Annotated in this window: 47 protein-coding genes (1 of these 47 running past the window's edge); 26 read left to right on the forward strand and 21 right to left on the reverse strand. The window is 66.9% G+C overall.

Annotated elements, in window-relative coordinates; translation table 11 throughout:
- Positions 1–58: 58 nt before the first annotated feature.
- Positions 59–1,162 (reverse strand): IS5 family transposase, encoded by a 1,104-nt coding sequence (locus ASF34_RS00005; protein ID WP_056157411.1) that lies wholly within the window; start codon positions 1,160–1,162, stop codon positions 59–61.
- A 480-nt stretch (positions 1,163–1,642) separates the two neighbouring features.
- Here ASF34_RS00005 and ASF34_RS23710 point away from each other — a divergent pair, with 480 nt between their 5' ends.
- Positions 1,643–3,016 (forward strand): AAA family ATPase, encoded by a 1,374-nt coding sequence (locus ASF34_RS23710; protein WP_443136518.1) that lies wholly within the window; start codon positions 1,643–1,645, stop codon positions 3,014–3,016.
- Entirely contained in the window at positions 3,009–3,233 is a 225-nt protein-coding gene (locus tag ASF34_RS00015) for a hypothetical protein (RefSeq protein ID WP_082493968.1), read from the forward strand. Before ASF34_RS23710 ends, ASF34_RS00015 begins: the two co-directional genes overlap by 8 nt.
- 98 nt (positions 3,234–3,331) lie before the next feature.
- Here ASF34_RS00015 and ASF34_RS22535 read toward each other — a convergent pair whose 3' ends face one another.
- Positions 3,332–3,766: a hypothetical protein gene (locus tag ASF34_RS22535; RefSeq protein WP_156465555.1), complete on the reverse strand. Its 435-nt coding sequence runs from the start codon at positions 3,764–3,766 to the stop codon at positions 3,332–3,334.
- Between the two features lie 620 nt (positions 3,767–4,386).
- Here ASF34_RS22535 and ASF34_RS00025 point away from each other — a divergent pair.
- From ASF34_RS00025 to ASF34_RS00050, 6 genes are all read left to right on the forward strand, one after another.
- The gene (locus tag ASF34_RS00025) at positions 4,387–4,980 is read left to right on the forward strand and encodes a hypothetical protein (protein ID WP_156465556.1); all 594 of its coding nucleotides are present in this window, start codon (positions 4,387–4,389) and stop codon (positions 4,978–4,980) included.
- Positions 4,977–7,145 (forward strand): Mu transposase C-terminal domain-containing protein, encoded by a 2,169-nt coding sequence (locus tag ASF34_RS00030; RefSeq protein WP_056157425.1) that lies wholly within the window; start codon positions 4,977–4,979, stop codon positions 7,143–7,145. The genes ASF34_RS00025 and ASF34_RS00030 overlap by 4 nt, the downstream gene beginning before the upstream one ends.
- Positions 7,142–8,230 carry an ATP-binding protein gene (locus ASF34_RS00035; protein WP_056157428.1) on the forward strand — a complete coding sequence of 363 codons (1,089 nt, stop codon included), beginning with the start codon at positions 7,142–7,144 and terminating at the stop codon, positions 8,228–8,230. The genes ASF34_RS00030 and ASF34_RS00035 overlap by 4 nt, the downstream gene beginning before the upstream one ends.
- Positions 8,227–10,092, forward strand: coding sequence for a TniQ family protein (locus ASF34_RS00040; protein WP_056157431.1), 1,866 nt, complete (start codon positions 8,227–8,229; stop codon positions 10,090–10,092). The genes ASF34_RS00035 and ASF34_RS00040 overlap by 4 nt, the downstream gene beginning before the upstream one ends.
- Before the next feature lie 431 nt (positions 10,093–10,523).
- Positions 10,524–10,721 carry a hypothetical protein gene (locus ASF34_RS00045; protein ID WP_018043142.1) on the forward strand — a complete coding sequence of 66 codons (198 nt, stop codon included), beginning with the start codon at positions 10,524–10,526 and terminating at the stop codon, positions 10,719–10,721.
- A 369-nt stretch (positions 10,722–11,090) separates the two neighbouring features.
- Entirely contained in the window at positions 11,091–12,347 is a 1,257-nt protein-coding gene (locus ASF34_RS00050) for a hemolysin family protein (protein WP_056158799.1), read from the forward strand.
- A gap of 68 nt (positions 12,348–12,415) precedes the next feature.
- On the opposite strand, the gene ASF34_RS00055 is transcribed toward ASF34_RS00050, so the two are convergent.
- From ASF34_RS00055 to gyrB, 3 genes are all read right to left on the reverse strand, one after another.
- The gene (locus tag ASF34_RS00055; protein ID WP_056158803.1) at positions 12,416–13,249 is read right to left on the reverse strand and encodes a 3-keto-5-aminohexanoate cleavage protein; all 834 of its coding nucleotides are present in this window, start codon (positions 13,247–13,249) and stop codon (positions 12,416–12,418) included.
- A gap of 313 nt (positions 13,250–13,562) precedes the next feature.
- Entirely contained in the window at positions 13,563–13,883 is a 321-nt protein-coding gene (locus ASF34_RS00060; RefSeq protein WP_043764525.1) for a hypothetical protein, read from the reverse strand.
- Between the two features lie 24 nt (positions 13,884–13,907).
- Positions 13,908–16,361: a DNA topoisomerase (ATP-hydrolyzing) subunit B gene (gene gyrB / locus ASF34_RS00065; RefSeq protein ID WP_056158807.1), complete on the reverse strand. Its 2,454-nt coding sequence runs from the start codon at positions 16,359–16,361 to the stop codon at positions 13,908–13,910.
- Positions 16,362–16,620: 259 nt separating this feature from the next.
- On the opposite strand from gyrB, the gene ASF34_RS00070 reads away from it, so the two are divergent.
- Both ASF34_RS00070 and ASF34_RS00075 read left to right on the forward strand, forming a co-directional pair.
- Entirely contained in the window at positions 16,621–16,989 is a 369-nt protein-coding gene (locus tag ASF34_RS00070) for a type II toxin-antitoxin system RelE/ParE family toxin (protein ID WP_056157434.1), read from the forward strand.
- Positions 16,986–17,363: a helix-turn-helix domain-containing protein gene (locus tag ASF34_RS00075; RefSeq protein ID WP_056157437.1), complete on the forward strand. Its 378-nt coding sequence runs from the start codon at positions 16,986–16,988 to the stop codon at positions 17,361–17,363. The genes ASF34_RS00070 and ASF34_RS00075 overlap by 4 nt, the downstream gene beginning before the upstream one ends.
- 22 nt (positions 17,364–17,385) lie before the next feature.
- On the opposite strand, the gene ASF34_RS00080 is transcribed toward ASF34_RS00075, so the two are convergent.
- The gene (locus ASF34_RS00080; protein ID WP_018043135.1) at positions 17,386–18,030 is read right to left on the reverse strand and encodes an MBL fold metallo-hydrolase; all 645 of its coding nucleotides are present in this window, start codon (positions 18,028–18,030) and stop codon (positions 17,386–17,388) included.
- Positions 18,031–18,328: 298 nt separating this feature from the next.
- Between ASF34_RS00080 and ASF34_RS00085 the strand changes: the two genes are divergently transcribed.
- Together ASF34_RS00085 and ASF34_RS00090 are read left to right on the forward strand one after the other, a co-directional pair.
- Positions 18,329–19,963 carry an ABC1 kinase family protein gene (locus ASF34_RS00085; protein WP_056157440.1) on the forward strand — a complete coding sequence of 545 codons (1,635 nt, stop codon included), beginning with the start codon at positions 18,329–18,331 and terminating at the stop codon, positions 19,961–19,963.
- Positions 19,964–20,068: 105 nt separating this feature from the next.
- Positions 20,069–20,329, forward strand: coding sequence for a DUF3892 domain-containing protein (locus ASF34_RS00090; protein ID WP_056157444.1), 261 nt, complete (start codon positions 20,069–20,071; stop codon positions 20,327–20,329).
- A gap of 89 nt (positions 20,330–20,418) precedes the next feature.
- On the opposite strand, the gene ASF34_RS00095 is transcribed toward ASF34_RS00090, so the two are convergent.
- Positions 20,419–22,086: an alpha-amylase family protein gene (locus tag ASF34_RS00095; protein WP_056157447.1), complete on the reverse strand. Its 1,668-nt coding sequence runs from the start codon at positions 22,084–22,086 to the stop codon at positions 20,419–20,421.
- 206 nt (positions 22,087–22,292) lie between these two features.
- Here ASF34_RS00095 and ASF34_RS00100 point away from each other — a divergent pair, with 206 nt between their 5' ends.
- Both ASF34_RS00100 and ASF34_RS00105 read left to right on the forward strand, forming a co-directional pair.
- Complete coding sequence (locus tag ASF34_RS00100; RefSeq protein ID WP_056157450.1) at positions 22,293–25,313, forward strand: penicillin-binding protein 1A; 3,021 nt, start codon at positions 22,293–22,295, stop codon at positions 25,311–25,313.
- 42 nt (positions 25,314–25,355) lie between these two features.
- The gene (locus tag ASF34_RS00105; protein ID WP_156465557.1) at positions 25,356–26,423 is read left to right on the forward strand and encodes a hypothetical protein; all 1,068 of its coding nucleotides are present in this window, start codon (positions 25,356–25,358) and stop codon (positions 26,421–26,423) included.
- 10 nt (positions 26,424–26,433) lie between these two features.
- Here ASF34_RS00105 and ASF34_RS00110 read toward each other — a convergent pair whose 3' ends face one another.
- Entirely contained in the window at positions 26,434–26,640 is a 207-nt protein-coding gene (locus ASF34_RS00110) for a hypothetical protein (protein WP_018043129.1), read from the reverse strand.
- Between the two features lie 239 nt (positions 26,641–26,879).
- Here ASF34_RS00110 and ASF34_RS00115 point away from each other — a divergent pair, with 239 nt between their 5' ends.
- The 6 genes from ASF34_RS00115 (at position 26,880) to ASF34_RS00140 (ending at position 36,055) form a co-directional block, all read left to right on the forward strand.
- Complete coding sequence (locus ASF34_RS00115; RefSeq protein WP_056158812.1) at positions 26,880–27,128, forward strand: hypothetical protein; 249 nt, start codon at positions 26,880–26,882, stop codon at positions 27,126–27,128.
- Positions 27,129–27,537: 409 nt separating this feature from the next.
- Positions 27,538–28,341: a Crp/Fnr family transcriptional regulator gene (locus ASF34_RS00120; RefSeq protein ID WP_018043127.1), complete on the forward strand. Its 804-nt coding sequence runs from the start codon at positions 27,538–27,540 to the stop codon at positions 28,339–28,341.
- Positions 28,342–28,606: 265 nt separating this feature from the next.
- On the forward strand, positions 28,607–30,508 hold the full coding sequence (locus tag ASF34_RS00125; protein ID WP_056157453.1) for a PAS domain-containing sensor histidine kinase: 1,902 nt from the start codon (positions 28,607–28,609) through the stop codon (positions 30,506–30,508).
- Between the two features lie 314 nt (positions 30,509–30,822).
- Positions 30,823–33,813, forward strand: a complete 2,991-nt coding sequence (uvrA, locus tag ASF34_RS00130) for an excinuclease ABC subunit UvrA (protein WP_056157458.1) — start codon at positions 30,823–30,825, stop codon at positions 33,811–33,813.
- A gap of 497 nt (positions 33,814–34,310) precedes the next feature.
- Positions 34,311–35,264 carry a transporter gene (locus ASF34_RS00135; RefSeq protein WP_056157460.1) on the forward strand — a complete coding sequence of 318 codons (954 nt, stop codon included), beginning with the start codon at positions 34,311–34,313 and terminating at the stop codon, positions 35,262–35,264.
- A 218-nt stretch (positions 35,265–35,482) separates the two neighbouring features.
- Positions 35,483–36,055 carry a fasciclin domain-containing protein gene (locus ASF34_RS00140; RefSeq protein ID WP_018043123.1) on the forward strand — a complete coding sequence of 191 codons (573 nt, stop codon included), beginning with the start codon at positions 35,483–35,485 and terminating at the stop codon, positions 36,053–36,055.
- 132 nt (positions 36,056–36,187) lie between these two features.
- Here the strand turns inward: ASF34_RS00140 and hflX are convergent, their stop codons facing one another.
- From hflX to ASF34_RS00160, 4 genes are all read right to left on the reverse strand, one after another.
- Entirely contained in the window at positions 36,188–37,597 is a 1,410-nt protein-coding gene (hflX, locus tag ASF34_RS00145; RefSeq protein WP_026175814.1) for a GTPase HflX, read from the reverse strand.
- Positions 37,598–37,741: 144 nt separating this feature from the next.
- Positions 37,742–37,996, reverse strand: a complete 255-nt coding sequence (gene hfq, locus ASF34_RS00150; RefSeq protein WP_009866358.1) for an RNA chaperone Hfq — start codon at positions 37,994–37,996, stop codon at positions 37,742–37,744.
- Between the two features lie 166 nt (positions 37,997–38,162).
- Positions 38,163–39,533: a nitrogen assimilation response regulator NtrX gene (gene ntrX, locus ASF34_RS00155; RefSeq protein WP_056141569.1), complete on the reverse strand. Its 1,371-nt coding sequence runs from the start codon at positions 39,531–39,533 to the stop codon at positions 38,163–38,165.
- Positions 39,530–41,851, reverse strand: coding sequence for a sensor histidine kinase NtrY-like (locus ASF34_RS00160; RefSeq protein WP_018043120.1), 2,322 nt, complete (start codon positions 41,849–41,851; stop codon positions 39,530–39,532). The genes ntrX and ASF34_RS00160 overlap by 4 nt, the downstream gene beginning before the upstream one ends.
- 234 nt (positions 41,852–42,085) lie before the next feature.
- Between ASF34_RS00160 and ASF34_RS00165 the strand changes: the two genes are divergently transcribed.
- The 3 genes from ASF34_RS00165 (at position 42,086) to oxlT (ending at position 45,949) form a co-directional block, all read left to right on the forward strand.
- Positions 42,086–43,684: a gamma-glutamyltransferase family protein gene (locus tag ASF34_RS00165; protein WP_018043119.1), complete on the forward strand. Its 1,599-nt coding sequence runs from the start codon at positions 42,086–42,088 to the stop codon at positions 43,682–43,684.
- Positions 43,685–43,736: 52 nt separating this feature from the next.
- A complete protein-coding gene (locus tag ASF34_RS00170; protein WP_056157463.1) occupies positions 43,737–44,612 on the forward strand; it encodes a class I SAM-dependent methyltransferase in 876 nt (291 codons plus the stop codon).
- A gap of 62 nt (positions 44,613–44,674) precedes the next feature.
- Positions 44,675–45,949 (forward strand): oxalate/formate MFS antiporter, encoded by a 1,275-nt coding sequence (gene oxlT, locus ASF34_RS00175; protein WP_056157466.1) that lies wholly within the window; start codon positions 44,675–44,677, stop codon positions 45,947–45,949.
- Between the two features lie 221 nt (positions 45,950–46,170).
- Here oxlT and ASF34_RS00180 read toward each other — a convergent pair whose 3' ends face one another.
- The 5 genes from ASF34_RS00180 to dusB all read right to left on the reverse strand — a co-directional run bounded on the left by ASF34_RS00180 (position 46,171) and on the right by dusB (position 52,333).
- Positions 46,171–47,898, reverse strand: coding sequence for a GGDEF domain-containing protein (locus ASF34_RS00180; protein ID WP_056157469.1), 1,728 nt, complete (start codon positions 47,896–47,898; stop codon positions 46,171–46,173).
- 171 nt (positions 47,899–48,069) lie between these two features.
- A complete protein-coding gene (locus tag ASF34_RS00185; protein ID WP_082493971.1) occupies positions 48,070–48,681 on the reverse strand; it encodes a DUF6886 family protein in 612 nt (203 codons plus the stop codon).
- Entirely contained in the window at positions 48,678–50,141 is a 1,464-nt protein-coding gene (gene ntrC, locus ASF34_RS00190; RefSeq protein ID WP_056157473.1) for a nitrogen regulation protein NR(I), read from the reverse strand. Before ntrC ends, ASF34_RS00185 begins: the two co-directional genes overlap by 4 nt.
- Positions 50,142–50,150: 9 nt before the next feature.
- On the reverse strand, positions 50,151–51,290 hold the full coding sequence (locus ASF34_RS00195; protein WP_018043113.1) for a two-component system sensor histidine kinase NtrB: 1,140 nt from the start codon (positions 51,288–51,290) through the stop codon (positions 50,151–50,153).
- The gene (dusB, locus tag ASF34_RS00200) at positions 51,287–52,333 is read right to left on the reverse strand and encodes a tRNA dihydrouridine synthase DusB (RefSeq protein WP_056157476.1); all 1,047 of its coding nucleotides are present in this window, start codon (positions 52,331–52,333) and stop codon (positions 51,287–51,289) included. The genes ASF34_RS00195 and dusB overlap by 4 nt, the downstream gene beginning before the upstream one ends.
- Before the next feature lie 134 nt (positions 52,334–52,467).
- On the opposite strand from dusB, the gene ASF34_RS00205 reads away from it, so the two are divergent.
- Positions 52,468–53,757 carry a bifunctional 2-C-methyl-D-erythritol 4-phosphate cytidylyltransferase/2-C-methyl-D-erythritol 2,4-cyclodiphosphate synthase gene (locus ASF34_RS00205; RefSeq protein WP_018043111.1) on the forward strand — a complete coding sequence of 430 codons (1,290 nt, stop codon included), beginning with the start codon at positions 52,468–52,470 and terminating at the stop codon, positions 53,755–53,757.
- Positions 53,754–54,263 carry a CinA family protein gene (locus tag ASF34_RS00210; RefSeq protein ID WP_056157478.1) on the forward strand — a complete coding sequence of 170 codons (510 nt, stop codon included), beginning with the start codon at positions 53,754–53,756 and terminating at the stop codon, positions 54,261–54,263. Before ASF34_RS00205 ends, ASF34_RS00210 begins: the two co-directional genes overlap by 4 nt.
- 207 nt (positions 54,264–54,470) lie before the next feature.
- Here ASF34_RS00210 and ASF34_RS00215 read toward each other — a convergent pair whose 3' ends face one another.
- The 4 genes from ASF34_RS00215 to ASF34_RS00230 form a co-directional block, all read right to left on the reverse strand.
- Positions 54,471–54,731, reverse strand: coding sequence for a PepSY domain-containing protein (locus tag ASF34_RS00215; protein ID WP_056157481.1), 261 nt, complete (start codon positions 54,729–54,731; stop codon positions 54,471–54,473).
- Positions 54,732–54,821: 90 nt separating this feature from the next.
- Positions 54,822–55,277: a type II toxin-antitoxin system RatA family toxin gene (locus tag ASF34_RS00220; RefSeq protein WP_018043107.1), complete on the reverse strand. Its 456-nt coding sequence runs from the start codon at positions 55,275–55,277 to the stop codon at positions 54,822–54,824.
- Positions 55,278–55,283: 6 nt separating this feature from the next.
- Complete coding sequence (gene lipA / locus ASF34_RS00225; protein WP_056158821.1) at positions 55,284–56,252, reverse strand: lipoyl synthase; 969 nt, start codon at positions 56,250–56,252, stop codon at positions 55,284–55,286.
- 104 nt (positions 56,253–56,356) lie between these two features.
- Positions 56,357–56,647, reverse strand: coding sequence for a GlsB/YeaQ/YmgE family stress response membrane protein (locus tag ASF34_RS00230; protein ID WP_018043105.1), 291 nt, complete (start codon positions 56,645–56,647; stop codon positions 56,357–56,359).
- A gap of 371 nt (positions 56,648–57,018) precedes the next feature.
- Here ASF34_RS00230 and ASF34_RS00235 point away from each other — a divergent pair, with 371 nt between their 5' ends.
- Positions 57,019–57,671 carry the 5' portion of an SDR family oxidoreductase gene (locus ASF34_RS00235; RefSeq protein WP_244478849.1) on the forward strand. It continues 577 nt past the right edge of the window, so only the first 653 of its 1,230 coding nucleotides appear in the window; the start codon lies at positions 57,019–57,021; its stop codon lies beyond the right edge, outside the window.

Here is a 57,671-nt window from a genome sequence, read left to right on the forward strand (position 1 = left end):
GGTCACCTTCGGCGGCACCTCCGTTTCCGGAAGTGGGTCCCGGCCCTGGGCCTACCCCTCATCCCGCCGACTGGGCCAGAAGCTTGGGCAGACGTACGAGGTTGTAGGCCGCCGCCGCGAAGGTGAAGACGGCCTCGACCTTGGGCTTCGAGCGGACCTTCACCTTGGCGAGCCCGGCCTGAGCCTTGATCCAGCCGAAGACCTCCTCCACGCGCTTGCGGCACCGCAGACTGATCGCGTAGCCGGGATGGCGCGTGGTGCGACCGTCGATGGCCGTTTTGCGCGGCTTGCCGGATTTGGACACCGCCCCGTTGATGGCGATGTGGGGCGTGACGCGGCGCGCCCGCAGGTCGCCGACGAAGGCCCGGACATCGTAGGCCTTGTCCGCCCCCAGGGTGATCCGATGCCGGCGCGGACGCCGGTCGAGCATCGTCAGCGTCGCCTCGCGCTCGGCGGTCCCCGTGGCATGGGTCAGCGTCGCGTCCACCACCAGCCCGTTGCGGTTCTCCATCAGGGCATGGCCCATGAAACACAGCCGGCTCTCCTGGCCGGCGCTCTTGCGATAGAGCCGGGCGTCCGGATCGGTGGTCGAGGCATGGGTCTCGTTCGAACGCGTCTCCTTGCGGAAGTCGCGCTCGCCGTTGCGGCCCGGTCCCGGCGGTTCGCCCGAGCCGTCCTTGGGCCGGAAGCTCTTCATGCTCGCCCAGGCCTCGATCAGCGTGCCGTCCACCGAGAAGTGGTCGCTCGACAGGAGCCGCTCGACCGGCTTCAGGGCCATCAGGCCCGACAGGAAGGCGCGGGCGACATCCGCCTCCAGCAGCCGGTCGCGGTTGTGCGTGAACACCGTCGGATGCCAGACGGCRGCATCGATCTCCAGGCCGACAAACCACCGGAAYAGCAGGTTGTAATCGATCTGTTCCATCAGCATCCGCTCGGAGCGTACCGAGAAGAAGGCCTGCAGCAGCGTCGCCCGGAGCAGCATCTCCGGCGGGATCGAGGGCYGCCCCATCCCAGAATACAGCGCCTCGAAGCGTCCGTTCAGCCCGGCCAGGACTTCATCGGCCAGCGCCCGGATCGGCCGAAGGGGATGATCGGCCGGAACGCGCTCCTCCAGACGAACATAGCTGAACAAGCTCTCCGACCGATCCTCACGCCCACGCATCGCCCGACCTCACACTGTCTCGGACAGAGTGAATCATCTCCGGGACAAGCCCGCCAGCGACTTCTTCAGCAGCCTGCTAGAGCTGTGTCCCGACCCAACGTGGTCGGGCACAGCTTTGGGGATCGCGCNCGATCCTCACGCCCACGCATCGCCCGACCTCACACTGTCTCGGACAGAGTGAATCATCTCCGGGACAAGCCCGCCAGCGACTTCTTCAGCAGCCTGCTAGTGGCCGTCAGCCACGCTCCCGAACGCCTTCTCCCGCCATCCGTGGTGGCCAGCGCGGATATGAGGATCCGGACGGGGCACCCGACGGCGGCGGTGATCCGCAAGGCCATCCGTGACGCGACCGGAACATGGCCAAGGCCGAGCTCCGACAAGCTCGGGGCCAGGCTCGATTACTTCGACTTCGTGAGCGCCATCAGGGTCGGCAGCGACGCCCGGTCATGCCTGGATCGACTGGCGCGGGCCACGGCCGGCATGACGGTAGTCGCCCAATTCCAGACGCATGTCCCACCACTGGAGGACTTGTACGGTTACGGCCAGGCCGGTGAATGGGCAAAGAGGCTGGTCGACGACGTTGATGCTTGGCGCAGGGGCGAAATATCTGATTTCTCTTCAATTGATAGGCAGGTGGTATTTGCTGGTCCTCCCGGAACTGGCAAGACAACAATTGTTGCAAGCATTGCCAAGTCATCTGGCTTGCCACTTATAACAACCAGCGTTGCCAAGTGGTTCATCGATGGGACCGGCTATTTGGACAGCGTACTGAAGCAGGCTGAGGCGACCTTCTTGAAGGCTGCGGATGCCGCCCCGGCGATCCTGTTCTTAGACGAGATCGACGCCATTCCCAATCGGGCAACCACCAGTTCGCGGAATGCGGATTACTGGGCACCTATCGTCGGGTACATCCTACAGTTCCTCGACGGTATCTCATCCGGCGGGCCATCGTCCTCCAATCTTGTCATCATCGGTGCGACGAATTTCGGTGATGCCCTCGATCCGGCCTTGGTACGCCCGGGCCGGCTGTCGAGGGTCATCAAGATCCTGCCGCCCGATGAGAAGGCCATTCCCGGGATCCTTCGCGAGCACTTGGGCAAGGATCTTGAAGGCGTCCACCTGGACCACATCGGAGGTATCGCCCTCGGTGCCACGGGGGCGGTCATCGCGGGGTGGGCGAAGGGGGCAAGGCGACGGGCTCGCGTGGCACGGCGACCTATGGAGATCGGCGACCTCATGGTCGAGATCCTCGCCCTGGATAACCGGTCACCGGGGGCGATATGGCGATGTGCCGTCCATGAGGCTTCGCACGCTGTAGTCGCCTTTAAGACCGGGGCGTGCGTCATCCGGTCAATCTCGATCTTATCCAGCCCCACCCAGGGCGGTCGCATGATCGGGGCCTACCCCGACGGAGAGGTCGCGCGTACCCGCGCCGACATCGAGAGCGTGATCATCACTGCCCTGGCCGGGCGTGCTGGCGAAATCGTATTCGGAATGGAGCCCTCCACCGGGTCGTATAGCGACCTGACAACCGCCACGAACCTCGCGGCCTCCATCCATGCAAGTTTTGGCATGGGCGAAGGACTGGTGCAGCGACGGCCGGCAGATAAGGCTGCCTCGCTGCTCGACGAGGATGCGAACTTCCGCCGCCTCATCGAGATGTCGCTCAAGGCCTTTAGCGCCCAGGCGGTGGAGATCGTCACCCGCTACCGCGACCTTGTCGAGATCCTTGCCAATCGCCTGGTCAAGGACCGCCAGATCGACGGCGCCGCCTTTCGCCAACTCGTCGACGGCTATGAACGCAAGCTCGTCCAGGGCCCGGCTACCCAGAATGGGGGACCGCGTCATGGATGAGGCGGTGATGGCACTCCTTGAGACCTTCATGGAGATCGAGCGCGAGCTCGGCCGCAAGGTGTTCGAGGACGTGGTGGAGCGAGCACGGATCGCCGTCGCCGCCGAGGTCATGGTCGAGGCTGAGCGGCGGGCCATCCGGAACCGACGAACGATGGTTACCCAGAGCCACGCCCCGGGGGTTGTCATCGCATTCCCGGGCAATCCTGGTCATGCCTGAAACTAACCGTCCATGAGGTCACAGATTGGATCGTACCCTCGAAAAACGCTCGACCGTTCCATCATTCCCTGGGCTTTCATCAATCGCCCAGGGTTTTGTTAACCTGATGGCAGGGGAACTCTGGCAGTATAAAACTCCCGACCAACAGACGCGAACCCGGCCATGACCTGGTCCCAACCGCAGGAGGCAGGCATGATTGACATTACCTTCGACGCCCCCCGTTCCGGCGGTTTCTCCTTGTTGGTGATGCTCCCCCCTTCGGAAATGATCCGAGGTGCCTGAAGGCGCACCGGATCCTGAACTACCGCAATGCGCCCCCGACCATGGGGTGCGGTGTCATGCACGGTCCCAGAAACCCCATCATCGCTGATCTCGGTTTCATGCTCGCCCATCAGCGCGCCTGTGATCGGTGCGGCCCCTTCTCCATGCCGACTCTTTAGCCAAAAGGCTGCAGGGCGGTCCTGGTCGAGGAGAATGCTGGGTATTCCGCCATGACTATCCTCGACGAGGACGCGCTTGAACTCGTCCATCAAGATGGCGGACGCCTCCGTCTTAATCTCATCGATAGATTCCTCGGGCTTAGCGCGCTGGTGAGCTACCTCGCCGAGATGTTGGCAGGCGTGGCACAGTTCTCGATGTACCCGTTTCAGAAGATCGTCTTGTCCGGAACATTGGGCATGACGCGAGGAGGTCTCATGTCGAAACGACTTGCCGAATTGGGGCCATTGTCCACGCCCTTCACCGCTAAGGTGGTTGGGACCAAGATAAGACGCCAAAATCGTTCGTCCGAGCTGACGCTGATTTCCGCGGCTCCTGCTACCCCCTACCCGAGCGCAAGCTTGGGTATCCACCAATTCGAAGGCATCTCAATGACTCGCCTGTCCATTCACCGAAAACCTCCGATCCGGCCTCTCGGCCGGTCTGCGACGACCGTCGGCCGCATCGGCCCGCGTCGCACCCCTCGCCCATTCCCGATACCTCCCGAGGTCTAGTCGAGCCGCGATAGCGGTCGGCTGCCTCGTGATTGGAGGCAGCCATGTCCAAGTCCCCTCCGTCCGGCCGTCCCGTTCCGCCTCCCTTCGTCCCGCCCAGAGCGTCGGACGCATCCCGCAAGATCGTCGTCCCCGACAAGGGATCGCTTCGCGGTGCCCTCGTGACCCGCGGGTCGAATTCGAAGATCATCCGCTACGAGAGCAACCTTGAGAAGCGGGTGCTTCTCGTGCTCCTCGCCCGACGCGACATCGTCGATGTCCGTGAGCAGATTGAACCTATCTCATACGTCGATGAGGATGGCGCGAAGCGAAGGCACTGGTTCGATTTCCTGGCCCTTCGCAGCGATGGGCTGAGGGCGCTCATTCCCGTCAAGACCGAGGACTGGGCCCGGAGGCATGACCTCGCCGGACTGTGCGCCCGGATCGCCCGGTACGTCCCTCGGTCGATCGCCGACGTCGTCGTACCGATGACCGAGCGGGATGCACCGCGCGATCTCGTCCGTGACGCCGAACTGTTCCATTGCGTCAGGGACGACGACCGGCCGGATCACGACCGGATCGTGTTCGAGATCGCGTCGTCCCTGCAGGGGACGACCACGGTCGCCTGCCTCGTTGAGGCCAGCGGGCTAGGGGGTGATGGCTTCCGTGCCGTCGCACGGCTTATCCATGCCGGAACACTTCGGGTCCTGAGCTGCATAAGCATCGACTACGCGAGCCGCGTCTCGTTGGTCGCCAACGAAGGCCGCGTGTCATGAGCGCCGGTCTCGCCCACCTCACCCGCACGGCGCTCGTGCCGGCTCCGCACGTCCTGCGCCTGCGGTTCGGCCAGCACGACCGCATCACGATCGGGGGGCTGCACTACACCCACGCCCGGTATACCGATGGTGGCCATATCCTCAACCGCGTCGACCTCCCGGCCGTCTTCGAGGACGTCTCGCATGACGAGATGTGGATGCTCAGCAACCGAAGAGATTGGAGGATCGATCCCGAATTCTATTCGCCAAAGAAGGTTATTGCCCGGTCGGAGGTCGGTACTGAGGAACTGAGTGATCTTGTCGCGAAGGAGATCCCTGACGTCGTCTGGAAGTGGGAGTGGTGCTGCCGCATCATCAGGCTTTTCGAGTCCGGCGAGATCCTCAAGAACGAAGAGGGGATGGCGCTCGCAATCAAGCGTATCAACGAGGACATGAGGCACCTCGATGTCTCCTGGGCTCCCCCCAAGCCCAAGAAGGGAGACAATGCGAAGCCGCGAAAGCGGGCGGCTGGTTCGAAGATCAAGACGGTCCTTCGTGAGCCGCCCGGAGAGCGGACCCTGTTCCGATGGCTGGCCATCCTTGAGGAGCGCGGTCACTCGCCCGTGCACCTGCGCGACGGTCGCTACCGCAGCGGCTGCCGTACGCCTCAGATCGTCGGCGAGGCCCTGCTCGCCCTCGTCAAGCATGGTCAGCGATATGCGTCCGATGCGCGGCCGAAGATCAGGGACCTCCATCGCAACATGAAGGCCGAGATCGACGGTGCCAATCTCTGTAGATCGCCCGATGCCCAAATCGCATGCCCATCAAAGGCTGCCCTGGGCCTGTACATCGCTGGATTAGGCAAGTTCTACGTCTATTCACGCCGCTACACCCTGGAACGCGCAAAGCGGAAGTTCGCGATCATCACCTCGGGTGTCGTGGTCACGCGACCCTTCGAGCGCATCGAGATCGACAGTTGGAAGGTCGACCTCCAATCGATTTTAACGGTCATCGGCCTTTGGGATCGTCTCGACGGCAAGACCCGCCATAAGGTCAAGCGGATGCATTTCTGTGCCGCCATCGACGTTGCCAGCAAGGTCATCGTCGGTGCCAGGCTCTCGGCATCCGCGGATACCGCGGCCGCCGTGGCCGTGGTGCGGATGGCCGTCACGGACAAGCGCGCCTACGCCGATGCGGCGGGTGCCGTACTGCCCTGGAATCAGTGCGCCAGACTTGAGGGCATCAATTCCGACGGGGGCAGTCAGTTCAACAATCCTATTTTCATCGGCAAGGTCGCCGCGCTTGGCGTTTCGCCGAACTTCCCGTCGGGAGGCGTGCCGAGCCTTAGGGGAACGATGGAAAGTTTCTTCAGGACGGTCGGTCATCAGCTGATCGCGCGTCTGCCCGGCAAGACCTTCGAGAACGTCATCGCCAGGGGAGATTACGACTCCAAGGCCAATGCGTGCATCGATACGGAGACGCTCGCCCGCCTCCTGACACGCTGGATCGTCGATGCCTACCACGGCCAGCCGCACGACGGCCTCGCCGGTGAGACGCCGCATGACGCATGGATCCGGCTGACGGGCATGTTCGGCGTCAGCAAGGCCCCCGATCGGCATAAGATCCGTTCGATTTTCGGCATTCCGCTCGAACGTACCCTCGGCAACGGCGGTATTCGCGTCCTGGGCCTTCGTTACTGGTGCGAGCCGCTGGTCGAGCATTTCAAGCATCACGGCAACGTGGACATGGAGGTCAAGCTCGATCCCGAGGACCTGGGCGAGGTCGCCGTGCGCATTGGAAACGCCTGGCACGTGGCCACCTGCGTCAGGGAGGGCTTTGAGGACGTCACCCTGGAGACCTGGATCCGCGCGAGCCGGGACCTCGCGCACAAGCACGCGGCCGGTGCGGCGCTGACCCAGCACGCGGTGTCCGCCGCCATTCGGGAAGCCGGCATCCTGACACGGGAGGCAATGGACAGGGCGGGGATTTCCGCTGTCCAGGCGACCGTGGAGGACATCGATCGCGCCGAACGCGAGATCATGCAGGGCTGGACGATGCCGGACGCCGATGCCGCGGAGCCGGCGTCGGAAAGAGGTGATCCCCTCGATCGGGGCATTCCCGTCACTGGTCCGGACGACCGCCCCCCGACCCTTCCCGAATTCGACGACTTCGAGATCGAGCTATGACCTCCACCTTCGACCAGGAAATCGATCTCGACCCCGCAGCCGTCGTTCGTGCATCGCTGCCTGAAGAGGCGCGACGGCGGTCCGAACTCATGGAGAAGGTCCGGCACGTCTACCTTCGCACCGATCGCGACACGCTTCTGGCGAAGCACTTCGATCGTCTCCTTGAGGATCTGACCGAGCGTAGGGATCCCGACGCGCACGAGGATGCCGATGGGTTCGCCGAACGTCTGGAGGGCAACATCGTCGTGGTGCTCGGCCCCAGCGGGGCCGGCAAGACCAGCGCGGTACGCCGGCTGCTGTCCAAGCATGCCCGTGTGCCCAACTATGGGAAGAAGGGAGTCCGTTGCCCCGTCATCACCGTTCGTGTCCCTTCGCCCTGCAGCGTGGGCGAGCTCGGCAGGGTCGTCCTTCGTGCCACCGGGTACCCCCTCCGGCGCACGAGGGTTCCAAGCCCCGAGATCTGGGGAACGGTGCGCGAGCGTATCCAGTCCCTCGGCATCCTCGTGCTTCACCTGGATGAATTCCAGGATGCCCACGTCACGCTCCGCGCCGACGAGCAGGTGAAGCTGCGGCATCTCCTGCGGTCGCTCCTCGTCGACGAGGATTACCCCATCGGCTTGATCATCTCGGGTCAGCCCGAGTTCGAGGACTTCCTGCGTCCCGACCGGTCATCCGTCCGACGAGGCAGCTGGCAGATGTTCGAGAGGATCGCGCTGACCAAGGACAGGGAGGCAATTAGGACGGCCTTGAAGGAACTCCCGAGGATCGCCTGTCTAGGCATCAAGGAAGCCGCCGTGCTCGCCATCCTGCCGAGGCTCGTCCATGCCGGCTGCAACCTGCTCGGAATCACCATCGAAGAGATCCACAACGCGATCCGTTGGGCCCTCGAAGCCAAGGCCAACGAACTCACCATCGAGCATTTCGAGGCGGCGTATGCCTTCCGGACTGGCTGTCTCGCACCCTGGAACCCTTACGTCGCAGCCGACTATCGCGACATTGACTGCACGCGGGTCCTTGCGCGCAGCGAACCCCTTCCGCCGCCAGATGGCAACAAGTCCAAGGGGAAGAAGGGATCCAAGGCATGACCGTCACGAACCTGCTCCTGACGATCCTGCTGCAACCCGACGAAGGTGCGCTGGCCTATCTCTCACGCCTCGCGGCAAGGAACGGCGTTCCGTCCGCGAGGTCCTTCTGTACGGACTGGGCATTGAATTTCAGCCGTCTCGTCGATGGATGCCCCAGCGAACTGGGCCGGTTGGCCGAGCTCTCGGACGTGCCCGTCGCTCGGCTCATCGCCGCGAGCATCAGGAAGGAGGGTAAGGCGTTCCACGTCCGCGGCGATCGTATGAACGCATCATCACTGAGGCTGAACCGGTTCCACGTCTGCCCGGCATGCCTGAAGGCCGATATCGCGGGCAACCAGCAACTCCTGCCTCATGCCGCCGCCTTCGGAAGGCTTGCCTGGCAGGTCGAGGGGGTCAGGACCTGCACCACGCATGGCATCGCCCTTGTCGATCTCGGGGCCGGTACCGGGCCCACGAAGCACGACTTCACAGGTGTAACGCGCCCGCACCTGAAGCGCCTGGACGACCTGATCGTAACATCGCTCCGGCGGGCCCCCTCGGAGCTTGAGCGCTATGTCGTTTGTCGTCTCGATGGCCAAGCCTGCAATGCGACCTTTCTCGACAGCTTGGACCTGTATGTCGCCATCCGCTTCTGTGAGGTCATAGGCACGCTGGCCGTCCACGGACGGGGTGTCCACCTTAAGCAGGGCGACGAGGCGGAACTCCACCTGGCAGGATCCGTCGGCATCGGGATCGCCGGCGGGGGTGAGCATGCCTTGCAGGACTTCCTGACGAACCTGCGGCGCGAATATCCATACGGGTGCCGCGTTCGGGCTGGGCCGAGACCGCCGTTCACGGAACTGCAGGCATGGGTGAACGCGCACTCCCACGTGGAGGCCTACGAACCCGTGCGGGCGCTGCTGCGGCGCCATCTCGCGCAGCCGGTACCCGTCGACATCGCGGAGAAACCCAGCGTCCTCACTGGATCGGCCGCTGCGTCCAAGTACGCCGCGATCATGAATGGGCGACCTCGCATCATCCGAGATCGCCTCCACCAGGGCACCCCGGACAACCATGTTATGACAAACCTATCGATCGCTGATCCTGCACCGCGACCCACGCTCGCACTTCCCCTCGCGGAAACGGCGTGTCGCCTCGCTTGCGACCTACCCCTGCTCCTTGCACTGGTCGCCCACAGGATCCTGATCCCAGTGTTCGACGGGGGTGTAGCGGGCTGGCGACATGCCTTCTCGAACGACGACGTAAATGATCTGCTCGGTCGAGTGATGGTCGGGACCACCCGCGTCGAGGAGGATGCCGAAGGAACGGTCGGCCTTTACGAAGGGGCGGACCGCCTGCTCCGTGCACCGATCGAGATCTTGCGGCTTGTCCTTGGGCGCTGCGTTGCGTGGGTCGGCCGTCGCGAGGGAGCGCATGGCGTCGGCTCGCTGCTTTTCCGTCTCGATGAGCTCCGCTCGTTGGTTGACGAGCATGAGCTCAGCGGTCCCACCATGTCGGAGGCGGCCGCCTTGCTCGGGAGGGATACCGAACAGGTCGGGGCGTTGATCGACCGGGGGGCGATGACGAGCGAGAAAGGGCTTTACGCTGAAACCGGAATTGCGATTGATGTCATCCCCGCTCTGTCCTTCGACGGGTTCATCGCGGCGAACATCGATCTCCGGCTCATCGCCCGAGGGATGGGATCGAAACCGAACACCGCGATGGCTTTCCTCTCAGCGTCGGGATTGCAGCCAACATTCGCAGATGCGGATTTGGGGGTTACCTACTACCGGCGGGCCGATGTGGCCGAAATCCAATCCGACCTTCACATTAATCGCCCGATCCTATGGAGATCCCGGCCTCGTAAGAAACCCAAAAACTGAGATGGCGTCTCGATCACTCCCCCATATGCCAAGCCGCAGCCCCGTCCCCAACGGGGCTTTTTTTATGCCGCAACTCATCCCGACCTGGACCCAGCTGCCACATATACACTTATCCACTGCCATCTATTTGAAAGCCGTCAAGATCCGGGTGAATGGAAACAATGACTTAGCGGGCGATTCGCTGACAACTATCGCCTTTCACGGCAGCGTGGGACTGGACTGCGAGGCGTGTCGTGAGCACTCGCGTTTGGGGATGTCGACCAACTGTTCTCGTCAAACGAGACATGCGTGGACCGACAGACCGTTCAGGCCAAAGCGGCTCCGGCCCGGCCGGTTCGTGCCGGCCCGTGGACCCTCGAACGTCGTCCGGCTCTCTCGCCCGATGCCGCTCGCTGGCGTATAACGGGCAGCGAACGGCTCGGAGACCGATCTTGTACAAAGTTAAGGCAAACGATCACGCCGGACGCGCGCTGGTTTTCGCGTGCGGCACCGCTGATCAGGCTCTGGAGAAGACCTGGGAGCTGGCAGGCCGGGGCTTCAAGGATATCTGCGTGGCCGATCCGAAAGGCCGCGAAATGAAAGCGGCCGCCTTCGAACGCGCCATGGATCTCGATGTCGACTGGAGCTGAGGACGCGAGGGTATCCCAAGCTTTCGCAACGTCATCGATAGCCGTCGATTGCGTGGAGGCGCAGGCCCGATCGATCCGTCGAACACAGATATCGAGCGGCGTCGTGCACGCATCGTTGCGCGACCGACAATCAGCCGCGATTTGTCGGGAAAGACTGAGCATGACGACATAGCGAGTCGTTCGATTTGAGTGCCGGCTATGGTGGCGGGCCATCGATCCTGTGGGCGTAAATCTGGGCATCCGCCTCCCCGGCCATTTGGATCGATCGCCCCTTGGCTGGTAAGTGAAGCCGTTCATTCGAAAAGGGTCACGGCGATTTCCGAAGATGCATGGTCGACCGTGCTGGGGCTGGTGGCGGTCCTGGTGCTGGTGTTCGCGAACGGGTTCTTCGTTGCCGCTGAATTTGCCCTCGTTTCCGTGCGCCGCTCGCGGGTCGCGGAACTCGTCATCGAACGTCGCGCGCATGCGAGTGCCCTGCAGCGGGCGACCGACCGGCTCGATGCCCATCTCGCCGCGACGCAGTTCGGCATCACCTTGTCGTCCCTCGCGTTGGGCTGGGTCGGCGAACCCGCCCTCGCTCACCTCGTCGAGCCAGCGCTGACATGGCTGCCGATCGGGCTCAGCTCGGTCGCCTCGCACACCGTCGCGGTCGTCGTCGCGTTTTCCATCATCACGTCCCTGCACATCGTGCTCGGCGAGCTCGCCCCGAAGAGCCTCGCCCTCCAGCGCAGCGAGCGCACGGCACTGGCGGTCGTCCGCCCCCTCAGCCTGTTCCTCCTCGTCTTCCGCCCTGCGATCCTCTTCCTCAACGCCCTCGGCAACGGGGTGCTGCGCCTCTGCGGACTTCAGCCGGGACATGGCGAGGGCTCCCTTCATTCGACGGCCGAGCTCAACCTGCTGATCCAGGCGAGCCAGGAGGCGGGCCTCATCCGGGAGGTTCAGCAGGAGGCCGTCGAGCGCATCTTCGCCATCGGGGAACGAAAGGTGCGGGACATCATGACCCCACGCCACGAGGTGTTCTGGGTCGATCTCGACGACCCGCGAGAGGTGGTTCTCAAGGCGATCCGCGAATGCGACCACGCTCAGGTGGTCATCAGTCGCGGAGAGGTCGACGAGCTCGTGGGCATCGTGCGCAAGCAGGACCTGCTCGACCAGGTCCTCGACGGCAAGGAGATCGACCTCGCCGTGGCCACGCAGCCGCCCATCGTCGTGCACGAGAGCATGACCATCCTGGCCGTCCTCGAGACCTTCCAGAGCCAGCCCATGCGCATGGCCGTGGTGGTGGACGAATACGGGACGTTGGAGGGCATCGTCACTCAGACGGACCTCCTGGAAGCGATTGCGGGTGACATCCCCGAGGTGGGCGAGGAGCCCGACGTCGTCGAACGCGCAGACGGATCGCTCCTCATCGACGGCATGATGCCGGCCCGGCAGGCCTTCGAACGTCTCGCCTTCTCCGAAACGCCCGACAGCGACGACTTCACCACCCTGGCCGGCTACGTCATCTTCCAGCTCGGACGGATCCCCGGCGTCGGCGATGCCTTCGATGCGGGAGGATGGCGCTTCGAGGTGGTCGACATGGACGGGCGTCGCATCGACAAGGTGCTCGCCAGCCGGAGGCACTGACCTCGCGACGGCCTCCGACGTGACCCCCGGCTTCATCCAGCCGGATGAAAAGCCGGGCCGCTCATCCGTCAGGTCGCCAGCCCGAGGGCGGTGCGAGCCTCGGCCGGGGTGGCGACCCGCCTGCCATGGCGGGTCACCGCGTCCACGGCGCGGCCGACGAGTTCGGCGTTGCTGGCCGCCAGGCGGTCCTTCGTGATGCGGATGTTGTCCTCCAGGCCGGTGCGCACCGCGTCGGCCCCGCGCGCCAGGGCCCATTCCATCACGACCGCCTGATTGCGGCCGATGCCGGCCGCCGTCCAGGTCGCTTCGGGCAGGATGCGCCGCATCTCGCCGAGCAGGATGTCGAGCAGGCGCTCGTCCGCCGGCATGGCGTTCTGCACGCCCATGACGAACTGCACATGCGGGCGCGCGTCCATGAGGCCCGCCTCCACGAGGCGCCTGGCGCCGTGCAGGTGCGAGAGGTCGAAGATCTCGATCTCCGGCCGGACGCCGTATTCTTGCATCTGGCTGGCGAGAGCGGTCACGAGGCTCGCAGGGTTCTCGTAGACGATGGTGGGGAAGTTCACCGAGCCGGTGGAGAGCGACGCCATGTCGGGCCGATGCTTCAGCGACAGGCCGCGCCCGGCCGGGTCACGCCCGCGTCCTCCGGTGGAGAACTGCACGATCATCCCGGGGCAGTGCCTGCGCACGCCCTCCTGCACGGCGGCGAACTTGTCCGGATCGGAAGACGGGCTCTCGTCGTCGTTGCGGACGTGGATATGGGCGAGCGTCGCGCCGGCCTCGAAGGCCCGGTGCGTGGATTCGATCTGCTCCGCGATCGTCACCGGCACGGCCGGGTTGTCTTTCTTGCGCGGCACCGAACCGGTGATCGCCACGGCGACGACGACGGGGTTGCGACTCATGGCTCTGTCCTCCCGCGGCAGGTCGAAGAACGCGGTTCCGGCCCTGCCGAACACCGCGATGTCGACCATGTATACAAGGGCGCGATGGGGTCGTCTCGATGTCGCGGTGGGTGACCGTCCGGTTCCGGCAGGGACATCGGCTCGGCATCGGCCACCGGATCGCTCTCGATCGGCGTGTCGCCGGCGAGGGAAAGCCGCGTCCCTGAACCGGTTTCGCAAACGTCGTCACCGGTCCTGCATCCTGAAACCGGCGACCCACGAACGACCCGAGCAAAATCGATCGCCGACTTGTGGATGCGAACCCGCGTCGGCGTCAGGCGATGCCCGGAGTGTCGTCGTCCTCGTCGATCAGGCTCAGCGTGCGCAGGATCGCGAGGGCGACCATCTCGGCATCCACCTCGCCCTCGGCCGTGGCCGGCAGGATCGCCACGGTGCTGACTTCCTGTCCGGAGAGACGCCCGACGACGACCTTGTAGACCTCGCCACCGGGCGCGTCGTCGTCGCGCACGAGGCAGACCCGGTGATCGCCGGCCTCCCCGTAGACGCGCTGCGTCGTCACCTCGACCCGGTCGTCGTCACTGACGGGCTCGGGCCGACGCGGCTGACCGAAGGTCGGACGGATGATGTTGCTCATGTCGACCCTCCCGGCCGCATTCATTCAGACGTCGAGATTGGCGACGCTGAGGGCGTTTTCCTGGATGAACTCGCGGCGCGGCTCCACCACGTCGCCCATCAGCTTCACGAACAGGTCGTCGGCATCCTGGGTGTCCTTGATCCGAACCTGGAGGAGCGAGCGCACCTCGCTGTCGAGGGTGGTCTCCCAGAGCTGCTGCGGGTTCATCTCGCCGAGCCCCTTGTAGCGCTGGAGCTGCAGGCCCTTGCGCCCGAAGGCCATCACCGCCTCGAACAGGCCGACCGGCCCGTGTAGCACGGTCTCCTCGCCCTTGCGGGCATAGGTCACCGGCTCGCCGTAGATCTCGCGCAGGGCCTCGGCCCGGTCGGACAGGCGGCGCGCCTCCTGCGAGGCGATGAGCGAGGCATCCAAGGTCACCACCTGGCGCACCCCGCGCAGGGTCCGGCTGAGGACGTAGCCGCCTTCGCTGACGGAGCCTTCCCAGCCCTGCTCGATGTCGTCGGCAATGACGTCCATGCGCCGGGCGATCTCGGCGGCGCGCTTCGTCGCCTCGTCGGGGTTCTCGTCCACGTTGGTGCGGAAGGCCCCGGCGATCATCGCCTGTTCCACCGTGGCGCGGTCGTAGCGCGTGTGCAGCGCCTGCATCAGGCCGCGGAACTGGCGCGCCTCCTCCACAAGGACCTTCAATTGCGGCCCGCCGAACTCGGCGCCGGAGGCGAGGCGCAGCACGGCCCCGTCGACGCCGGCATCGATGAGGTAATCCTCCAGCGCCCGCTCGTCCTTGAGGTAGATCGCGGTCTTGCCCTTTGCGGCCTTATAGAGCGGCGGCTGGGCGATGTAGACGTAGCCGCGCTCGATCAGCTCCGGCATCTGCCGGAAGAAGAAGGTCAGCAGCAGGGTGCGGATGTGGGAGCCGTCCACGTCCGCATCGGTCATGATGATGATGCGGTGATAGCGCAGCTTGTCCGGGTTGAAGCCCTCGCGGTCGGTGGAGGAGCGGCCGATGCCGGCGCCGAGCGCCGTGATCAGCGTGCCGATCTCGGCCGAGGACAGCATCCGGTCCGCCCGCACGCGCTCGACGTTGAGGATCTTGCCGCGCAGGGGGAGCACGGCCTGGAAGTGGCGGTCGCGGCCCTGCTTGGCCGAACCGCCGGCGGAATCGCCCTCTACCAGGAGGATCTCGCATTTCGACGGGTCGCGCTCCTGGCAATCGGCGAGCTTGCCCGGCAGGGAGGCGATGTCGAGCACGCCCTTGCGGGTCACGGTCTCGCGGGCCTTGCGCGCCGCCTCGCGGGCGGAGGCCGCGAGGATGACCTTGCCCATCACGGATTTGGCCTGGGCCGGGTTCTCCTCGAGCCAGTTGGAGAGGCCCTCGTTGAGGACGTTCTCCACGGCCGGGCGGACTTCCGACGAGACCAGCTTGTCCTTGGTCTGCGACGAGAATTTCGGGTCGGGCACCTGCACCGAGATCACGGCGGTGAGGCCCTCGCGGCAATCCTCGCCGGTGAGGGTGATCTTCTCGCGCTTGGTGATGCCGGTGGATTCGGCATAGCCGGTGATCTGCCGGGTCATGGCGGCGCGGAAGCCCGCCATGTGGGTGCCGCCGTCACGCTGCGGGATGTTGTTGGTGAAGGGCAGCACGGTCTCGTTGAACGAGTCGTTCCACCACAGGGCGACCTCGACGCGGATGTTGTCGCGCTCGGCCCGCACGAAGACCGGCTTCGTCATGCCCTCGATCGGTTTGCGCGAGCGGTCGAGATAGCGCACGAAAGCCTCGATCCCGCCCTCGTAGAACAGCTCCTCGCGCTTGTGCTCGGCATGGCGCGCGTCGGTGAGCACGATGCGCACGCCGGAATTGAGGAAGGCGAGTTCGCGCAGGCGCTTTTCCAGCGTCGCGTAGTCGAACTCGATCATCGTGAACGTGTCGGTGGAGGGCAGGAACGACACTTCCGTGCCGCGCCGTCCGTTGCCGTCGCCCACCACCACCAGCGGCGAGACCGCGTCGCCGTGGCGGAACTCCATCGCGTGCTCCTTGCCGTTGCGCCAGATGCGCAGGCGGAGCCATTGCGACAGGGCGTTGACCACGGAGACGCCGACGCCGTGCAGGCCGCCGGAGACCTTGTAGGAATTCTGGTCGAACTTACCGCCTGCATGGAGCTGGGTCATGATGACCTCGGCGGCCGAGACCCCCTCCTCCTTGTGGATGTCGGTGGGGATGCCGCGGCCGTTATCGGACACCGTCACCGAGCCGTCGGCGTTGAGGGTACAGGTGACGATGTCGGCATGGCCCGCCAGCGCCTCGTCGATGGCGTTGTCCACCACCTCGTAGACCATGTGATGCAGGCCCGACCCGTCGTCGGTGTCGCCGATATACATGCCGGGCCGCTTGCGCACGGCATCCAGGCCCTTGAGCACGCGGATCGATTCCGCGCCATAGGCCGTGGCCGCCAGGTTGCGGGAGGTGTCGTCGTCGGTCATGTCGGACATCAAGTTCCCCAGGCAGGCGGGTCTTTGCTTGATTTTCGTGCCCCGGCTCGGTCCCCGGGTACGCCTGCGATTCGTTCAGTGGGCTATATATAAGCGGTGCGTCTTGAAAATGCACCGCATGAGCACACGCGGTCCCCGTGTCTTCCCGCCCACTCGGAGGCTTGCCGCCAAGCTTGATCTCACCCTAATCTCACTCTGCGTCGAGGGTCGCGCCGACCCTTTCGAAAACATACCGTGCAGGGTATGAAGAATGGGCTGGCGGGTCGAGCTTCACCATGAATTCCAGCGCGAGTTCGATGAGCTGCAGGAGGCGGTTCAGGACGAGTTGCTGGCCATGATCGAGCTTCTGAAGGTCGCGGGCCCTGGATTGAGACGGCCCGGGGCGGATACGCTCAATGGTTCCAAGCATGCCAACATGAAAGAGCTTCGCTTCGAGGCGGACGATGGTGTCTGGCGGGTGGCCTTCGCCTTCGATCCTGTACGAACGGGCATTCTCCTCGTCGCCGGGGACAAGTCCGGTGTTTCCGGAAAACGTTTCTACAGCGCCTTGATCAAGCGGGCCGATGCCCGTTTCGACCAGCATCTGAAGGCCATGCGCAAGGATGGGAGCTCCCGGTGACCGATGACCATCGCCCTGTTTCGGCGGACGACATCCTCGCGTCGCTCACGCCGGCGCGACAGGCACGGATCAGAGCGCGCGGCGCCGAACTGATCGCCGAAGAGTTCGCGTTGAGGGACCTGCGACGCGCCGAAGAGCTCACCCAGGCAACCGTCGCCGAACGGCTGGGTGGCCGTCAGGTCTATGTCTCGCGCCTCGAGAAGCGCGCGGACATGAAGCTATCGACCTTGCGTGCCTATGTGCGGGCGATCGGCGGCGATCTCCAACTCCTGGTGACGTTTCCGGAAGGCCGCGCCGTCCGTCTGAAAGACATCGGCGCGGCCGTTCCTCGTGCCCGCAGAAATCCGGCCCGGAAGATCAAGACCGCCGAATGACATCACCGACCGGTCTTCGGCCTCACTCCTGCAGGAACGGGTTCGTCATCCGCTCTTCGCCCAGCGTGCTCGTCGGGCCGTGGCCTGGGATGAAGGCGATGTCGTCGCCCAGCGGCAGGACCTTCTCCTTGATGGCGCGGATGAGCTGGTCGTGGTTGCCGCCGGGCAGGTCGGTGCGGCCCACCGAGCCCTTGAACACCACGTCTCCCACCAGGGCGAAGCGCGCGTCGCGGCTGACGAAGACCACGCTGCCGGGCGAGTGGCCGGGCGCATGCAGGATGTCGAAGGCGAGATCGCCCACGCTCACCGCGTCGCCCTCGGCGAGCCAGCGGTCGGGCGTCACCGCGCGAGCCCCGTCGATGCCGTAATTCGCCCCCGTCTCGGGAAGGCTGTCGAGGAGGTAGCGGTCGGCCTCGTGCGGGCCCTCGATGGGGACGCCGAGCCGTTCGCGCAGTTCGTCCGCGCCGCCGGCATGGTCGATATGGCCGTGGGTGAGCAGGATCTTCTCGATGGTGATGCCCTGGTCGCGGATCGCGGCCTCGATCCGGTCGAGGTCGCCGCCGGGATCGACGACGGCGCCGATCTTGGTCTCGTCGGACCAGATCAGGGTGCAGTTCTGCTGGAAGGGCGTCACCGGGATGATGCCGGCGCGGGGCGTACCTGCCATCGGGACCGTCTCTCCGTCGATTGGGCGCGAGGATCGCGCGGGAGCCGCCTGTCTAAGCGGGTTCGCGCCGGCACGCCAACGCTTCCGCTCCCTCGGGCTTCTGACGCGTCGCGGGTCCTGGCTCGTCGAGCCGTCCGCTGTGCCGCGTGCCGACGATTGCCGCTGCGCCGCCAAAATTCGGCCTCGCCGGCTTCCTAGACGTGGCCTATCTGGACACCGGCACCGTCCAGGACAGGCCCGCCGGCCTGAGACGACGACACGGCCATCCTCACGCCAGCCGGGGCAGTCCCTTGAGCACATGCTGAAAACCGCCTTCGTCGCCGCTCGCGACAGGCAACGCCTGAGCGAGATCGCCGCCGTCCTGATCGGCTACGGCGTCACCAAGGTGGTGGAGCGCCTCGGCCTCGGCCATCTGGCGCGGTTCGCCAAGCGCCGCCGGCCGCAGGTGGACGTGGCGCGCCTGTCCCAGCCGCAGCGCGTGCGCCGGGCGATCGAGGCCCTGGGGCCGACCTTCATCAAGCTCGGGCAGATCCTGGCGAGCCGGCCGGACCTGCTGACGCCGGAATGGACCGAGGAGCTGGAGAAGCTCCACAGCCAGGTCCGGCCCATCGCCTGGGACAAGATCCGCCCGCAGCTGGAGGCCGATCTCGGCGCGCCGCCCTCGGAGATCTTCGCCGAGTTCGACACCGTTCCCCTGGCCGCGGCCTCCATCGCCCAGGTCTACCGGGCGCGGCTGATGTCCGGCGAGGAGGTGGTGGTGAAGGTCCTTCGTCCGGGCCTGCGCAAGATCATCGAGGCGGATCTGCGCCTCCTGGCGCATGCGACCCGGATCGTGGTTCAGGAATGGCCGGAATTCGGGCGCTACCAGCCCCACGAGCAGATGCGCCATCTCGCCAGCGGCCTCTACGGCGAGCTCGACCTCATCAACGAGGCGCGCAACTGCGAGACCATCGCGGCGATCTTCGCCGACCGGGACGACATCGTCATTCCGAAGATCCACTGGGAGTTCACCTCCGAGCGCGTCCTCGTCCAGGAATTCATCCACGGCATCCCGCCCAACGACCATGCCCGCTTGGACGCGGCCGGGATCGACAAGGTCAAGGTCGCTCAGAAGGGCACCGACGCCTTCCTCAACATGGCGCTGATCGAGGGCGTGTTCCACGCCGACCCGCATCCCGGCAACATGCTGGTGATGCCGGGCGACCGCATCGGCTTCATCGATTTCGGCATCATCGGCCGCCTCTCCGAGCGCCGCCGCACGCAGCTCCTGATGCTCATCGGCGCGATGCTGAAGGAGGATTCCGACGGGCTGATGGCCGTGCTGCTGGACTGGACCGGATCGAGCAATCCCGACCTCACCAAGCTCGAATCCTCGTCGCAGGCCTTCATCAACCGCCATGCCGGCTCGGTGCTGAACTTCGGCGACCTGCTCACCGACTTCATGACCATGGCCCGCGAGAACGATCTCGCCATGCCCACCGATCTCGCCATCCTGTTCAAGGGGCTGGTGACGGCGGACGGGGTGATGCGCCATCTCGACCCGAAATTCGACCTCTTCACCGCTGCCGGCCCCACGGTGAAGAGCAAGCTCGCCTCGCAATTCTCGATCAAGGGCATCACGCGCAAGGTCGAGGCGGTGGGCGCCGGGTTGTTCGGCGCGGCCTCCGAACTGCCGACCCTGATCCATCTCATGCTGGTGCGCCTGAAGCAGGGCCGCGTCACCGTCGAGATCGAGCTGAAGGGCATCGAGAAGCTCACCCGCGGCATCGAGCGCGCCGCCGCCCGCATCGCCGTGGCGCTCATCGTCGCCGCCTTCGCGACGCAGCTCGCTCCCCGCTTCATGGACCTCGGCACCCCGGCCTTCGTGACGGTGGGCGCGATGGTCTGCGTGATCGGAATCGGCTGGCTCGTGCTGCTGGGGCGGAACAAGTAGGGGCGGGCCCCGGCGTAAGTTTCCCTTAGGTTGAAAATTAGCGTGGTGTAACTACCTCAAGTTTGCCGTCTGATGAGAGCGGCAAACGGAAAGGATTCATGCATCATGGCTGATCGTGCGGTCAGAAAGACGGGAAAGAATTCTCAGGGAGATATCACCTCCCTTTGCAATGATGGCGATTTCTGGTCGCCTCGTTCGAAGCAGGATGCCATCAACGACATCGAACGAGGGATTCATACCTATCACGTCCCCTGGACGAGCGGGCGGACCGAGATACGGGTCGTACAGGGATCGAACGGGAAATACCTGCGCACGGATCGCGATCAGACCACCCGAAACAACCTGGACGATCTTCCGGATTGCTGATCCGAGCTCAGCCTTCTATAGGGCATTCTCGCCGAGCGCGGCAGGCAGGATCGATGGTGTCCGCCGCGCTCTCGGCCCGAGACAGCTCTTCACCCCACCCGTCGCTTCAGCGGCGCGTCGAGGCCGCCGAGCCGGAACCAGTGGTAGCCGTAGCGCTCCATCATCAGGCAATGCCGGCCATCGTCATCCGCCTCGCTGCGACGGCCAGTGAGGAGATCGACCAGGACACGGCCCTCTGGTCCCTCCACCTCCGGTGACAGGGACACCTCCATCGGCGTTCCCGAGAGGTTGTGGACGCAGAGCACCGAGTTGCCCTCCCAGTCGTAGCGGATCGCCAGGATCGCGGGCGAGGCCGTCTCGATCACCACGAAATCGCCCCAGCCGATCTCCGGCACCTCCTTGCGGGTGCGGATGACGCTCTCCATCCAGTTGAGCAGCGAGCCGCGGTCATGGCGCTGGCTCGCCACGTTCACGTGGTCGAAGCCGTAGGCGCCGCTCCCGATCACCGGCAGGGTCGGGGTTTCGCTCTTGGTGAAGCCTCCTTGCGCCTCCGCATTCCACTGCATCGGCGTGCGGGTGCATTCGCGCTCCTTGAGCGAGAGGTCGTCGCCCATGCCGATCTCGTCGCCGTAGCGCAGCACCGGCGTGCCCGGCAGGGTGAACATCAGGGAATAGGCGAGCTCGATGCGCTGCTGGTCGCCGCCCAGCATCGGGGCGAGACGGCGCCGGATTCCGCGGTCGTAGAGTTGCATCCCCTTCTCCGGCCCGAACGCGGCGAAGACCGCCTGGCGTTGGCTCTCGGTGAGGCGTCCGAGATCGAGTTCGTCGTGATTGCGCAGGAACACCGCCCATTGCGCCGAATCCGGTCGATTCCAGGTCTTGCGCATGGCCTTGGCGAGCGGGCGCCCGTCGCCGGAAGCCAACCCGTAGAAGAGCGCCTGGTTGACTTGGAAGTTGAACAGCATGTGGAGCCGGTCGGCATCGTCGCCGAAATAGTCGAGATCCTTCTTCGGCAGGATGTTGGCCTCGCCGAGAATGATGGCGTCGCCCTGGCGCCATTGCAGGAACTCGCGAAAATCCCGGAGCATGTCGAATTGCTCTTCGGGCTCGCCCGTGACTTCGGGCCCCTTCTTGGCGATGACGAAGGGCACCGCATCCATGCGGAAGCCCGAGACGCCGAGCTGGATCCAGAACCCCATGATCTTCTGGATTTCGGCCCGCACCGCCGGATGGGCCGTGTTGAGATCGGGCTGGAACGGCATGAAACGGTGGAAGTAATAGGCTCCCGCCTTGGCGTCGCGAGTCCAGGTCGTGGTCTGTACGCCGGGGAACACCATGCCCTCGTCCGCACGCGGCGGCTTGGATTTCGACCAGACGTACCAGTCGCGGTAGGGGGAATCCGGGTCCGATCGTGCCGACTGGAACCAGGGATGCTGGTCCGAGGTGTGGTTGACCACCAGATCGATGAGGACGCGCAGGCCCTTCTGCTTGGCCGCATGGGTGAAGGCGACGAAGTCGCCGAGCGAGCCGTAATCCGGGTCGACGCCATAGTAATCGGTGATGTCGTAGCCGCCGTCGCGCTTCGGCGAAGGCTGGAAAGGCATCAGCCAGATCGCCGTGATGCCCATGCCCTGCAGGTAATCGAGCCGGCGCTCCAGTCCGACGAAGTCACCGATGCCGTCGCCATTGCCGTCGAGGAAGGTCCGGACGGACAGGCAGTAGACGACCGCGTTCTTGTACCAAAGGTCCTTGATCATGCGACGCAGATCTCCCGAGGGCCGCGCCGGCCGGCGCATCCGCCTGCAACGTCGCCGGGGACGGAAGCGTTGCGGGAGGCCGGTCCCGCGCCGGTCTCCTTAAATCAGCCGCCTTGTGCATCCCATCTCGGGCCGTGTGCGTTGCGGCTGCCGATCCTGTCGTCCGTGCCCTGTGACGCGTCCTGGATTTCGGTGCCCGCTCCTCGATGAACATCATCCTGATCAAGCTGTTCGCGACGGCGCTGACGCTCAGTCAGGTGACGACGCGGCCGGATGCCGTGAAGACGCAGTTCGATCCGGTGGCCGACAAGGCCCAGGTGGTGCAGATCCTGCGCGACGGCTGCGCCCATATGCGGAAAGCCTTCGACATCGAGGACATCAACCTCGACGAGCTGATCTCCACCGCCATGGAGGACCCCTCGGCCATCGCCGGTGCCTCCGCGCCCAAGCTCCTGCACGGGCTCGATATCGGCGAGCTCAACACGAGCTACCGCCAGTTCTGCAAGGGCGAGAACCCGGCGAACTCGCCCTTCGACGCGGCCGAGGTCATCGCCTTCTACAACAAGGCCGTGTCCGATCTGCCCTCGGCCCAGGACCTCAAGGACCGCAAGCTGCCCGGCGCCAGCCTGATCCTCGACGGGGCGGGCAAGCGCTACGCCGAGGCGTTCGAGGCCAACGGGCGCCGCCTCAGCGTGCCGATCTCCGACGTGCCGGTGATGGTGCAAAAGGCGTTCGTGGCGGCCGAGGACAAGCGCTTCGAGACCCACAAGGGCATCGACGAGCGTGGCGTCATCCGGGCCTTCATCGGCAACCTCGCCTCGCCGGGGCGGCCGGCCGGCGGCTCCACCATCACCCAGCAGGTGGTCAAGAACCTGTCGGTGGGCGACGACGTCACCTACGAGCGCAAGATCCGCGAGATGATCGTGGCCTCGCGCCTGGAGCGGATCCTTGGCAAACCGCAGATCCTCGAACTCTACCTCAACGGGATCTATCTCGGCCGCGGCTCCTACGGGATCGAGATGGCCGCGCGCAGCTATTTCGGCAAATCCGTGGGCCAGCTCACGGTGCCCGAGGCGGCATTGCTCGGCGGCATGCCGAAGGGGCCGAACTTCTACAACCCGGACAAGTATCCCGACCGCGCCAAGGAGCGCCGCGCCTATGTGCTGGCGCGGATGAAGGACGAGGGCGTCATCACCGAGGCGCAGCTGACCGAGGCGGCCAACGCGCCCCTCGGGTTGAAGCCGATCGAGACCACGCGGCGGGATTCGGGGTTCTACTTCGTCGATCACCTCACCCGCGAGGCGCGCACCTTCGCGGGCATCGACTCGCTCACCTCCGCCTCCCACGTGGTCCGCTCCACCATCAATGCCGGCCTCCAGACCGCCGTGGAATCCGCCCTGCAGGACGGGCTCGCCACTTACGAGCGCGCCACCGGGCGCCAGCGTTACGAGGGGCCGGAATTCAACCTCGCCGACAGCATCGCCAAGCTCGGCGGGGCGACGCCCGCCGTGGAAGGATCGGTCCAGTCGGTCCCGCTCGTCGTCGGCGGCGAGGCGAGACCGAAGTCCGCGCCCGTCAAGCCCACGCCGGCGGCCGCTACCGGCCCGAAGCCGGTGGCGCAGAAACCCGTCTGGCAGCGCGCCCTGGAGAGCGCGCGGCCCGTGCTCTACGACGTGCATTGGCCGCTGGCCGTGGTACTCGAATCCGGGCGCGGACCGGTGAAGGCGGGGCTCGCCGACGGGCGCATCGTCAACCTCGATCCCGGCATCGCCAAGGGCCGTTTGCAGACCTACGACGTGGTGCGGGTGAAGCTGCGCGACCCGAAGGCCAAGGCTCTCCGCGCGGATCTGCGCGTGCGTCCCTCCGTCCAGGGCGCGGCCCTGGTGCTGGAGAACCGCACCGGGCGCATCCTGGCCATGGACGGGGGCTTCTCCTACCCGTTGAGCCAGCTCAACCGGGTGACGCAGACCGTGCGCCAGCCCGGCTCGACCCTGAAGCCGCTGACCTATCTCGCCGCGCTGAATACCGGCCTGCAGCCCAATACCCTGGTGATGGACGCCAGCGTCACCCTGCCGCCCATCGGCGGCGTCGGCCAGTCCTGGAGCCCGAAGAACTACGATGGCGGCGGGTCGGGCGCGACGACCCTTCGGCGCGGCCTTGAATTCTCGAAGAACCTCGTCACCGCGCGCCTGCTCCAGGGCGGCATCGCCGACACCGCACCGGCGAGCCTCACCCGCATCTGCGACCTCGCGCTCGAAGCGCAGCTCTACGCCGAATGCGAGCGCTACTATCCCTTCGTCCTCGGCTCGCAGCCGGTCCGCATGGTCGATCTCGCCGCCTTCTACGCGGCCGTGGCCAACGAGGGCGCGCGGCCGGCGCCCTACGCCCTGGAAGCGGTCGAACGCGACGGCAAGGTTCTCTACAAACGCGAGCCGAAGGAGCCCGTCCGTATCGGCTCGGCCGACAGGGTGGCGTTCTACCAGCTGAAGACCATGCTGCAGGGCGTCACCAACCACGGCACGGCGGCGGCCCTCGCCCGCTTCTCGGGTTCCATCGCCGGCAAGACCGGCACGTCCGAGAACGAGAACGACGCCTGGTTCGCCGGCTTCACCAACGAGATCACCATCGTGGTCTGGGTCGGCTACGACAATGCCGACGGCACCCGCCGGACCCTGGGACGCGGCCAGACCGGCGGGCATCTCGCGGTGCCGATCGCCGGCACGATCCTCCAGGCCGCCTGGGCCAACGGCGTGGCGCGCACCCCCCTCGCCCCGCCCTCCCCGGAGGCGAAACGCCTGCTCGCCGACCTGCCCATCGACCCTCGCAGCGGCGCGCGCGTCTCCGGCGGCGGCTTCATCGAGCATTTCCGGCTGAGCGACGGCCGCGTGGCCGACACGCAGTACCAGTTGCTGCCGCGCGAGGTGCAGACCGCCATGCGGCCGGATTCCGAGGACGGCGACACCAGCGGCCTCGACGACGGCGCCGACGTCGTGGGCGACCTGTACGGCAACCTCACCACGCGGCGCGAACCCGAGCCGGATCTCTTCGACCCCTTCGGCGAGCGGCCGGCCCAGCCGCGCGGCCGCCGTGCTCAGGGGGAGGGCTACGAAGGGTCGCGGAGCCCGTCATGGCCGGGCACCCAGCGCTCGCCCTTCGGCGAGGACGAGCCGCCCCGCGCCCGGCGCCGCGATCCCGACTACCTGTTCGGCGACGACCCGCGCTACTGAGGCGCGGATCCACTCCCCTCATCAGCAAACCGAGGCCCCGACGTGAAGACGCAGCTTCCGGCGACACGTGTACTTGCCCAGATCATCGCTCTCCTGCCCGTGCTGGCGCTCGGCTTCCCCGCCTCCGCGCAGGAGGGAACGAAGGTCCAGGTTCCCGCCGACCGGATCAAGGAGGTTCCCGCCATCGAGCCGTCGGGCCTTTCCGCCCTCAAGCCCGGCACGATCCTGTTCACCGACCACCGGGACAATCCGGCCAACCCTGAGAGCGGCCTGACGCCCTATCTCGAATGGCGAAAGCTGCGCCCGGCCGAGCAGGCGGCCCTGGCGCCCTACCCCGCCTATGCCGAGCCCGATTACAGCGTGACGCTCAACGGCGTCTCGAAGCAGCGGCACGAGACCCTGAAGGTCTATGTGGCGCAGGGGCGATTCGTGGTGGGAAAGCCCGCGGAGTCCATCGATCTGTCGGCCTTCGCCAATCTCGGCTTCGTGTCCAAGATGGACCCCGTCATCAAGCACAAGACCCTGAGCCCCGCCGAGGTGACGCCCACCAAGGACCCGGCCGCCGCCTTCGCCCGCCGCCCGGACCGGGCTTGGTGCGAGGGGGCGGCCGCCTGCATCGAATCCCGGTACGATCTCGAGGGCAAGCTGCCGCTGGGGGTCAAGCTCGCCAACAAGCTGGAGGACGGCGCCTCGAAGAAGGTGGCCGAGTTCGTCTCGTTCCAGAGCGAGTTGCGGACCCTGCCGGCGGCCGAGGCGGCCTCGCTCGCGGCGCTCACGCGGGTCGACACGCCGGTGGCCGGCGGCCTCGAACAGACGATCTTCTGGGTCAACCAGATCCTGCGCTTCGGCAAGTTCCTCGCCGTGTTCCAGCCAATGCCGAACGATCCCGGCAAGACGGTGGTGACGACCTACATGGCGCTGGCGATCAAGGCCGATGTCCTCGACCGCAAGCAGGAATACGCCCGCGTGCCGGTGCTGAAGAACCTGCTTCCGGCGCAGGTGCTCATGGGCAATTCGTCCTTCAACACCGGCACGTCGATCAGTGCCGGCCTGCCCACCTACGCCCGCAACCGCATGATCGCCTTCGCGGACGCCCTGGCGAAGAACTGAAGCAGGAGCCTCAGTTGCCGCGGCTGACGATGGAGGGCATCGACGGGGCGGTGTAGGCGCGGTTCACGTCGCGGCGGGTCTGGGTGCCGTTGGTGTCGTTGGAGCGGCGGTAATTCTCGGTGCTGAAGCTGTCCGAGAAGCCGCTGCGGTCGGCGCTGTTGCAGGCCCCGAGGGCACAGAACAGGCCGGCGGCGACGAGGAAGGCGGTGGGACGCATCGGGCTGTTCCTGGTGTGCTGATCCTGCTGGACCGATCGCGCCTGTCGTGGTGCCGGGGAGGTCGCCGCGTCAAGCACAAGGATAACGAAACGTCACGGCTTACCGGCAGAGTGATGTTCCCGCGCCACGAAAACGCTCACTACGCTTGACGACATTCGGGCATCGGAGGCGCAATCCTGCGGAATCGCCGCCCCTGGATCTGGTGCTCCGGCCCACCTTGGGCGACACATTGTCCGACATGAGCAACGTAGTCCCCTTCTCCCGCCCCCGCGCCGTTCCGGCGCCACAGATCAGCGACGTGGTTGCGGTCGCAGACGATCTGTTCGCCGCCCTGGAGCTGCTTCAGGGCGTCACCCATCGTGCCGCAGCCATGGGCCGTCCCCGCAGGGAGATGGAGCTCACCGTCCGCAACCTGCGCGAGGCCGTCAGTTCCGTGGAGCGCGCGCTCGACTGCATCGGCGAAGGCGACGAGGCCGGCCAGGGCTGAGCCGAAACCGCTTCGGAGCGTGACGCGCTCGGGTGCCTCTTCGACCTGACGGGCGGGGCTGCGGAATTCACGCATGTCGCGGGATGCGCCGTCCTACCCTCCTCCCCAGCGGATCTCGGGCCTGCCCGAGATCCGTCGAGCTTGTGGGGAGGAGTTGGAGGTGGGGGTGGTTGGGTGACCCTCGGGTGCGGAGGCAAGCGGAGCCACCCCCACTCCTGACCTCTCCCCACAAGGGGGAGAGGGACGCGCTCTGCCTGCAAATGCAGATGAATGCAGATGTAGGAATGCCGTAGCGCGCGCCGAATTCCGCCGGGACGGGATATTTCTCTTCGCCTTCGTGCACTTGTGGACAGACGCTCCATTGATGATACGCTATGGCGCGAGACAGAAGGTGAACACCGCGTGTCCCATGCTCTCGACGACTGAGTCCTTCTTCGAAGGCAATCTCCTGCTGAAGGCTCTGTCCCCGGAGGATCGGGGACTGCTCGCACCTCATTTCGAGCGTGCCGACGTTCGGCGTGGCGAGACCCTGTTCACCGTCGGAGCCAAGGTCTCGTTCATCTCGTTTCCCTGCGAGCAGACGGTCATCAACCTGATCGTCTCCATGCGTGATGGGCGGAGCGCGGAAACCGCCACGATCGGGCGGGAGGGCGCCGTGGGCGGCGTCGTCAGCCACGGCAGCCTCCCGGCCTTCAGCACGGCCCTGGTGCAGATCGGCGGGCCGGTCCTGAGGCTCGATGCCGCCAAGCTGCAGGACGCCAAGCTCCGCTCGACCACCCTGCGCAACCTCTTCACCCGCTACGCGGACTGCCTGCTGGGACAGGTGCTGCAATCCGTGGCCTGCAACGCCCTCCACCCGATCGAGGAGCGCTGCCTGCGCTGGCTGCTGACGCTGCAGGACAGGATCGGCACGGAAACGCTGCCCGTCACCCACGAACTCCTGGCCAACATGCTGGGCGTCCAGCGGACCTATCTCACCCGGATCCTGCGGACCCTGCAGATCCAGGGGCTGATCGAGGTCGGGCGCGGCCGCATCACCATCCTCGACCGGGCCAGGATCCAGGAGGCGGCCTGCGAGTGCCACGGCGCCGTGGTGAGCCATTTCGAGACCGTGCTGGGGGCCGTCTACGATGCGGAGGGGCGGATGCTCTCCGTCGATCCTCCGACACAGCCGCGCCAGGACGATTCCGCCCGTGCGGCCGAAGCCGTCTGATTCCGGGATGGTCGAGCGCCGTGGGAGTGGACGAGGCGTGCCGCTCCGGTGGAGACTTGCCGGGCTCAGTCTCCAATCTCATATCCGTGACGGAAAGCGTGGGGGCAACTTGCGAAATCTGACGGCGAGACTTGTTCGCCGCAAGATCTGACGGCATCTGATGGGACGGCGACCGACCGAGTCTGACGCGAATACGATGACCATTGCGAAAGTCCCGTCACCCCTCCGGGGGAGCCGTCGCGATCCTTCATCGCCGGCGCCGGCTATGGCCGTCGGCGACAGGCGGGACGGCGTCGGTGCGAATGCCGACGGCGACAAGCCGTGCCGTGAGCGGAACTCCATCGACGAGCGCTACCGGCTGGTGGCCAAGGCGACCAACGACGTCGTCTGGGACTGGGATCTGGAGCACGACGCCATCGTGTGGAACGAGGCGCTCGAGACGTCCTATGGCTGGCCGCCCGGCCATGTCGGCCCGGGCTCCGCCTGGTGGCTCGGCAACATCCATCCCGACGACAGGGGCGCGGTCTCCGCCGGCCTGAACGCCGTCTTCGAAGGGCGCTCGGACCTGTGGAGCCATCAATACCGCTTCCTGAAGGGCGGCGGTGGCTACGCGGACGTGCTGGATCGCGCGTATCTCGTGCGTGACGCTTTGGGCATCCCGCTGCGGATGGTCGGTGCGATGCTCGACATCACCGTGCGAACCCAGTTGGAGGCACAGTTCCGCGCGGTGTTCGAGGGCGCGAATATCGGGATCGTCCAGTTCGATCCCCGCAGCGTCCTGGCGCTCCGGGTCAACGCCAAGCTCTGCGAGATCTGGGGCGCGCCGGAATCCGAGATCGTCGGGTGCTCCCTCGCCCAATGGACGCCCGCGGAGGATGCGGGCGAGCGCGAGGCCCTGCACCGGCGCCTGGCCACCGGCGAGACCCTGCAGGACCGCTTCGAGAAGCGCTATCGCCGGCGGGACGGGCGGCTCATCTGGGCGCGGGTCAACCTGGTCTCGCAGACCCTCGGCGACGAAGTCCACGCCATGGCGATGATCGAGGACATCACCGAGGAGAAACGCGCGGATGCACGCCGTGACGCGCTCCTGAGCCTCGGCGACCGCCTGCGCGAGCTGCGCTCGAACGCCGAAGTCGTGGCGATGACGGCGGAGATCCTGGGCCGGACCCTGGCCACGACGCGGGCCGGCTACGGCATGGTCGACCTGCCGGCCGGACTGGTGACGGTGGCGCATTCGTGGTCGTCCGACGGACAGGTCTTTCCGAGCCAGACCCTGCCGCTGGACGAGTATCCCGCCAGCATCGCCAGCCTGCGGCGCGGAGAGGTGCTCGCGGTGCCCGACCTCGCCTCCGCGCCCGAACTGGATACGGATGCGGCCCTCTACATCGCCCAGGGCGTCCGGGCGGTGATCTCCGTCCCCCTGCTCCGGCGCGGCCGCCTCGTCGGCGTGCTCTACGCGACGGAGGCGTCGCCGCGCGCCTGGACCCAGAACGAGATCGATTTCGTCCGTGACGTGGCGGAGCGGGCCTGGAGCGGGCTGACCCGGATCGAGGCGGACGAGCAGCAGCGCATCCTCAACCGCGAACTCAGCCATCGCATGAAGAACACCCTGGCGATGGTTCAGGCGATCGCCTCGCAGAGCCTGCGCAACGTCACCGACATCGAGGCCGCCAAGCATGCGCTCGCCGCGCGCCTGATCGCCCTGGGCAAGGCCCACGACATCCTGCTGACCGGACAGCGGGAGAGCGCGGAGATGGAGGCGGTGCTGACGAGCGCCCTGTCGCTGCACGACGACCAGCAGCCCGGCCGGTTCCACCTGTCGGGTCCCGACATCGTCATCGGCTCGAAGGCGGCGTTGTCCCTCGCCCTGATGATGCACGAACTCGCCACCAATGCCGCCAAGTACGGCGCCCTCTCCCGGCCTGACGGCCGCGTCACCGTGACGTGGAGCGTGGTCGCGGCGGACGAGGACGACACGATCCACCTCACCTGGTCCGAGCGCGGCGGCCCGCCCGTGCAGCCCCCGACCCGGAAGGGCTTCGGCTCGCGCCTCATCGAGCGCGGCCTCGCCGGCGCGGTGGGCGGCGAGGTCTCCCTCGCCTACGAACCGGACGGCCTGGTGTGCCGGGTCATGGCGCCTCTGTCGGGTTTCCAGGGAAATTTCTAGCGGCGGAAAGCGTCCCGCTCGCGTGGCCGTTTCAATCGTGAAAGCTTCGCCGGGTTCCGGCCGGGGGCAAAATCCGACGCCGATATTGTAGCTGTACGCTTTTTGTTCTAGCTGGGTGACGGATATGCGTGGCGTGCGTCTTGCCCGCCCGGCCCGTGCGCCCGACATGGCGACCGGTGGCGGGGCCGTCGTCGTCGACCTCGCCGCATGACGTCTCGGAGACGATCGCCGCCGAGCGTCGTTGTCGACTGCCCGTTCCTGCAAGCCCTGCCGCCCAAGTCCTGCCGCTCAAGTCCTGCCGCCGAAGAGACCCAATGGCCAAAGCAAAAGCCGCCGCCAAGACACCACGGGGCCTGAAGACCCAAGCCGCGCAGGCGCAGGAGGAGAGCGTCGAGGCACGGATCGAGAAGCTGTTCGAGGGAAGCCCCGACCGTCGCGTCATCGCCGTGCGCGGCGCGCGCGAGCACAACCTCAAGAACATCGATCTCACGATCCCGCGCGACAAGCTCGTGGTCTTCACCGGCCTGTCGGGCTCGGGCAAGTCGTCGCTGGCCTTCGATACGATCTACGCCGAAGGCCAGCGCCGCTACGTCGAATCGCTCTCGGCCTATGCCCGCCAGTTCCTCGAGATGATGTCGAAACCCGATGTCGATCAGATCGACGGGCTTTCGCCGGCCATTTCCATCGAGCAGAAGACGACGTCGAAGAACCCGCGCTCCACCGTGGGGACCGTCACCGAGATCTACGATTACATGCGCCTCCTCTGGGCGCGTGTCGGCATCCCCTACTCGCCCGCCACCGGCCTGCCGATCGAGAGCCAGACCGTGAGCCAGATGGTCGACCGGGTGCTGGCCCTGCCCGAGAAGAGCCGGCTCTATCTCCTCGCCCCCGTCGTCCGGGGTCGCAAGGGCGAGTACCGCAAGGAGATCGCCGAGTTCCAGAAGAAGGGCTTCCAGCGTCTTCGCATCGACGGCGAATACTACCCGATCGACGACGCGCCCAAGCTCGACAAGAAGCTCAAGCACGACATCGACGTGGTGGTGGACCGGCTCGTGGTCCGGGCCGACATCGCCGCGCGGCTGGCCGATTCCTTCGAGACCGCCCTGGAACTGGCCGACGGCATCGCACTGATCGAATTCGCCGACCCGGCCGAGGGTGAGACCATCACCTTCTCGTCGCGCTTCGCCTGCCCGGTCTCCGGCTTCACCATCGCCGAGATCGAGCCGCGCCTGTTCTCGTTCAACAACCCGTTCGGCGCCTGCCCGACCTGCGGCGGCATCGGCCACGAGATGCGGATCGACCCCGAACTGGTGATCTCCGACGTCAAGCTCAGCCTCAAGCGCGGTGCCGTCGGCCCCTGGGCAAAATCCACCTCGCCCTATTACGGCCAGACCCTGGACGCCCTGGCCAAACATTACGGCTTCAAGACCAGCGTGCCCTGGTCGGACCTTCCCGAGACCGCGCACAAGGTCATCCTCTACGGCTCCGGCCGCGAGTCGATCCGCTTTGCCTACAATGACGGCATGCGTGCCTACGAGGTGAACAAGCCGTTCGAGGGCGTCATCCCGAACCTGGAGCGGCGCTACAAGGAGACCGAGAGCGATGCGTCCCGCGACGACATCGCCCGTTTCATGAGCGAGACGCCCTGCGCCTCCTGCGGCGGCAAGCGCCTCAAGATCGAGGCCCTGGCGGTGAAGGTCGCCATGCAGGACATCGGCGACGTCACCGCGCTCTCCGTGCGCGAGGCGCATCGCTGGTTCTCCGAACTGTCGGAGAAGCTGACGCCGAAGCAGAACGAGATCGCCTTCCGCATCCTCAAGGAGATCCGCGACCGGCTCACCTTCCTCGTCGATGTCGGCCTCGACTATCTCACTCTCGCGCGCGGTTCGGGCTCGCTCTCCGGCGGCGAGAGCCAGCGTATCCGCCTCGCCTCGCAGATCGGCTCCGGTCTGACGGGGGTGCTCTACGTCCTCGACGAGCCCTCCATCGGCCTGCACCAGCGCGACAACGAGCGCCTGCTCGGCACGTTGAAGCGCCTGCGCGACCTCGGCAATTCGGTGATCGTGGTCGAGCACGACGAGGACGCGATCCTCCAGGCCGATTACGTGGTCGATGTCGGCCCCGGTGCCGGCATCCATGGCGGCCGGATCATCGCCCAGGGCACGCCGGAGGAGGTGCTGAAGAGCCCCGACTCCCTCACGGCGAAATACCTCACCGGCGAGATGAGCGTGCGGGTGCCCACCGCCCGGCGGAAGGGACGGAAGGGCAAGCTCACCCTCGTCGGCGCGCGGGGCAACAACCTGAAGGACGTGAGCGTCGAGATCCCTCTCGGAACCTTCACCTGCGTCTCGGGTGTCTCGGGCGGCGGCAAGTCCACCCTCATCATCGACACGCTCTACAAGTCGGTGGCCAAATCCCTCAACGGCGCCATGGAGCACCCTGCCCCGTTCGAGCGCCTCGACGGGCTCGAGAATCTCGACAAGGTCATCGACATCGACCAGTCGCCCATCGGGCGCACGCCGCGCTCCAACCCGGCGACCTATACCGGGGCCTTCACGCCGATCCGCGACTGGTTCGCCGGATTGCCGGAGGCGAAGGCGCGCGGCTACCAGGCCGGCCGCTTCTCCTTCAACGTGAAGGGCGGGCGCTGCGAGGCCTGTTCGGGCGACGGCGTCATCAAGATCGAGATGCACTTCCTGCCGGACGTCTACGTCACCTGCGACGTGTGCAAGGGCCGCCGCTACGACCGCGAGACCCTGGAGGTGAAGTACCGCAACCATTCCATCGCCGACGTGCTCGACATGACCGTCGAGGAGGCGGCCGACCTGTTCAAGGCGGTGCCGACGATCCGCGAGAAGATGGAGACCCTGGCGCGGGTCGGCCTCGGCTACGTCAAGGTCGGCCAGCAGGCCACCACCCTGTCGGGCGGCGAGGCGCAGCGGGTGAAGCTGTCCAAGGAGCTCTCCAAGCGCGCCACCGGCCGCACGCTCTACATCCTCGACGAGCCGACCACCGGCCTTCACTTCCACGATGTCGCCAAGCTCATGGAGGTGCTCCACGAACTCGTGGACCAGGGCAACACCGTCGTCGTGATCGAGCACAACCTCGAGGTCATCAAGACCGCCGACTGGGTCATCGACATGGGACCCGAGGGCGGCGATGGCGGCGGCGTCGTGGTGGCCGAGGGGACGCCGGAGCAGATCGCCAAGTCGAAGGCGAGCCATACCGGCCGGTTCCTGCGCGATGTGCTGGCCCGCCGTCCCCTCGCCGAGGTCACCGCCAAGGGCCGGGACGCGGCGGAATAAGCTGCCCGCCCGGCCAAGGCCAAGCTCGATTCGACGGCACCTGGGAACGATGGCCCTGCTGCGGTGCACAGGCACCGGGCATGCGGGGATCGTGGTCCGCTGGCGATGCGCAAACTCCCGCCGTCGATTGCGCAATCGTCCTGCCACATGGATCGGTCGCAACGGTTTGACCGATCAGCGTTATTTTGCCGACGCGTTGCCCGTTGCGGCGTCATGCCCGCCGGAATTCTGCTGAAAAAGTTAACAAAACCTTGCGCTGCACCGCGTCGAAATTGCGGCTTTTCCGCAACGGTTCGTTTGGAACTGCCTCGATCCGAAGCATTGGACTGTCAATCCGATCCGACCTGTAGAATAGTTCTCAGCGTTGAGACACGAATTCGGGCCGCAAGGGGGGCCCTACGCACTGGATGTCAGCAAGCCGCAACAATGCGGCACTCGGCACGATGGTTCGTAGGTCTGCGCGGCGAATGCCTGAAATCCTTGGGAAGGACGAGACAATGACGAAGAACTGGCTGGCCACCGGCGCACTGGCGCTGACCATGGGCATGAGCGCCACGGCTTCCTACGCACAGACCACCACGATCCCCGGCGAGCAGGTCGGCCTCGCCACCGGCGCGCCGCTGCCCGAGGGCATCTACGCCCTGAACACCTTCGTCTACCAGTCGCGTGACAACTCGGCTCTGGACGTCGGGATCAACATTCCCGTGCTGGTCTGGTCGACCCCGCTGGTTCCGCTCGGCGGCCGCATCGAGCTCCTCGTGGCTCCCCCGACCGTGTTCACCTTCGGCAAGAGCGGCGCGAACGGCCTGCGTGACACCTCGATCAACGTTGGTACCTTCGTCGGCGGCATCTGGGCCTTCGACCTCGGCAACAACTTCGGCGTCAGCTTGCTCGGCGGTGTCTACCTGAACGAGCTGAACGGTGACCGTGGTGTCCTGCGCACGAATGCCGGCGCTCTCGCCAACACTGCCGTGCTGCCCCAGCTTTCGTCGAACACCTACCGCGTCGGCGTTGCCGCCAGCTACACCGGCGATGGCTACAATCTGACCGCAAACCTCACCGCCAACATCTACGATTCGCCGTCCTCCTTCGGCAGCGGCCGTGACTTCGGCACGGTCTACTCTCTCTCTGACTCCCTCAACCTCGACCTGACCGCGACCAAGAAGTTCGGCAAGTTCGAGATCGGCGCCATCGCCTACGGCACCGTCAACTTCGACACCGGCGCCAAGGCTGGCGGCATCATCAACGCCGCCCTCAACGATCGTGGCCGGTTCCTGATGGGTGGCCTCGTCGGCTACGACTTCGGCTTCGCCACCGCGCAGGTCTACGTCGCCCGCACCGTCGCGACCACCAGCTTCGACAGCACCGAGATCTCGGGCCGCCTGATCGTGCCGCTGTACTCGCCGACCCCGGTCGCCGCTGCTCCGGCCCCGATCATCCGCAAGTATTGATCTCGAGCACGGCGGCGAGGGTCGTCCTCGCCGTCGCTCAGATCGCGAAAGCCCGTCCGACCTTCAGGTCGGGCGGGCTTTTGCTTTGGAGGAGGCGCTCGCGTCCCGCCATATCTCGCGCGAACACGACTTTTCGCAGCGTTCCCGAAACTTTCCTCTTCCGGGCTCCGTAACGAGCGATGACCCCCGCGAAGGGGATAGCTCAAGAGGAACGCCCCATGACCAACACCCGTCGCCCCGTGGCCTCCACGTTCGCCGCCGTCGCCCTCGCCTTCACCATGGGCGCCGCTTTCCCGGTGGCCGCTCTCGCCAAGAACCCGATGGTCGGCGGCGCTCCGATGTATGCGTCCAAGAACATCGTCGAGAACGCGGTCAACTCGAAGGATCACACCACCCTCGTCGCCGCCGTGAAGGCCGCCGGCCTCGTCGACACCCTCGCCGGCCCCGGCCCCTTCACCGTCTTCGCGCCCACCAACGCGGCCTTCGCCAAGCTGCCGGCCGGCACCGTCGAGACCCTGGTGAAGCCCGAGAACAAGGCGACGCTGACCGCGATCCTCACCTATCACGTCGTCCCCGGCACCCTGACCGCCAAGGACCTCATGAAGATCGCCAAGGACGGCGGCGGTGAAGGCCAGATCAAGACCGTGCAGGGCACCCCGCTCGTGGTCCAGACCAAGGGCAAGGCCGTGTACCTCACCGATACCAAGGGCAACACAGCCAAGGTGACCATCGCCAACGTGATGCAGTCGAACGGCGTGATCCACGTCATCAACGGCGTTCTGCAGCCGTAAGACGTCTTTCCGGACCCGAAACTCATCCCCCGGCTCCCTTGGAGCCGGGGTTTTTTGTTGGGCCTTCGAAGCCCCCGCGGTCGCGGATGGACGATCGCCCTTCCGCTGCCCCACCGGAAGGCTTCTCCTCTCTCAGTCCGCGCGGCTGAGCTTGCGTGCGCTGGCGAAGCGGTTGAGGAAGCGCGGCTCCTTCTCCGGCGCCACGCGGATGGCGAGGTGGATCGTGCCCGCCTCTTCGGCACGGCGGTCGAGAACCTCGGCATTCTCGTAGAGCCAGTTGAGCGCCGCACCGTCCTCTGGCGCGAGGGTGACGGCGAAGGTGGAGCGTCGCTTGGCGATCCGTGCCTCGATCCGGCCCGACAGGGCCGCCAGGCCCTCGCCCGTGAGGGCCGAGACCAGGATCGGCACGTCACTGTCCCGGTCGTTGCGCCCCTGGGCACTCAGGTTGAGGAGGCGCGTGCGCTCCGAATCGTCGAGCAGGTCGGCCTTGTTCCAGACCTCGATGATTCGCTCTGCCGTGGTTTCGATCCCGAGTTCACGCAGCACGTCGCCGACATCCTCCGCCTGCGCCTCCGAATCGACGTGGCTGACGTCGCGGACATGGAGCAGGATATCCGCCTCGATCACGTCCTCCAGCGTGGCGCGGAAGGCGGCGATGAGGGCCGTGGGCAGCTCCGAGATGAAGCCCACCGTGTCCGAGAGGATCACCGTCTCCCCATGCGGCAGCTTCGTCGCGCGCGCGGTCGGGTCGAGGGTGGCGAACAGCATGTCCTTGGCCATCACCTCGGCCTTGGTCAGGGCGTTGAACAGCGTCGACTTGCCGGCATTGGTATAGCCGACGAGGGCGACGATCGGGTACGGCACCCGCGCCCGGCTCTCCCGGTGCAGGCCGCGCGTGCGGGTGACGCTGTCGAGCTCGCGCTCGATCTTCGTCATCCGCTCCTGGATCATCCGGCGATCGGCCTCGATCTGGGTCTCGCCGGGGCCGCCGAGGAAGCCGAAGCCGCCGCGCTGACGTTCGAGGTGGGTCCAGGACCGCACCAGGCGGCTGCGCTGGTAGGCGAGATGGGCGTGCTCGACCTGCAGCGTGCCCTCTCGGGTGGAGGCGCGCCGGCCGAAGATCTCCAGGATGAGGCCGGTGCGGTCGATGACCTTGCAGCCGAACGCTTTCTCCAGGTTGCGCTGCTGCACCGGCGACAGGGCGCAATCCATGACGACGAGGCCGATCTCCTCGGCCTTGATCCGGCCGGCGAGCTCTTCGACCCGGCCCTTGCCGAGATAGGTGGAGGGGCGGATGCGCGAGACCGGCGCGATGATCGCCTCGGTGACGTCCAGCTCGATGGCCACGGCGAGACCCGCCGCCTCGTCGATCCGCGCCTCGCTCGAGCGCGAGACGTCGGCCGGTCCGCCGCCTGTCCGGGGAGCGGCGGACCGGGTGAGATAGGGGCCGATCACCAGCGTATGGGTCGCGGCCGCGATCTCACCTTCGGGAGCGGCCATCGCCTGGAGCCGGGCTTCGCCCGGCGTTGTCATTTGCGTCATGAAATTCGGTTCGACCCTGTCCCCTGAAGATGAGGAGAATGGGCTTTTGCCGACGTCAAACAAGGGCAGTCTTCGGTCCTCGTCCGATGTTCGGCGTCAAACGTCTCTCAACGTCTCGTCATGGGCAAGACTGCCGACGTCGCTTCACGCCTTATCGGGCGCCGTCTCGTCCGGCTCGAACAACTGAACCGGGTGGCCGGGCATGATCGTCGAGATCGCGTGTTTGTAGACGAGCTGCGAATGCCCGTCCCGTCGCAGGAGGACGCAGAAGTTGTCGAACCAGGTCACGACGCCCTGGAGCTTGACGCCGTTGACGAGGAAGATCGTGAGCGGGATCTTGTTCTTGCGGACATGATTGAGAAACGTGTCCTGCAGGTTCTGAGCGCGTTCGCCCGCCATTTTTTATTAATCCTTCTTAAGAACCTGCCGCCCGCCGTGACTGGCGGGTTCTTGTTGGTTCGAATGCGTAGCAGACCGGTGAAAACAGACAACCTCGACTATTACACGGTCATTGTCACGCACATGCAAGGGGCACGCACATGTAAGGCGAAGGTCGCCCAGGCCCTCAGGGGCCGATGCCGAGCGACTTCAGCTTGCGGTGGAGGGCCGAGCGTTCCATGCCGATGAACTCGGCGGTGCGCGATATGTTTCCGGAGAATCGTGCGATCTGCGCGATCAGGTATTCGCGCTCGAAGATTTCCCTCGCCTCGCGCAGGGCCAGGCTCATCAGCTTCTCGCCCCCCGCGCCGTTCGGCGTCGTCGGAACCAGGGCGCCGATCTCGGTGGGCAGCATCTCCGAGGTCACCTCCTGCTCCGGGTCGGTATGGGTGAGGATCATCAGCCGCTCGACGTTGTTGCGCAGCTGGCGGATGTTGCCCGGCCAATCGTGCGATTGCAGCACCGCCATGGCGTCCTCGGCGATGCGCCGGCGGGCGAGGCCGGTGGCGGCCGAGATCTGCTCCATGAAGAAGTTGATGAGTTCGGGCACGTCCTCGCGCCGCTCGGACAGGGACGGCACCCGGATCGGCACCACCGAGAGGCGGTGGAACAGATCCTCGCGGAATCGGCCGGCGGCGATCTCCTCGGCGAGGTCGCGCGAGGAGGAGGAGATGATGCGCACGTCCACATGGACGCGGGTGGTGCCGCCGACACGTTGGAAGTTCTGGTCCACCAGCACGCGCAGGATGCGGTTCTGGGTCTCGCGCGGCATGTCGGCGATCTCGTCGATATAGAGGGAGCCGCCATGGGCCTCCTCCAGGGCGCCGACCCGGCGGGCGCGGCCCTCGCCGGCCTCGACGCCGAACAGTTCCGCTTCCATGGTCTCGGGCGTGATCATCGCCGCGTTGATGACGACGAAGGGACCGCTGGCGCGGGACGAGGAGGCGTGGAGGGTCCGCGCCGAGAGTTCCTTGCCGGAGCCCGGCGCGCCGAGGATCATCACCCGCGCATTGGTGGGGGCGACCCGCTCCACCGTCTGGCGCAGCTGGTTGACCGCCACGGACCCGCCGACGAGCCGGCTCGCCTGGCCGGAGCGCGCCTTGAGGTCGCGCACCTCGCGCTTGAGGCGGGAGGCTTCGAGGGCGCGTTCGGCCACCAGCACCAGCCGGTCGGCCTTGAACGGCTTCTCGATGAAGTCGTAGGCGCCCGCCTTGATGGCGGCCACCGCCGTCTCGATGTTGCCGTGGCCCGAGATCATCACCACCGGCAGGTCGGGATGCCCGAGCTTGATCTGGTCGAGCACCTGCAGCCCGTCGAGGCGCGAGCCCTGCAGCCAGATGTCGAGGAACACGAGGTGGGGGCGGCGCGACTCGATGGCGGCCAGCGCCTCGTCGGAGCCTCCGGCCGTGCGGGTGCGGTGACCTTCGTCGTCGAGGATGCCGGCGACGAGGTCGCGGATGTCGGCCTCATCGTCGACGATCAGGATATCGGCGCTCATGACGTCATCTCCGCGATTGGGGGTGCCGTCGGTGCGGCAACCTTCTCAGCCTGCGCGGAGGGTTTCCCCTCCGTCGTCTTGTCCCGGGTATCGAGGGGAACGCGCATCCGCACGCATCCGCCCCTACCCGAAGGGTTGTCGTTCAGTTCGATGCCGCCGCCATGCTCTTCGAGCACCTTGCTGACGATGGCGAGTCCGAGCCCGGTGCCGCCCTCGCGGGTGGTCATATAGGGCTCGAGCAGCCGCTGGCGCCCCTCCACAGGGAAGCCTTTGCCGTTGTCGGTGATCTCGATCACCGCGAACCCCTCTTCGACGAGGAGGCGCAGGTCGACCCGGCCCTTGCCCAGTTCGGACTCGGGCACGGCGGAGACGGCCTCCACCGCATTCTTGAGGATGTTGGTGATCGCCTGCGACAGGAGCCGGATGTCGAAGGCGGCGTGCAGGCGGTCCTGCCCGGCCTCGGTGAAGGCGAAATCCATGTCCGGATGCGCCACCCGCATCATGAACAGGTTCTGCTTGGCGATCTCGCTCAGGTCGTTCCGGGCGATGGCCGGTTTCGGCATCCGCGCGAAGGACGAGAACTCGTCCACCATGCGCTTGATCTCGTCCACCTGGCGGATGATCGTCGCCGTGCACTGGTCGAACACGTCCTTGTCCGCGACGATGACCTTGCCGTATTTGCGCCGGATGCGCTCGGCCGAGAGCTGGATCGGGGTCAGCGGGTTCTTGATCTCGTGGGCGATGCGACGGGCGACGTCCGCCCAGGCCGAGGTGCGCTGGGCCGTGACGAGGTCGGTGATGTCGTCCAGCGTCACCACGAAGCCGCGGGCGCCGCCTTGCGCCTGCTCGCTGGTGACGCGCACGGTGACCGTGCGCTCGCGCCCGTCGCGGGTCAGCTGGATCTGCTGCTGGAGGGCGCGCAGGCGCCCCTCTCCGCCCTCGGGCAGGATGGCCTGGAGCTCGGGCACCGCCTGGACCAGCGGCTTGCCGATGATCGCATCCGCCTTGAGCCCCAATGTGCGCTCGATGGAGGGGTTGGCGATGGTGACGAGCCCGGCCGCGTCGACGCCGATGACGCCCGGCGAGACCCCGGCCAGGACCGCTTCGGTGAACCGGCGGCGCCGGTCGATGAGTTCGCTCGCCGCCGTCAGCCCATCGTGTTGGCGGCGCAGCTCCTGGGTCATCTTGTTGAAGCTCTCGCCGAGATGGGCGAGGTCGCCGTCGCTCTTCCGGGCCGGGACCTGGGCGTAGAAATTGCCCGAGGCGACCTGATCGGCCGCGTTGATCAGCCGGCGGATCGGCGCCACGAACCGGTTGGCGAAGTTGAGTCCGAACCAGACCGCCGAGAGCAGGGCGATCAGCGCGATCAGCACGAAGATCGAGGCGAAGCTGATCTGGATCGAGCGCTTGAGGGAATCGTAGGTGAGGTACTCGGCGGCCGCCGCCCGCGAGACGCCGGGGAAGTCGACGGCGAGCTGGCTGACCTCGCGCTGCACCAGCAGCACGGCCCCGTCATAGGCGGGCATCCGCAGCAGGGCGGCGAAGACCCTCCCCTCGCTCGGCCTCAGACAGATCGTCTCGTTGGATTTGGCGGCCTCCTCGAAGGCCGCGGCGGAGGGCAGCCTGCGCTCCTTGAGGACGTCGATCTTCGCCCGTGCCACGAGCTCGTTCGGTCCGCGCATGATCTCGGCGACCGGCAGTCCCAGCGCGGTCGCCCGCGTGGTGAGGAAGTTCTCGAACCACTCCCTGTTCACGTCGAAATTCGGCCGTGCCCGCGTGAGGTCGTCCGTGAGGATGCGGATCTCGCGGGCGAGCGACTGGCACTGGTTCTCCTGGTAGGCGTCGGCCACCTCGACGGATTTCAGCACCACGTCGCGGACGCGGTCGGTGAAGCCCAGCGAGAGCCCGCGATCGATCGTCACCGCCGCCACGACGGCCAGCAGCACGGTGGGCAGGATCGCGATGAGGCTGAACAGGCCGACGATGCGGGTGTGCAGGCGCGCCACCGCCGCATTGGCCCGGCGCGCATGCAGGAAGACCCGCGCCTCCCAGGCGATGATGACGAACAGGCTGAGGACCAGGAAGACGTTGATGCCCAGCAGCGTCAGGCCGATCGTCGGCGTCGGCGTCACCCGGATCACGCCGGCGAGGATCAGGAAGGTCGCGATGGCCGAGATCAGGGCCGTGGCGACGACGAGCGCGCCGATCCAGCCGGGGCCGCGCGGTGCCGCCCGGATGGTATGAGGTTCGGCCTCGCCCTCCGGTGAGACATCGTCTCCCGGGGCGGCCGATTGTTTGGAACGTCGAAGCCACGCCATGGCTGATGCGTCGCCACAACAGTGTGGCGAAATTAATACGAATCGGGCCATCGAGTCGGTGGACACCATGGGCGCGGCACGCGCCGCGACGGCGCCTCACGCCGTGAAACCGATGGCACCGCAGCGATCTGCGACCGTTTCTTGCTTGGAAATCTCTCGGTCGACCGGCCGAGAAAATACATTATTCTCCAAGCCTCTCCTCAATCCTCCAAGCCTCCTCACACCGAGTTCGCGATGCCCGAGACGCCCGTCTATTCCTCCGCCGCCGTTGCCGCGCCTCACCATCTGGCCGCCACCGCCGGGCAGACCGTGCTGGCGCAGGGCGGCAACGCCATCGAGGCGATGGCGGCCATGGCGGCCACCATCGCCGTGGTCTACCCGCATATGAACGGCATCGGCGGCGACGGGTTCTGGCTGGTTCGCGAACCGGGCGGGCGGGTGCGCGGCATCGAGGCCTGCGGCCCGGCCGGGTCCCTCGCCACGGTCGAGCGCTATCGCAGCCAGGGCCACGAGACGATCCCCTCGCGCGGGCCGGATGCGGCGCTCACCGTGGCCGGCGCCATCGGTGGCTGGCGTCTCGCCCTCGACCTCGCCAGGGCGCTGGGCGGCCGGCTCCCCCTCGAGACGCTGCTGGCCGATGCGATCCGCCATGCGCGACAGGGCTGCGCGGTGTCGCCTTCCGAGGCCCGCTACGTGCCGAAGGAGATCGACACGCTTCACGACCAGCCCGGTTTCGCGCAGACCTTCCTCGACGGGGGCAAGCCCTTCGCCGCCGGCGCCACCCGCCGCCTGCCGGCCCTGGCCGATACGCTCGAACAACTGGCCCATGCCGGGCTCGACGATTTCTACCGGGGCGACCTCGGCCGCGAGATCGCCGCCGACCTCGACCGTCTCGGCGCGCCGGTGACGCGGGCCGACCTCGAAGCCTATGCGCCGCGGGAGCGGGCGGCCCTGTCGCTGCGCCGTCGCGACGCGGTGCTCTACAACTTCCCGCCGCCCACCCAGGGCCTCGCCGCGCTCATCATCCTCGGCATCTTCGACCGGCTGAACGTGTCGCGGCCCGAGAGCACGGCGCAGTATCACGGGCTGATCGAGGCGACGAAGCGCGCTTTCGCCATCCGAGACCGCACGGTCACCGATTACGACCGGCTGAGCGTCGATCCGGCGAGCTTCCTCACCCCGGAGTGCCTCGACCGCGAGGCGGCCCAGATCGACATGCGCCGCGCCGCCTCCGTGCCCCTCCGGGGACCGGGCGATGGCGACACCGTCTGGATGGGCGCCATCGACAAGGACGGTCTGGCCGTCTCCTACATCCAGTCGATCTACTGGGAATACGGTTCGGGGATCGTCCTGCCGAAGACCGGCATCCATTGGCAGAACCGCGGCACTTCGTTCTCGCTGGAGAAGGGCGCGGTGAACCCCCTGGAGCCGGGGCGCAGGCCGTTCCACACCCTGATCCCCGGACTGGCCGCCTTCGACGACGGCCGCGTGATGTCCTACGGCAGCATGGGCGGCGACGGGCAGCCGCAATTCCAGGCCCAGATTTTTTCGCGGTATGCCGATTACGGCATGAGCCCGGCCGAGGCGGTGGACGCGCCGCGCCTGCTCTACGGCCGTACCTGGGGTGCCGAATCCCTCAGCGTGAAGGTGGAGGACCGGTTCGATCCGGCCTGCATCGCCGAGTTGCGCTCCATGGGCCACGAGATCGAGGAACTGGGCGGTTCCTACATCGATTCCCTCGGCCATGCCGGCATGCTGGTCCGTCATCCCGGCAACGGGCGGATCGAGGCGGTCCACGATCCGCGTTCGGATGGCGGCTCGTCCGGCCTGTGAAACGGGTCCCCGCCGGGGGCCGGACGATCGATGTTCAGAGACCGGAAGGTTCATGATGGCGGATGGCGCGATCACCCAGCGCGACTACTGGAACGGCGAGGTCGGTGCGCGCTGGGCGCGCAACCAGCGCAGGATCGACGCGGTCTTCGCGCCCCTCACCGCCGCCCTGTTCGAGGCGGCGCGCCTTCGGGTGGACGGCTCGGCGCTGGATATCGGCTGCGGCGCCGGTGACTGCGCCATCGCCGCCGCGCGCCGGCTCGGCCCCAGGGGGCGTGTGGTGGCGGCCGACCTCTCGGCCCCCCTGCTCTCGGTGGCGCGCGAGCGGGCCGCCATCGAGGCCCCCGCCCTGGCGCCGATCGCGTTCATCGAAGCGGACGCCCAGACCCACGATTTCGGCGATGCCGCCTTCGAGCAGGCGATCTCCCGCTTCGGGGTGATGTTCTTCGACGATTCCGGCGCCGCCTTCGCCAATATCCGCAAGGCCCTGGTCCCCGGCGGACGCCTGACCTTCCTGTGCTGGCGGCGGATCGAGGACAATCCCTGGATCACGGTGCCGAGGAACCTCGTCCTGCCCCTGGTGCCGGAGCCCGAACCCGGCCCCGCCGACGCGCCGGGGCCGTTCCGCTTCGCCGAGGCGGAGACCCTCCATGCGGTGCTGGCGCAGGCCGGCTTCCTCGACATCACGCTCGAGGCGATCGACCGGCCCCTCACCCTCGCGAGGTCCGGCGACGGCACCGCCCGAGATGCGGCGGAGGCCGCCGCGGATTTCGCCACCGAGCTCGGCCCGGTTTCCCGGCTCCTGCGCGATCAGCCCGCTTCGGTCCGTGCGGACGCCCTGAAGCGGGTGAGCGACGACTTCGCGGAACGGGCCGTCTCCGGCGCCGTGTCCCTGGATGCCGGCTGCTGGCTGGTTTCCGCGCGGCGCTGACGGCGAGCCCGCGCCGTCTGGTATACACTTTGCGTCTCGGTGCCGGCAGCATGGAGTGCATAATGGATACGAATCTTTCCCGGCAGCGCTGGATACAGCTCGGCCTCGGCCTCGTCGCCATGATGGCGATTTCCAGCCCGCAATACGTCTGGACCCTGTTCACCAAACCGCTGATCGCGACGACGGGCGCGAGCCTGCCGCAGCTGCAATGGACCTTCACGATCCTGATCGTGCTGCAGACCTTCTTCTCACCGGTCCAGGGCTACCTGATCGACCGGTTCAGCCCCAAGCTGATGATCGCGCTGGGCGCCATCCTCTCGGGCCTCGGCTGGGTGCTCGCCGCCCGCGTCGACACGCTCTGGGGCGTCTACGCCACCTACGGCCTGTTCTGCGGTCTCGGCACCGGCATCGTCTATGTCGGCATCGTCGGCCTGATGGTGAAATGGTTTCCCGATCGCCGGGGCTTCGCCGTGGGCGTGGTCGCCGCCGGCTACGGCATGGGCGCGATGCTGAGCACCTTCCCCATCAGCGACATGCTCACCGCCTCGGGCTACCGCCACACGCTGACGGTGTTCGGCATCATCCTCGGCGTCGTCGGCGCACTGGCCGCCCTCGGCCTGCGGGCTCCCCGCGCCGACGAGGTCCTGCCGGCCCCGGCCCGCAACCTCTCGACCTGCGTCCACGACACCGCCCCGAAGGACATGCTGAAGACGCCGCTCTTCTGGCTGATGTTCGCGATGATGACGATGATGTCCACCGGCGGCCTGATGGTGGTGGCGAACTTCGCCTCCTTCGCCCGCGACTTCGGTGTGGCCGACGCGATCATCTTCGGCTTTGTGGCCCTGCCCTTCGCCCTGACCTTCGACCGCATCACCAACGGCCTCACCCGGCCCTTCTTCGGCTGGGTCTCGGACAAGATCGGCCGCGAGAACACGATGGGCATCGCGTTTGCCGCCGAGGCGGCGGCCATCGCCCTCCTGCTGGTCTTCCGCGAGAATCCGTATGCCTTCGCCCTGCTCTCCGGCGTCGTCTTCTTCGCCTGGGGCGAGATCTTCTCGCTGTTCCCCTCGATCCTCACCGACACGTTCGGTACCAAGCACGCCACCACCAATTACGGCTTCCTCTACATGGCGCAGGGCATCGGCTCGCTCTTCGGCGGACCGATCGCCGCCTGGATCTACCTGGTCCAGGGCTCCTGGCTCCCGGTCTTCGCGATCATCATCACCCTCGACGTGCTGACCGCGATCCTCGCCTATTTCGTCCTCAAGCCCATGCGCCGGAACTGGCTCGGTCTCGGCGAGACGCGCGCCATGTCGGCCAAACCCGCCATGGCCTGACGTTTCCGGCTAGATCGATTCTGCGAAGCGCGGACGGGGAAACCCGTCCGCGTTTTGCTGTGAGGTGCTGTCGGCGATGAAGGCTGGGTGCGTGATGGCAATCGGGCCACCAGTCTCTCATCGACCCCGAGCAGGCCCCGGGACGATCCGCGCTCGGGCGCTCGGCGATACGGGGAGTACGACCCGGTTGGGTCGAGCCCTCGCCGAGGGACATAAAGAAGCTATTCGGCCGCGACGCGAAGATGCGCCTGTGGGCTGGCCTGCACTTCGCGGTCGGCACGCCAGCCCGATTGAACCGGGGCGATCGCGACTTGGTTTCGTCCGCCGTGCTTGGCGCGATAGAGGGCCGTGTCGGCGGCCTTGACGAGGTCGGCGCTGTTGCTCGACGTGCTCGGCAGGGAGGACACGCCCAGCGATGCGGAGACCTTCGCACCATGGCCCCCGGACAGAGCCTCTATCCGTTCCCGGATCTGTTCTGCCTTGAGCGCCGCGTCCTCGAGGCTGCAATCGGGGAGAAACACGATCATTTCCTCGCCACCGTAGCGACAGGCGACATCGGTCTCCCGGAGCGCTCCGACGATCGCCGCCGCCGCCTCCCTCAGAACCGCGTCCCCCGTCGCATGGCCGTGCTCGTCGTTGAGGCGCTTGAAGTGGTCGAGGTCGATCATGATCACCGAGACCTTCCGCCCCTCGCGCTCGGCGATGCGGACATATCGGTCGAGACTGTCTTCCATGTAGCGTCGGTTGTAGAGGCCCGTCAGCGGATCGCGGAGCGCCTGGTTGCGCAGCTTCTCGCGCAGAGCGATGTTCGACAGGGCGAGCGACATCGCGTCCCCGAGCGCCGAACTCAGCGGCAGGATGGCGGCGAGGCGTTGCTCCGCCTCCAAACCCTGCCCGAAGATTTGGAGAAGGCCGAGGTTCTCGCCCCGCGCGACCATCGGGATTTCGAGGGCGGCGAGACCGGAGGCATGGTGCTCACAGCAGAGGGCTCTGGAGCCGCTGCGGTTGATGTGCGGCTTGCCGCGCTTCATGGCCCAGCACTGGTTGATCGCGATCACCTCCGGCGGGGGCGATCCATCCTCGCACGCCCAGGAGGTCGAGAGGACGAGGCGGTCCCGTGAGTTGTTGAAGACGTAGAGCGCGCCGCTGAACCCGCCGATCAGTTCGCCGGCGGTGGCTCGGAGGACCGCGTTCGCATCGTGATGATCGGCGGCGCTCTGGAGCATGTCCGTCATCTCGAACAGATGGCCGATCTGCGTTCTGGACGCGTCCATGTCCGCGATGGCCGTCGCCCGGGCCTGGGCATCTCGCGCGCTCGATCGGAATGCGAAGATCATGACTCCGGCAATCAGAATCTGCGAGAGCAACACGATGCTCTTGCCGATCTCGATGCGGGTCTCGTGATCGGCGAAGTGCGAGTTCCAGTCCGCCAGGAAGGCATCGAACGCGCGACGCATCGTGCCGAGCAGAGCTGCACTCCTGCGTTCCTTGAGCAGGGTCTCAGCCGCCTCCAGCTTTCCGGCGCGGACGAGTTCGAGAGCGTCCGTCCAGATGGCTTCGAGCGACTTGATGCTGGCGTCGGCGGAGACGCTGGTCCCGTCGGGCATCCTGAGGAATGGATCGAGTCGAGCCAGATACGTATCGCGACGGCTATGGAGCGCTTCGAAGGCGCGGCTGTACTCGCTGTATTCGGTATCCCGGTCGCCGAGGACTCTGTTGAGGACGTAGGCTTCCGCGTCCATGAGCGCTTCCTGGGCGATGCGCATCTGCCGCCCGCCCTCGCGCAGGTCGATGAGGGCCTGCTGGTGCCGGTTGGTGTAGAAGAAGCCCGAGAGCACGATCGTGATCATGACCACGACGAGACCGACCTGAGCGGCAAGGCGATGCCGGACATTGCCGCGCCGGGTGCTTGCCGTTGCAACTCCCGCTTCGCGCTCACTCAGTGCCATTGCCGGTCCTACGATATCGGAACCGACACGGATCGGCACGCGGGAGACAGAAAGGCACCAACCTCCTGTCTCCGCGTGAACGAAGATGGCTAAGAGATTGGTTTTTTGAGCCTCTGCATTTCGGGGGACCGTCCGCGGTTCGCTCCCGCTCGGCCATGGCGGAGCGTCCCCTCACCGCACACGAGCATCCGTGATCGGCCTCGGCGGCCCCCCTTCCGGCGTCACCCAGTCCTGCGCGTTCCTGAGGCGGATGCCGCTGGCGTGCAGGGTGGAGCGCCAGATCGGCGCGAGCGGCGTGAGGCGCGGCAGGGTGCGGAGTTCGACGCCCTGCGCCGCCATCGCACCGGGCAGGTCCCGGATCGTGTCGTGGCCGGTGGGGAGGACCGGGCTCTTCGACACCCAGGTGCCGGGCTCGCCGGTGGGTTCGAAGGTCTCGGGCGGCATGCGGTAGCGCTCGATCGCGGCGGTCGCGATCCTCTCCGCCCAGGCCTCCTCCACATAGGCGACGGCGCGGCCGGTGACGTCGCCGAACCAGGCGCGCCGATCCTCCGGCGTGGTCCGTTCGGTGGGCCAGATCACGATCCGGGGGCAGTCGCGCGGAAAGAGGTAGAGCAGGCTGTGGGCGTCCTCGATCGCCCAGACCAGGGAGCCGTTCAGCCAGGCTCCCTCCGGCCCGCGATCCACGCCGACACGGACGGGGCGCGGCGCGAAGACCCGGATCGTCGGGTCCTCGCTGAAATGGAACAGGTCCCCTGGTTCGCCGGACGTGTCGCGCGGGCTCACCGTGCGTTGCGGAAGACCTGAAGGTCGAGGTCCCGCACCTTCTTGCGCAGGGTGTTGCGGTTGACGCCGAGCAGTTCCGCCGCGCGGATCTGGTTGCCCCGGGTGGCGGCGAGCGCCGCGCCTATGAGCGGGCCTTCGATCTCACGCAGGATTCGGTGGTAGAGGCCGGGAGGGGGCAGCGTGTCGCGATAACCGCTGAAATACTCGGCGAGATGCCGTTCCACCGCCGCCGACAGGGTCTCGTTGTCCGCGGCGCCCGCCTTGCGCGCGCCGGAGCCGTTGGCCTGCGGCTGGGCGAGGGGCAGCGTATCGAGCTCGGCCTCGATCACCGGGCCGGTGATCGTTTCCTGCGGATACAGGGCGGCGAGGCGGCGCACGAGGTTCTCGAGTTCGCGCACGTTGCCGGGCCAGCGATAGCGCTTCAGGCGCTCCATCGCCTCGCCGTCGAGCTGCTTGCGGCTCAGGCCCTCCTTCTCCACCAGGATGAAGAAGTGGCGGATCAGGTCCGGCACGTCCTCCGAACGCTCGCGGAGCGCCGGCAGGCGCAGTGGCACGACGTTGAGCCGGAAGAACAGATCCTCGCGGAAGATGCCCTGCTGGATCGAGACGCGCAGGTCCTTGTTGGTGGCCGCGATGATGCGGACATTGGTCTTGATCGGGACCCGGCCGCCTACCGTGGTGTATTCGCCCTGCTGCAGCACGCGCAGGAGGCGGGTCTGGGCCTCCATCGGCATGTCGCCGATCTCGTCGAGGAAGAGCGTGCCGCCCTCCGCCTGCTCGAACCGGCCGGCCGAGCGCGAGAGCGCGCCGGTGAAGGCGCCCTTCTCATGGCCGAACAGCTCGGATTCGATGAGGTCGCGCGGGATCGCCGCCATGTTCACCGGCACGAACGGCCCGGAGCGGCGACGGCCGTAATCGTGCAGCGCGCGGGCCACCAGCTCCTTGCCGGTGCCCGACTCGCCGGTGATCATCACCGTGAGGTCGGTGGGCATGAGGCGGGCGAGCGCCCGGTAGATCTCCTGCATGGCCGGCGAGCGGCCCACCAGCGGGATGTCCTCGTTGCCGGGATCGGCGCCGGGGGCGGGCGTGCCACGCGGCCGCGACAGTGCCCGGCCGACGATGGCGATGAGTTCCTTCAGGTCGAAGGGCTTGGGCAGGTATTCGTAGGCCCCGCGCTCGGAGGCGCGGATCGCGGTCATGAACGTGTTCTGCGCGCTCATGACGATGATCGGCAGTTCCGGCCGCACGCGCTTGATGCGCGGCAGCAGGTCGAACACGTTCTCGTCCGGCATCATCACGTCGGTGATGACGAGGTCGCCCTCCCCTTGCGCGACCCAGCGCCAGAGGGTGGCGCAGTTGCCGGTGGAGCGGACCTCGTAGCCGGCCCGCGACAGGGCCTGGTTGAGGACGGTGCGGATGGCGGCGTCGTCGTCCGCGACGATGATGTGGCCGTTGGGCATGACGCGACTCTATTGCTCCGCGGCCGACTCGCGCCCGTCACGGGCGCTCGACATGGGAAGGAGGAGACGGAAAGTGGTGCGGCGCGGCACGGGATCGCATTCGACGATGCCACCGTGATCGCCGATGATCTTGGCCGCCAGTGCAAGTCCGAGGCCGGACCCCTGGGCTTTGGTGGTCACGAACGGGTCGAACAGGTCGGGCAGGAGCTCGGCCGAGACCCCCGGCCCGTTGTCCCGCACCGCCACTTCGATGGGCAGGCTCACCCGTTCCCGCGTGCCGGGCACCTGCATCTTCAGCCCCGTGCGGAAGGCGGTGGAGAGGGTGATCTCGCCATCCACCGCATCGGCGCCGATGGCCTCGGCGGCGTTCTTCACCAGGTTGAGGATGACCTGGATCAGCTGGTCGCGATTGCCGAGGACCGGGGGCAGCGACGGGTCGTAGGTCTCGACGAAGCGGATGTGCCGGGCAAAGCCCGACTGGGCCGAGCGCTTTACCTGATCGAGTACGCCGTGGACGTTGACCGGTCCGCGCTCCACCGGGCGCTCGTCGCCGAACAGTTCCATCCGCTCGACGATGCGGACGATCCGGTCGGATTCGTCGCAGATCAGCCGGGTGAGCAGGCGGTCGTCCTCGGTGCCCGATTGTTCGAGGAGCTGGGCCGCCCCTCGGATGCCCGCGAGCGGGTTCTTGATCTCGTGCGCCAGCATGGCGCCCAGCGCGATCATCGAGCGCGCGGCGCCGCGATGGGTGAGCTGCCGGTTCATCTTGTCGGCGATGGTGCGCTCCTGGAGCATCATCACCACCGCATCCTCCTCGTCGCCGAGGGGGGTCGCGAAGACGTCGACGTTGCGCTCCAGGCCGGAGCGCGGCTGGACCAGTTCGACGCCGTATTCGCTGACGCTCGCCTTGCGGCGGCGCACTTCGGCCACGAGGGCGCTGATCGGGGACGAGAACGGGATGATGTCGCGCAGGTGCCGGCGCTGCATCAACCGCGCGGAATGATCGAAAAACGTCTCCGCCGCGTGGTTCACATGGAGGATGCGGTCGTCGGCGCCGATGGTGATGACCGGCAGCGGCAGGGCGTTGATCACCGCCTCGCTCGTGGGCGGGGCGATGGTCCGGCCGCCATGTTCCTTGTCCGCGCTCACGCTGCCTCCTCGGTGACGAATGGTACGCGCGGGTGCCGAATCGCCCTCGACAGGAGGTCCGCTGCGATGGCCGGATCGGTGGTGGTGAGGAGCCGCGTCCGGTCGTCGGGGCCGAGCGCGCCGGACCCGTCCACGTAGGCCGCCAGGTGCTTGCGCGCGTGGCGCACGCCCATGGCGGGGCCGTAGAGCGCGAGGAGCCCCTGGTAATGCTCCAGGGCGAGGGCGGCCTTCTCCTCGGCGTCGAGGGAACGCGGTGCCCGGCCGGCGAGACCGGCGGCGATCTCGCCCACCAGCCAGGGACGACCCAGGGCCGCGCGGCCGATCATCAGCCCGGCGGCGCCCGAGGCGGCGAGGCAGGCCCGCGCACCGGCGAGATCGACGACGTCGCCATTGGCGATGACCGGGATCGAGACCGCATCCACCACGGCGCGGATGGCGGCCCAATCGGCCTGGCCCTTGTAGAATTGCTGCCGGGTGCGGCCATGGACCGTCACCGCCGCGAGGCCGAGCCCCTCGGCGCGCCGGGCGAGATCGGGGGCATTGAGGCTCGCATGATCCCAGCCGAGGCGCATCTTGACCGTGACCGGGATCGCCACCGCCGCGCGGACGGCGGCGAGGATGCGCGTGGCCCCCTCGATGTCGCGCATCAGGGCGGAGCCCGCCTCCCCGCCGGTGACGGTCTTGGCCGGGCAGCCCATGTTGATGTCGATCACATCGGCGCCATTCGCCTCGGCCAGCCGTGCGGCCTCCGCCATCGATTCGGGCACGCAGCCGGCGAGCTGGACCACGTGGGGATCGACTCCGCCGCCCTCGGCCCGCAGGCGCGCCTCCTCCGCCCCACGGGCGAATTCGGCCGCCGCCACCATTTCCGAGACGACGGCGCTTGCACCCAGACGCCGCGCGATGCGACGCATGTGCAGGTCGGTGACGCCCGACAGGGGGGCGAGCAGGACCGGCACCGAAGCCGCGGCGCCTGCCTTCTCGCCGGCCTGCCCCTGGCCATCGCCCGAGCGCAGAACGCTCAAATAATCATCAGCTTTCATTGTGCCCAACAAATAGACAATCGCCGGGGCGACGCAAGCGCCTTGCGCGATTTGATTTCAGGCTATGCCCCGCTTAAACGACAGACCACCCCAGCCATCCACGCTACCTCGAACTGATGCGGGAGCACTTTTCCATGTCCGGCACCGCCTGGAACGCCGCGGTGGTCGTCGCAGCCGGCCGCGGGATCCGCATCGGCGGTGACGTTCCCAAGCAATATCGCAGCGTCGGCGGACGCGCGGTCCTCACGCGGACCCTCGCCGCACTTGCGGCCCATCCCGACCTCGCGGTGATCCAGCCCGTGATCGCTGCGGACGCGGCCTCGTTCTACCACGCCTGCGTCGCGGAACTCGACCCCGTTCTGCGCGCCAAGCTCGCGGCCCCCGTCGAGGGCGGCGCCACGCGCCAGCAATCCGTCAGGTCCGGTCTCGAAGCCTTGGCCGGTCTCGAAGCCTTGGCCGCATCGTCGGCGGTGACGGGCGCGCCGGGCCTCGTCCTCGTTCACGACGCGGCCCGTCCGCATGTGGACACGGCCTTGATCGACCGCGCCCTCGTCGCCGGCCGGGACCATGGCGCGGCGGTGCCCGGCATCGCCGTCACCGATACGATCAAGATCGTCGAGGATCTCGGGACGGGGATCGGCCGGGTGCGCGAGACCCCTGCCCGCGAATCCCTGCGCGCCGTCCAGACCCCTCAGGCCTTCGCCTTCGCGCCCCTCCTCGCCGCCCACCGCAAGGCGGCGGAGGCGGACCTCCACGGCTTTACCGATGACGGGGCTTTGGCCGAATGGGCCGGGCTCGACGTGGTGGTGTTCGAGGGCGACCCGCGCAACCGCAAGATCACCCAGCCCTCGGACCTGATCGAGGCCGACCGCGGCTTTTCCGGCAGCGATGTGCTGCCCTCCGAACCAGAGACCGATTCCATGACGACCTACGTGACCCGCCTCGGGACCGGCTTCGACGTCCATGCCTTCACCGAGGGCGACCATGTCTGGCTCGGCGGCGTGAAGATCCCCGCCGATCGCGGCGTGCTGGCCCATTCCGACGGGGACGTGGCGCTGCACGCCCTCACCGACGCCCTCCTCGGGGCGATCGCGGATGGCGATATCGGCACGCATTTCCCGCCGAGCGACGAGCAATGGCGCGGCGCCTCGTCCGACCGCTTCCTGGCCCATGCGGTGAAGCTCGTCCGCGACCGGGGCGGCCGGATCGACCATCTCGACATCACCGTCCTGGCCGAAGCCCCGCGCATCGGCGCCCATCGCGAGGCCATCCGCGCCCGCATCGCCGAGATCTGCGGCGTGAAGCTGAGCTCGGTCTCCATAAAGGCGACGACCACCGAGAAGCTCGGCTTCGTCGGCCGCGCCGAGGGGCTCGCGGCCCAGGCGGCGGCGACGATCCGCCTGCCGGAAGACGACGCGGCGTGATCGACGACCCGGCGCTCCTCGCCCGCGCCGAGGCGCTGGTGGCGGCCTATGCCGCCGCCGGGCTTCGCGCGGCCTGCGCCGAATCCTGCACCGGCGGCCTCGTCGCCGGGCTGCTCACGGCCGTTCCCGGCTCCTCGGCGGTGGTCGAGCGCGGCTTCGTCACCTATTCCAACGACGCCAAATCCGAAATGCTCGGTGTGCCCGCCGACCTCATCGCGACCCACGGGGCGGTGAGCAAATCCGTGGCCCGCGCCATGGCGGAGGGGGCGCTCGCCCATTCGCACGCGGATGTGGCGGTCTCGATCACCGGCATCGCCGGCCCTGGCGGCGGCAGCGAGGCCAAGCCCGTGGGCCTCGTGCATTTCGGCCTCGCCCGCCGGGGTGCCGCGACCCGGCATATCGAGCGCCGTTTCGGCAATCTCGGCCGCACCGAGATCCGCCGCCTCGCCGTGGCGGAGGCGCTGGACCTGTTCGGCCGGGCCGTGGAGCCCGTCGGGACGGATTGAGGCCTATGTCCGTTGCTTTTTTTCCAGGCTTCACCTCAGCCTGAGGTGCTGCGGAGCGGCCTCGAAGGAGGCTTCCAGCCAGCATCGCGCGATCTGGAGGGCTCCTTCGAGGCCGCCGCTGTGCGGCGTCACCTCAGGATGAGGTGGTTGGCTAGGATGATCGACTTCGGTCTCGCCATCCGCTGAGACATCCGATCAAGCCGGCTCTCACTCGGCGACTTCACCGAGGATCGCGCCCGTCTTCGGATCGGCATCGAACTTCATCTTGTGGCCGTTCTTGATGCCCTCGCCGTCCCAATGGCCGTCATCGGCCTCGAGCTTCGTGATCTCGGTGTAGCCCTCGGCCATCAGCGCCTTCCTGACCTGATCGACCGGCAGCCAGTCGGGGCCGGGTTGGTCCGCCACGGCGAAGCCGGAGAGGCCCGCATTCAAGGCGAGGGCGAGGGCGAGAGTCGGGATCGGTCTCACGGGGGTGTTCTCCGGTGGCGTTGCGCCCCGGTATCTAGGGCCCCGAGCGGCATCCGTCCGCCTATCCCGCCAGAGAACGGGACCGGCGCGTCAGGCGACGCCGTACACTCGGTCCGCCCTGCCCTCGAACGCATCGGTGAACTTGCGGAAGGCGCGGTCGAACATCGTGCCCATGAGGAGGCCGAGGGTGCGGCTCTTGAACTCGTAGGTGATGAAGAAGTCCACGTCGCAGCCGGCGGGAGCCCTTTCCTTGAAACCCCAGCGGTTCTCGAGGTGCCGGAACGGCCCGTCGATATATTCGGCGACGATCTTCAGGTTCTGCGGGTCGAGGGTGACGCGGGTGGTGAAGCGCTCGCGGATCGCCTTGTAGCCCACCCCCATCTCGGCGACGAGGATCTCGGTGCCGTCCGGGCCGGGCTGGCGGCGCAGGACGCGCAGGGATTCGCAGAGCGGCAGGAATTCCGGATAGCGTTCCACGTCGGCCACGAGGTCGTACATCTGCTGCGGCGAGTGGCGCACCGCGCGGTTGATCCGGAAGGAAGGCATCGGCCCTCAGGCGTTGGCAGGCGCGAGCCGAGCGAGCCGGGCGGCCTTCAATCGTGAAAAATCCTCGCCCGCATGGTGCGAGGAGCGGGTCAGGGGCGTCGCCGAGACGAGGAGGAAACCCTTGGAATAGGCGGTGGTTTCAAGGGTCTTGAATTCGTCGGGCGGGACGAAGCGCTTCACCTCGTGGTGTTTCTTCGTCGGCTGCAGGTACTGGCCGATGGTGAGGAAGTCCACATCCGCCGAGCGCAGGTCGTCCATGAGCTGGACGATCTCGTTCCGCTCCTCGCCGAGGCCGACCATGATGCCGGACTTGGTGAAGATGGTGGGGTCGAGCTCCTTCACCCGCTGCAGCAGCCGCACCGAATGGAAGTAGCGCGCGCCGGGGCGGACGGTGAGATAGTTGCCCGGCACCGTCTCCATGTTGTGGTTGAACACGTCGGGCCGCGCCTCCACCACCAGTTCCAGCGCGCCGTCCTTGCGCAGGAAATCGGGGGTCAGCACCTCGATCGTGGTGGCGGGGCTGCGCTCGCGGATGGCCCGGATGGTGCGGAAGAAATGCATGGCCCCGCCATCGGCGAGGTCGTCGCGGTCCACCGAGGTGATGACCACGTGGTGCAGGCCGAGCTTGGCCACGGAATCGGCGATCTTGGCCGGCTCGTCCCCGTCGAGGGCGTTGGGCAGGCCGGTGCGCACGTTGCAGAAGGCGCAGGCCCGCGTGCAGGTGTCGCCCATGATCATGAAGGTGGCGTGCTTCTTCTCCCAGCACTCGCCGATATTGGGGCAGCTCGCCTCCTCGCAGACCGTGACCAGGCCATGCTCCTTCACGATGGCGCGGGTGGCGTTCCAGCCGGGCGAACCCGGTGCCTTCACCCGGATCCAGTCGGGCTTGCGCTGGATCGGGTTGTCCGGGCGATGCGCCTTTTCCGGGTGCCGGGGGCGCTGGTCGTTTCGCAGGAGGTCGAGGACGACGGCCATGGCATACCGGGCAAGCTGCGCCGGCAACGGGCCGGCGCTCGGTTCGAAACGTAATGACTCGGCTCCCGCATCGCAAACGATCGGGAAACGATCCGCCGAACCTGTCAGTAGCTCATGCCGCGTCCGCGGATGGCCCTGTAGATGGTGATGATGATCACCGCCCCCGCCGTGGCCGAGAGCAGATTGCGCCAGAAGCCGTAGACCGGGATGTGGAGCTTGGCGGCCAGATAGTTGCCGAGAAGACCTCCGAGGATGCCCATCGCGATGTTGGCGAAGAGGCCCATATTCGCCGAGGTGAACTGTTCCGCGAGCCAGCCCGCCAGGGCGCCGATGACGATCGCCATGAACAATCCCACGCCCGGTTGCCCCAGCGCACCGTAGACTTCTCCATTCATACCCGTCGCTCCTTCGCAAGGAGCGGGGCGTGCCGGTCGCCCCGCTATGGGTCCTACCTGTGACGCTCTCCCCCGCAGCGCAAGTCGCGGCGGCATGGAACTGGGCGGGGACTGCGGCGCCGGATGGGCCGCGACGGTGCCGACCGTTCGGCATGGGGAACGTCCGCTCCTGGCGCGATACCCGGCCTGAGCAAGGACGAGACAGAAAATTAATTATTAATTTTAACTATATTCCGAACAAGCTTCGTATAGATCCGTAAAACTCTACGTATTAATTTCCGTCGACTTGTCAGCGTCTCGTTAACGTTCTCTTAACTCTCTTTGGGTTGCCGCGACGTCGTCCCGGATGCGCGGCCATTGGAGCGAGTGCCGTGAGTCGAATTCTTTTGACGGGTGCGACGGGGCTCATCGGCGGTGCCGTCCTGCACCGTGCCCTGGCGATGAAGACGGATACCGAATGGGTCTGCCTGGTGCGGGCCTCGGACGAGGAGGCCGGGCGTCAGCGCATCGCGGCGCGTCTCGGCCGCTTCACCAGTGTCCTGAACGCCCAGCGTCTCGCGCAGCGCGTGGAGATCGTGGCGGGGGATTTCACCCATGCCGACACGCTCGCCGATCCGCGCCTCGATGCGGTGACGCAGGTTCTGCATCTGGCCGCCGACACGTCGTGGTGGGCGCAGGAAAAGGTCCACCGGACCAACCATGACGGCACCCTGGCCCTGGCCCGGCGCGCGGCGCGGATGCCGCGGCTCGACCGTTTCCTCCATGTGAGCACGGCGATGATCTGCGGAGGCCAGCCGCCCGCGACTGTGGACGAGACCCTCTACCCCGACGCGGAGGCCATCCATCTCGTGCCCTACAGCGCCTCGAAAGCCGCGGCCGAAATGTCGTTGGCGGCCCGCTTCGCGGACCTGCCCCTGGTCGTGGCGCGCCCCTCCATCGTGCTCGGCCACACCACGCTGGGCGCCCGGCCGGGTTCGAGCATCCTCTGGGTGATCCGCGCCTGCGACCGGCTGAGGCTCGTCGC

The organism is Methylobacterium sp. Leaf106 (assembly GCF_001422895.1).
Taxonomy (GTDB): domain Bacteria; phylum Pseudomonadota; class Alphaproteobacteria; order Rhizobiales; family Beijerinckiaceae; genus Methylobacterium; species Methylobacterium bullatum.

Excerpts from the sequence above, each read along its gene's own strand:
- ASF34_RS23710 (WP_443136518.1), top strand. The coding sequence starts at position 1,643 with ATGACGGTAGTCGCCCAATTCCAGACGCATGTCCCACCACTGGAGGAC.
- ASF34_RS00015 (WP_082493968.1), top strand. The coding sequence starts at position 3,009 with ATGGATGAGGCGGTGATGGCACTCCTTGAGACCTTCATGGAGATCGAG.
- ASF34_RS00030 (WP_056157425.1), top strand. The coding sequence starts at position 4,977 with ATGAGCGCCGGTCTCGCCCACCTCACCCGCACGGCGCTCGTGCCGGCT.
- ASF34_RS00035 (WP_056157428.1), top strand. The coding sequence starts at position 7,142 with ATGACCTCCACCTTCGACCAGGAAATCGATCTCGACCCCGCAGCCGTC.
- ASF34_RS00040 (WP_056157431.1), top strand. The coding sequence starts at position 8,227 with ATGACCGTCACGAACCTGCTCCTGACGATCCTGCTGCAACCCGACGAA.
- ASF34_RS00055 (WP_056158803.1), bottom strand. The coding sequence starts at position 13,249 with ATGAGTCGCAACCCCGTCGTCGTCGCCGTGGCGATCACCGGTTCGGTG.
- ASF34_RS00060 (WP_043764525.1), bottom strand. The coding sequence starts at position 13,883 with ATGAGCAACATCATCCGTCCGACCTTCGGTCAGCCGCGTCGGCCCGAG.
- gyrB (WP_056158807.1), bottom strand. The coding sequence starts at position 16,361 with ATGACCGACGACGACACCTCCCGCAACCTGGCGGCCACGGCCTATGGC.
- ASF34_RS00070 (WP_056157434.1), top strand. The coding sequence starts at position 16,621 with ATGGGCTGGCGGGTCGAGCTTCACCATGAATTCCAGCGCGAGTTCGAT.
- ASF34_RS00080 (WP_018043135.1), bottom strand. The coding sequence starts at position 18,030 with ATGGCAGGTACGCCCCGCGCCGGCATCATCCCGGTGACGCCCTTCCAG.
- ASF34_RS00085 (WP_056157440.1), top strand. The coding sequence starts at position 18,329 with ATGCTGAAAACCGCCTTCGTCGCCGCTCGCGACAGGCAACGCCTGAGC.
- ASF34_RS00090 (WP_056157444.1), top strand. The coding sequence starts at position 20,069 with ATGGCTGATCGTGCGGTCAGAAAGACGGGAAAGAATTCTCAGGGAGAT.
- ASF34_RS00095 (WP_056157447.1), bottom strand. The coding sequence starts at position 22,086 with ATGATCAAGGACCTTTGGTACAAGAACGCGGTCGTCTACTGCCTGTCC.
- ASF34_RS00100 (WP_056157450.1), top strand. The coding sequence starts at position 22,293 with ATGAACATCATCCTGATCAAGCTGTTCGCGACGGCGCTGACGCTCAGT.
- ASF34_RS00110 (WP_018043129.1), bottom strand. The coding sequence starts at position 26,640 with ATGCGTCCCACCGCCTTCCTCGTCGCCGCCGGCCTGTTCTGTGCCCTC.
- ASF34_RS00115 (WP_056158812.1), top strand. The coding sequence starts at position 26,880 with ATGAGCAACGTAGTCCCCTTCTCCCGCCCCCGCGCCGTTCCGGCGCCA.
- ASF34_RS00120 (WP_018043127.1), top strand. The coding sequence starts at position 27,538 with ATGCTCTCGACGACTGAGTCCTTCTTCGAAGGCAATCTCCTGCTGAAG.
- ASF34_RS00125 (WP_056157453.1), top strand. The coding sequence starts at position 28,607 with ATGGCCGTCGGCGACAGGCGGGACGGCGTCGGTGCGAATGCCGACGGC.
- uvrA (WP_056157458.1), top strand. The coding sequence starts at position 30,823 with ATGGCCAAAGCAAAAGCCGCCGCCAAGACACCACGGGGCCTGAAGACC.
- ASF34_RS00135 (WP_056157460.1), top strand. The coding sequence starts at position 34,311 with ATGACGAAGAACTGGCTGGCCACCGGCGCACTGGCGCTGACCATGGGC.
- ASF34_RS00140 (WP_018043123.1), top strand. The coding sequence starts at position 35,483 with ATGACCAACACCCGTCGCCCCGTGGCCTCCACGTTCGCCGCCGTCGCC.
- hflX (WP_026175814.1), bottom strand. The coding sequence starts at position 37,597 with ATGACGCAAATGACAACGCCGGGCGAAGCCCGGCTCCAGGCGATGGCC.
- hfq (WP_009866358.1), bottom strand. The coding sequence starts at position 37,996 with ATGGCGGGCGAACGCGCTCAGAACCTGCAGGACACGTTTCTCAATCAT.
- ntrX (WP_056141569.1), bottom strand. The coding sequence starts at position 39,533 with ATGAGCGCCGATATCCTGATCGTCGACGATGAGGCCGACATCCGCGAC.
- ASF34_RS00160 (WP_018043120.1), bottom strand. The coding sequence starts at position 41,851 with ATGGCGTGGCTTCGACGTTCCAAACAATCGGCCGCCCCGGGAGACGAT.
- ASF34_RS00165 (WP_018043119.1), top strand. The coding sequence starts at position 42,086 with ATGCCCGAGACGCCCGTCTATTCCTCCGCCGCCGTTGCCGCGCCTCAC.
- ASF34_RS00170 (WP_056157463.1), top strand. The coding sequence starts at position 43,737 with ATGATGGCGGATGGCGCGATCACCCAGCGCGACTACTGGAACGGCGAG.
- oxlT (WP_056157466.1), top strand. The coding sequence starts at position 44,675 with ATGGATACGAATCTTTCCCGGCAGCGCTGGATACAGCTCGGCCTCGGC.
- ASF34_RS00180 (WP_056157469.1), bottom strand. The coding sequence starts at position 47,898 with ATGGCACTGAGTGAGCGCGAAGCGGGAGTTGCAACGGCAAGCACCCGG.
- ntrC (WP_056157473.1), bottom strand. The coding sequence starts at position 50,141 with ATGCCCAACGGCCACATCATCGTCGCGGACGACGACGCCGCCATCCGC.
- dusB (WP_056157476.1), bottom strand. The coding sequence starts at position 52,333 with ATGAAAGCTGATGATTATTTGAGCGTTCTGCGCTCGGGCGATGGCCAG.
- ASF34_RS00205 (WP_018043111.1), top strand. The coding sequence starts at position 52,468 with ATGTCCGGCACCGCCTGGAACGCCGCGGTGGTCGTCGCAGCCGGCCGC.
- ASF34_RS00220 (WP_018043107.1), bottom strand. The coding sequence starts at position 55,277 with ATGCCTTCCTTCCGGATCAACCGCGCGGTGCGCCACTCGCCGCAGCAG.
- lipA (WP_056158821.1), bottom strand. The coding sequence starts at position 56,252 with ATGGCCGTCGTCCTCGACCTCCTGCGAAACGACCAGCGCCCCCGGCAC.
- ASF34_RS00230 (WP_018043105.1), bottom strand. The coding sequence starts at position 56,647 with ATGAATGGAGAAGTCTACGGTGCGCTGGGGCAACCGGGCGTGGGATTG.